General features: G+C 60.2%; 53 protein-coding genes and 1 other RNA gene (1 of these 54 running past the window's edge). 25 read left to right on the top strand and 29 right to left on the bottom strand.

Features of this window, described 5'->3' with window-relative positions; all coding sequences use genetic code 11:
• From T424_RS20865 to T424_RS0111840, 5 genes are all read left to right on the top strand, one after another.
• Positions 1-1248, top strand: the 3' portion of a protein-coding gene (locus T424_RS20865; protein WP_051558948.1) for a tetratricopeptide repeat protein. The gene continues 84 nt to the left of window position 1, outside the view; 1248 of the gene's 1332 nt are visible here — the last part of the coding sequence; its start codon lies off the left edge, out of view; it ends in the stop codon at positions 1246-1248.
• 120 nt (positions 1249-1368) lie between these two features.
• Complete coding sequence (locus T424_RS0111855) at positions 1369-2169, top strand: inositol monophosphatase family protein (protein WP_027487924.1); 801 nt, start codon at positions 1369-1371, stop codon at positions 2167-2169.
• Between the two features lie 186 nt (positions 2170-2355).
• Positions 2356-3372 carry a hypothetical protein gene (locus T424_RS0111850; RefSeq protein WP_027487923.1) on the top strand — a complete coding sequence of 339 codons (1017 nt, stop codon included), beginning with the start codon at positions 2356-2358 and terminating at the stop codon, positions 3370-3372.
• Positions 3372-4403, top strand: a complete 1032-nt coding sequence (locus tag T424_RS0111845) for a peptidoglycan -binding protein (RefSeq protein WP_027487922.1) — start codon at positions 3372-3374, stop codon at positions 4401-4403. The genes T424_RS0111850 and T424_RS0111845 overlap by 1 nt, the downstream gene beginning before the upstream one ends.
• A 125-nt stretch (positions 4404-4528) precedes the next feature.
• Complete coding sequence (locus T424_RS0111840; protein ID WP_027487921.1) at positions 4529-6175, top strand: FAD-binding dehydrogenase; 1647 nt, start codon at positions 4529-4531, stop codon at positions 6173-6175.
• Positions 6176-6236: 61 nt separating this feature from the next.
• Here T424_RS0111840 and T424_RS0111835 read toward each other — a convergent pair whose 3' ends face one another.
• Positions 6237-8036 carry an ABC transporter transmembrane domain-containing protein gene (locus T424_RS0111835; protein ID WP_037067517.1) on the bottom strand — a complete coding sequence of 600 codons (1800 nt, stop codon included), beginning with the start codon at positions 8034-8036 and terminating at the stop codon, positions 6237-6239.
• 330 nt (positions 8037-8366) lie between these two features.
• On the opposite strand from T424_RS0111835, the gene rpmE reads away from it, so the two are divergent.
• Positions 8367-8588, top strand: a complete 222-nt coding sequence (rpmE, locus tag T424_RS0111830) for a 50S ribosomal protein L31 (protein WP_027487919.1) — start codon at positions 8367-8369, stop codon at positions 8586-8588.
• A 234-nt stretch (positions 8589-8822) separates the two neighbouring features.
• Here the strand turns inward: rpmE and rcdA are convergent, their stop codons facing one another.
• Positions 8823-9338, bottom strand: a complete 516-nt coding sequence (gene rcdA / locus T424_RS0111825) for a protease adaptor protein RcdA (RefSeq protein WP_027487918.1) — start codon at positions 9336-9338, stop codon at positions 8823-8825.
• 106 nt (positions 9339-9444) lie between these two features.
• Between rcdA and T424_RS22550 the strand changes: the two genes are divergently transcribed.
• On the top strand, positions 9445-9711 hold the full coding sequence (locus T424_RS22550) for a hypothetical protein (RefSeq protein ID WP_154664892.1): 267 nt from the start codon (positions 9445-9447) through the stop codon (positions 9709-9711).
• Between the two features lie 133 nt (positions 9712-9844).
• On the opposite strand, the gene T424_RS0111820 is transcribed toward T424_RS22550, so the two are convergent.
• Both T424_RS0111820 and T424_RS20860 read right to left on the bottom strand, forming a co-directional pair.
• Entirely contained in the window at positions 9845-10033 is a 189-nt protein-coding gene (locus T424_RS0111820; RefSeq protein WP_027487917.1) for a DUF1192 domain-containing protein, read from the bottom strand.
• Between the two features lie 14 nt (positions 10034-10047).
• Complete coding sequence (locus tag T424_RS20860; protein ID WP_037067514.1) at positions 10048-11334, bottom strand: MFS transporter; 1287 nt, start codon at positions 11332-11334, stop codon at positions 10048-10050.
• Between the two features lie 267 nt (positions 11335-11601).
• Here T424_RS20860 and T424_RS22870 point away from each other — a divergent pair, with 267 nt between their 5' ends.
• Complete coding sequence (locus T424_RS22870) at positions 11602-11757, top strand: hypothetical protein (RefSeq protein ID WP_169737298.1); 156 nt, start codon at positions 11602-11604, stop codon at positions 11755-11757.
• Positions 11758-11831: 74 nt separating this feature from the next.
• On the opposite strand, the gene T424_RS0111805 is transcribed toward T424_RS22870, so the two are convergent.
• From T424_RS0111805 to tkt, 6 genes are all read right to left on the bottom strand, one after another.
• The gene (locus tag T424_RS0111805; RefSeq protein ID WP_027487916.1) at positions 11832-12986 is read right to left on the bottom strand and encodes an HPP family protein; all 1155 of its coding nucleotides are present in this window, start codon (positions 12984-12986) and stop codon (positions 11832-11834) included.
• Between the two features lie 493 nt (positions 12987-13479).
• Positions 13480-14505, bottom strand: a complete 1026-nt coding sequence (locus T424_RS0111795; protein ID WP_027487914.1) for a class I fructose-bisphosphate aldolase — start codon at positions 14503-14505, stop codon at positions 13480-13482.
• Between the two features lie 220 nt (positions 14506-14725).
• Positions 14726-15928, bottom strand: a complete 1203-nt coding sequence (locus T424_RS0111790) for a phosphoglycerate kinase (protein WP_027487913.1) — start codon at positions 15926-15928, stop codon at positions 14726-14728.
• Between the two features lie 187 nt (positions 15929-16115).
• A complete protein-coding gene (locus T424_RS20855; RefSeq protein ID WP_051558947.1) occupies positions 16116-17918 on the bottom strand; it encodes a potassium/proton antiporter in 1803 nt (600 codons plus the stop codon).
• Between the two features lie 272 nt (positions 17919-18190).
• Positions 18191-19204 carry a type I glyceraldehyde-3-phosphate dehydrogenase gene (gap, locus tag T424_RS0111780; RefSeq protein WP_027487912.1) on the bottom strand — a complete coding sequence of 338 codons (1014 nt, stop codon included), beginning with the start codon at positions 19202-19204 and terminating at the stop codon, positions 18191-18193.
• A gap of 177 nt (positions 19205-19381) precedes the next feature.
• Positions 19382-21358, bottom strand: a complete 1977-nt coding sequence (tkt, locus tag T424_RS0111775; protein WP_027487911.1) for a transketolase — start codon at positions 21356-21358, stop codon at positions 19382-19384.
• A gap of 111 nt (positions 21359-21469) precedes the next feature.
• On the opposite strand from tkt, the gene T424_RS22545 reads away from it, so the two are divergent.
• The 5 genes from T424_RS22545 (at position 21470) to T424_RS0111750 (ending at position 23431) form a co-directional block, all read left to right on the top strand.
• Positions 21470-21763 carry a hypothetical protein gene (locus tag T424_RS22545; protein ID WP_154664891.1) on the top strand — a complete coding sequence of 98 codons (294 nt, stop codon included), beginning with the start codon at positions 21470-21472 and terminating at the stop codon, positions 21761-21763.
• The gene (locus T424_RS0111760) at positions 21744-22013 is read left to right on the top strand and encodes a DUF4164 domain-containing protein (protein WP_027487910.1); all 270 of its coding nucleotides are present in this window, start codon (positions 21744-21746) and stop codon (positions 22011-22013) included. Before T424_RS22545 ends, T424_RS0111760 begins: the two co-directional genes overlap by 20 nt.
• A gap of 103 nt (positions 22014-22116) precedes the next feature.
• On the top strand, positions 22117-22461 hold the full coding sequence (locus tag T424_RS0111755; protein ID WP_027487909.1) for a cell division protein ZapA: 345 nt from the start codon (positions 22117-22119) through the stop codon (positions 22459-22461).
• Positions 22462-22555: 94 nt separating this feature from the next.
• Positions 22556-22714: non-coding RNA, 6S RNA (gene ssrS, locus T424_RS22090), on the top strand.
• An 87-nt stretch (positions 22715-22801) separates the two neighbouring features.
• Positions 22802-23431, top strand: a complete 630-nt coding sequence (locus T424_RS0111750) for an FMN-binding negative transcriptional regulator (RefSeq protein WP_027487908.1) — start codon at positions 22802-22804, stop codon at positions 23429-23431.
• 636 nt (positions 23432-24067) lie between these two features.
• On the opposite strand, the gene T424_RS0111745 is transcribed toward T424_RS0111750, so the two are convergent.
• Positions 24068-26140, bottom strand: a complete 2073-nt coding sequence (locus T424_RS0111745; RefSeq protein WP_027487907.1) for a methyl-accepting chemotaxis protein — start codon at positions 26138-26140, stop codon at positions 24068-24070.
• A gap of 231 nt (positions 26141-26371) precedes the next feature.
• Here T424_RS0111745 and T424_RS0111740 point away from each other — a divergent pair, with 231 nt between their 5' ends.
• Together T424_RS0111740 and T424_RS0111735 are read left to right on the top strand one after the other, a co-directional pair.
• Positions 26372-26953, top strand: coding sequence for a 5-formyltetrahydrofolate cyclo-ligase (locus T424_RS0111740; RefSeq protein WP_027487906.1), 582 nt, complete (start codon positions 26372-26374; stop codon positions 26951-26953).
• Between the two features lie 194 nt (positions 26954-27147).
• Positions 27148-27972, top strand: coding sequence for a TIGR00282 family metallophosphoesterase (locus T424_RS0111735; RefSeq protein WP_027487905.1), 825 nt, complete (start codon positions 27148-27150; stop codon positions 27970-27972).
• Positions 27973-28860: 888 nt separating this feature from the next.
• On the opposite strand, the gene T424_RS0111730 is transcribed toward T424_RS0111735, so the two are convergent.
• Entirely contained in the window at positions 28861-29364 is a 504-nt protein-coding gene (locus T424_RS0111730) for a pyridoxamine 5'-phosphate oxidase family protein (protein ID WP_027487904.1), read from the bottom strand.
• A 157-nt stretch (positions 29365-29521) separates the two neighbouring features.
• Between T424_RS0111730 and T424_RS0111725 the strand changes: the two genes are divergently transcribed.
• Positions 29522-30268 carry a YebC/PmpR family DNA-binding transcriptional regulator gene (locus T424_RS0111725; protein WP_027487903.1) on the top strand — a complete coding sequence of 249 codons (747 nt, stop codon included), beginning with the start codon at positions 29522-29524 and terminating at the stop codon, positions 30266-30268.
• 185 nt (positions 30269-30453) lie between these two features.
• Here T424_RS0111725 and glmM read toward each other — a convergent pair whose 3' ends face one another.
• The 10 genes from glmM to ybgC all read right to left on the bottom strand — a co-directional run bounded on the left by glmM (position 30454) and on the right by ybgC (position 42344).
• Entirely contained in the window at positions 30454-31809 is a 1356-nt protein-coding gene (gene glmM, locus T424_RS0111720) for a phosphoglucosamine mutase (protein ID WP_027487902.1), read from the bottom strand.
• A 660-nt stretch (positions 31810-32469) separates the two neighbouring features.
• On the bottom strand, positions 32470-34398 hold the full coding sequence (gene ftsH / locus T424_RS0111715) for an ATP-dependent zinc metalloprotease FtsH (RefSeq protein ID WP_027487901.1): 1929 nt from the start codon (positions 34396-34398) through the stop codon (positions 32470-32472).
• A 123-nt stretch (positions 34399-34521) separates the two neighbouring features.
• Positions 34522-35976, bottom strand: a complete 1455-nt coding sequence (gene tilS / locus T424_RS20850) for a tRNA lysidine(34) synthetase TilS (RefSeq protein WP_051558946.1) — start codon at positions 35974-35976, stop codon at positions 34522-34524.
• Positions 35973-36959, bottom strand: a complete 987-nt coding sequence (gene ybgF, locus T424_RS0111705; RefSeq protein ID WP_027487900.1) for a tol-pal system protein YbgF — start codon at positions 36957-36959, stop codon at positions 35973-35975. The genes tilS and ybgF overlap by 4 nt, the downstream gene beginning before the upstream one ends.
• Positions 36960-37167: 208 nt before the next feature.
• Positions 37168-37701, bottom strand: coding sequence for a peptidoglycan-associated lipoprotein Pal (gene pal / locus T424_RS0111700; protein ID WP_027487899.1), 534 nt, complete (start codon positions 37699-37701; stop codon positions 37168-37170).
• 201 nt (positions 37702-37902) lie between these two features.
• On the bottom strand, positions 37903-39210 hold the full coding sequence (gene tolB / locus T424_RS0111695; RefSeq protein ID WP_027487898.1) for a Tol-Pal system beta propeller repeat protein TolB: 1308 nt from the start codon (positions 39208-39210) through the stop codon (positions 37903-37905).
• Between the two features lie 20 nt (positions 39211-39230).
• Entirely contained in the window at positions 39231-40397 is a 1167-nt protein-coding gene (locus tag T424_RS0111690) for an SPOR domain-containing protein (RefSeq protein ID WP_027487897.1), read from the bottom strand.
• A 9-nt stretch (positions 40398-40406) separates the two neighbouring features.
• Positions 40407-40871, bottom strand: coding sequence for a protein TolR (gene tolR, locus T424_RS0111685; RefSeq protein WP_027487896.1), 465 nt, complete (start codon positions 40869-40871; stop codon positions 40407-40409).
• Positions 40872-40898: 27 nt separating this feature from the next.
• The gene (gene tolQ, locus T424_RS0111680) at positions 40899-41618 is read right to left on the bottom strand and encodes a protein TolQ (protein ID WP_027487895.1); all 720 of its coding nucleotides are present in this window, start codon (positions 41616-41618) and stop codon (positions 40899-40901) included.
• Between the two features lie 264 nt (positions 41619-41882).
• A complete protein-coding gene (gene ybgC / locus T424_RS0111675) occupies positions 41883-42344 on the bottom strand; it encodes a tol-pal system-associated acyl-CoA thioesterase (RefSeq protein WP_027487894.1) in 462 nt (153 codons plus the stop codon).
• A 64-nt stretch (positions 42345-42408) separates the two neighbouring features.
• On the opposite strand from ybgC, the gene T424_RS0111670 reads away from it, so the two are divergent.
• Entirely contained in the window at positions 42409-42804 is a 396-nt protein-coding gene (locus T424_RS0111670) for a VOC family protein (RefSeq protein WP_027487893.1), read from the top strand.
• 43 nt (positions 42805-42847) lie between these two features.
• Here the strand turns inward: T424_RS0111670 and T424_RS20845 are convergent, their stop codons facing one another.
• The 7 genes from T424_RS20845 to ruvC form a co-directional block, all read right to left on the bottom strand.
• Complete coding sequence (locus T424_RS20845; protein ID WP_084268485.1) at positions 42848-43852, bottom strand: sterol desaturase family protein; 1005 nt, start codon at positions 43850-43852, stop codon at positions 42848-42850.
• Between the two features lie 123 nt (positions 43853-43975).
• Entirely contained in the window at positions 43976-44383 is a 408-nt protein-coding gene (locus tag T424_RS20840) for an NUDIX hydrolase (protein WP_407921394.1), read from the bottom strand.
• Between the two features lie 208 nt (positions 44384-44591).
• Entirely contained in the window at positions 44592-45101 is a 510-nt protein-coding gene (locus T424_RS0111655; protein WP_027487892.1) for an NUDIX hydrolase, read from the bottom strand.
• 21 nt (positions 45102-45122) lie between these two features.
• Positions 45123-46013, bottom strand: coding sequence for a metallophosphoesterase (locus tag T424_RS0111650; protein ID WP_027487891.1), 891 nt, complete (start codon positions 46011-46013; stop codon positions 45123-45125).
• The gene (ruvB, locus tag T424_RS0111645) at positions 46014-47054 is read right to left on the bottom strand and encodes a Holliday junction branch migration DNA helicase RuvB (protein WP_027487890.1); all 1041 of its coding nucleotides are present in this window, start codon (positions 47052-47054) and stop codon (positions 46014-46016) included.
• 275 nt (positions 47055-47329) lie between these two features.
• Entirely contained in the window at positions 47330-47947 is a 618-nt protein-coding gene (ruvA, locus tag T424_RS0111640) for a Holliday junction branch migration protein RuvA (RefSeq protein WP_027487889.1), read from the bottom strand.
• 4 nt (positions 47948-47951) lie between these two features.
• The gene (ruvC, locus tag T424_RS0111635) at positions 47952-48461 is read right to left on the bottom strand and encodes a crossover junction endodeoxyribonuclease RuvC (RefSeq protein WP_027487888.1); all 510 of its coding nucleotides are present in this window, start codon (positions 48459-48461) and stop codon (positions 47952-47954) included.
• 148 nt (positions 48462-48609) lie between these two features.
• Between ruvC and T424_RS0111630 the strand changes: the two genes are divergently transcribed.
• The 8 genes from T424_RS0111630 (at position 48610) to T424_RS0111595 (ending at position 57554) form a co-directional block, all read left to right on the top strand.
• On the top strand, positions 48610-49617 hold the full coding sequence (locus tag T424_RS0111630; RefSeq protein WP_037067508.1) for an LLM class flavin-dependent oxidoreductase: 1008 nt from the start codon (positions 48610-48612) through the stop codon (positions 49615-49617).
• A gap of 120 nt (positions 49618-49737) precedes the next feature.
• The gene (locus T424_RS0111625; protein ID WP_027487886.1) at positions 49738-50565 is read left to right on the top strand and encodes an outer membrane protein; all 828 of its coding nucleotides are present in this window, start codon (positions 49738-49740) and stop codon (positions 50563-50565) included.
• 313 nt (positions 50566-50878) lie between these two features.
• Positions 50879-52057, top strand: a complete 1179-nt coding sequence (locus T424_RS0111620; protein WP_027487885.1) for a phosphoserine transaminase — start codon at positions 50879-50881, stop codon at positions 52055-52057.
• A gap of 81 nt (positions 52058-52138) precedes the next feature.
• Positions 52139-53734, top strand: coding sequence for a phosphoglycerate dehydrogenase (gene serA, locus T424_RS0111615; RefSeq protein ID WP_027487884.1), 1596 nt, complete (start codon positions 52139-52141; stop codon positions 53732-53734).
• 218 nt (positions 53735-53952) lie between these two features.
• On the top strand, positions 53953-55368 hold the full coding sequence (locus T424_RS0111610; RefSeq protein ID WP_027487883.1) for a cytochrome ubiquinol oxidase subunit I: 1416 nt from the start codon (positions 53953-53955) through the stop codon (positions 55366-55368).
• Positions 55358-56362, top strand: coding sequence for a cytochrome d ubiquinol oxidase subunit II (gene cydB / locus T424_RS0111605; protein ID WP_027487882.1), 1005 nt, complete (start codon positions 55358-55360; stop codon positions 56360-56362). Before T424_RS0111610 ends, cydB begins: the two co-directional genes overlap by 11 nt.
• Positions 56359-56502 (top strand): hypothetical protein, encoded by a 144-nt coding sequence (locus tag T424_RS22865; protein WP_154664890.1) that lies wholly within the window; start codon positions 56359-56361, stop codon positions 56500-56502. The genes cydB and T424_RS22865 overlap by 4 nt, the downstream gene beginning before the upstream one ends.
• Before the next feature lie 95 nt (positions 56503-56597).
• The gene (locus T424_RS0111595; protein WP_037067505.1) at positions 56598-57554 is read left to right on the top strand and encodes a Tim44 domain-containing protein; all 957 of its coding nucleotides are present in this window, start codon (positions 56598-56600) and stop codon (positions 57552-57554) included.
• Positions 57555-57671: the final 117 nt, after the last annotated feature.

Genomic DNA, 57671 nt, shown 5'->3' with positions numbered 1-57671 from the left:
CAGCAGGATGCCACGCCGCTCGAAGCGCCGGGGCAGGGTGAAAAGCCGGGGCCGGACTTGCCCGACGGGCTGATCGTGGTTCCGCCGCCTTCGGGGGAAATGGGCAAGGTGGAGCGGCCCAACAGTGGAGAACGTCAGGCGGCAGGCGGCATTACGCTGATGGAGCGCATGGGCGTGCCCCTGCCGGATCTGCCGCCGGAAAAAGCCTATACCGGCAAGATCGACGAGGCCTATGGCGCGTTTCAGCGCGGCCTGTTCGGCACGGCCTTCGACAAGGCCTTGCCGCGCGCGCAGGCTGGCGATGCATCGGCCCAGACCCTGCTTGCCGAACTGATCAGCCGGGGCCTTTCGGTGAAGCGCGACGACAAGACGGCGGCCTTCTGGTATGGCGAGGCGGCCAAGGGAGGTGATCCCGCCGCCATGTTCAAATATGGCTTGATGCTGATGGAGGGACGGGCCGTCGCCGCCGACCGCCCCCGCGCCGAAGACTTCATGCACAAGGCCGCCGACGCGGGCAATGCGTCGGCGGCCTTCAACTGGGGCCAGATTCTGGTTTCGAAAAATCCCGGCGACAAGGGGCTCAGACTGGCCTTGCCCTATTACGAAAAATCGGCAGCCCAGGGCATTGCCGATGCGCAATATGCCGTTGCGCAGATTTATCACCGTCTGCCGGGCCTGACCGATGACAAGCGTGCCATGGCGCGTTCCTATCTGGAGCGGGCAGCCCGCTCCGGTTTCGATACCGCGCAGCTGGATATGGGCATCTGGCTGATAAATGGCATTGAAGGCGCGCCGGATCTGGAAAACGGTTTCCGCTGGCTGCGCATTGCCGCTATTCGTGGCAATGTGGCGGCGCAAAACCGCCTTGCCCATGCTTATGTGCTGGCGCTGGGCACAAGGCCCGATCCCGTCGAGGCGGCAAAGTGGTTCATTTTGTCGCGGCGGGCGGGCCTGAACGATGCCGAGCTTGAGGATTTCTATCTCGGCCTGCCGGATGAGCAGCAGAAACAGGCCATGGACGCGGCCAACAAATTCCGCGCCAGCCAGCGGGCCTCGCGTCAGGCCAGCCGTGAACAGGCGGCCGAGCAGGACAGGGCCAAGGCGGCATCCGCGGCCCACAAGCCCGACGAGGTGAAGGATCTTCCCGGCGTCTCGCTCGACCCGTCGGCTGCCGACAATGCCGATCCGGAAGCGCCTTTGCCCGCCGATAAGCCGGCAACGGCAAAGGCCGGGGCGTCCACCCCTTGAAATCCGGCTGTTTTTGTGGTCTTGAACCCGCCTGTCGCTGATCGGCGACCTTCTCTGCCGCGCCCTGGCCCCGCCCTGGCGCAGGCCACGGCGAAATCGAGACATCAAGGATAAAGAAACATGGCCCGCTCAGCCCTTCTCAATGTTATGGTTCAGGCCGCGGTCAAGGCGGGCAAATCCCTGACGCGCGATTTCGGTGAAGTGCAGAACCTTCAGGTATCCGTGAAGGGGCCGGGTGATTTCGTGTCGCAGGCCGATATGAAGGCAGAGCGTCTGGTGCGCGAGGAGCTGTTGAAGGCCCGCCCGACATACGGCTTTCTGGGCGAGGAAGGCGAGGAGATCAAGGGCACGGATGGCGCGCATCGCTGGATCGTCGATCCGCTGGACGGCACGACCAATTTCCTGCACGGCATTCCGCAATTCGCCGTTTCCGTCGCGCTGGAGCGTAATGGCGAGATCGTGGCGGGCGTCGTGTTCAATCCGGCGACGGATGAACTTTACACGGCTGAAAAGGGCGGCGGCGCCTTCATGAACGATCGCCGTATCCGCGTTGCGGCCCGCCGCGTGCTGTCCGATTGCGTGATTGGCTGCGGCATTCCCCATCTTGGCCGTGGCAATCACGGCAAGTCGCTGATCGAACTGAGGCATGTCATGGGCGAGGTCGCTGGCATTCGCCGCATGGGCGCGGCCGCGCTGGATATGGCCTATGTGGCCAGCGGACGTTTCGATGGTTTCTGGGAAAATGGCCTGAACGCCTGGGACGTTGCAGCCGGTGTGCTGCTCATCCGCGAGGCGGGCGGCTTTGTGAGCGATTTCAAGGGCGGTCCAGACGCCGTTGGCACGGGCGAGGTGGTTGCCGGCAATGAATACATCCAGAAAGCGCTTCTGGAGGTTATCAACCGTCCGCTGCCGAAAGCCTGATCCCGAGGCACTTTTGCTGCGCAAGGGACGTTTGTTGCGCAAGTGTTTGAAAAGCCACCGCCCTGCCGGTGGCTTTTTGCGTTTGCGTGCAAAACCGGTTTCGATTTGAAACATTATACAGTAGGGTCGCCACGAATATCGACAGGTCCGCAGCCTTGTGCGGCCAGCCGAAAGGATAATGAAGCCATGGCAGATGTGACGGAGATGCGGGTGGACGCACCGGATGAAGCGCGCGCGCGGATGGGGGCGAGATTGTCCAGCCCCGCGCCGATAATTCTGACAATGCTGATCTTCCTCATTCTCGTGGGGTTCATCGCCGCCATTCTCTACCGGCAGGCCGAGCAGGCCTTTCTGACCAATCCGGGGCTGAACGGTTTCATTCTCGCTGTTCTGGCGGTGGGGGTCCTGCTGATCTTCGTCCACATTATCGGCCTGATCGGCGAGGTGCGCTGGTTCAACCATTTTCAGGCGGTCGGCGAAATCGAAAAGGTGGGCCGTGAGCCCAAGCTTCTGGCGCCGATGCGCGCGCTTCTGGGCAAGCGCCGCTCCATAGGCGTTTCTGCCACGCTGCTTCGCTCCATTCTGGATTCGATCGCCACCCGGCTGGATGAAGCGCGCGACACCAGCCGTTATCTCATCGGTCTTCTGGTGTTTCTTGGGCTGCTCGGCACCTTCTGGGGTCTGATTGGCACGATCGGCTCGATCAGCTCGGTGATCCAGTCGCTCGATCCCGGCAGCGGCGAGGGCGCGGATATTCTCCAGACACTGAAGAACGGGCTGGCCGCGCCGCTTTCCGGCATGGGAACGGCCTTTTCCTCCTCGCTGCTTGGCCTGTCCGGCTCGCTTATTCTGGGCTTTCTCGATTTGCAGGCGGGGCGCGCCCAGAACCGTTTCTACACGGAGCTGGAAAACTGGCTTTCCTCCGTCACGGAAGATGGTCCCGAGCATGGCGAGCGCGGCAAGGGCGCACTTTCCTCCGATCAGTTCAACCGGATGATGGAGCAGCTGAACCGGCTGTCGCAACAGGGCGGCGACCGTTCTCCGGCGGCCATTTCCGGTCTGGCGGAAAGCATTCAGGGCCTGGTGAAAAACATGCGCAGCGAGCAGCAGATGCTGCGCGACTGGATCGAGGCGCAGCAGGAAGATGCGCGCGCCATGCGCAAGACGCTGGAGCGGCTGAACGACAAGCTGGAGAGCAAGTAATGGCGCTGTCGCGCAATCGCAGGCGGGAAAAGGGCGGAGATTACTGGCCGGGTTTCGTGGACGCGCTCTCCACCCTGCTGATCGCCATCATGTTTCTGCTGACCGTATTTGTCGTGGCGCAATTCGTGCTGAGCCGGGAAATCACCGGCAAGGACGAGGTGCTGACGCGGCTCAACAGCCAGATTGCCGAGCTGACCCAGGCGCTGGCGCTGGAAAAAAGCGGCAAGCAGGATCTTGAGGATATGCTTGCCAATCTGCAATCCTCGCTTGCCCAATCGGAGACCGAGCGGTCCCGCCTGCAAAGCCTGCTGGAGAGCGGCAGCGGCACGCAGGCGCAATCGGAAGCGAAAATCAACGACCTTTCCGGCAAGCTGAACGAGGAACAGCAGGTCAGCGCCCGCGCCATGAGCCAGATCGAGCTGCTGAACCAGCAGATTGCCGCGCTGCGCGCCCAGATCGCCGCCGTGGAACAGGCGCTTCAAGCCTCGGAAGCCAAGGATCAGGCCTCGCAAACCAAGATCGCCGATCTTGGGCGGCGGTTGAACGTGGCGCTGGCGCAGCGCGTGCAGGAGTTGAACCGCTACCGCTCGGACTTCTTCGGGCGGCTTCGGGAAATCCTTTCCGACCGGCAGAATATCCGTATCGTCGGGGACCGTTTCGTTTTCCAGTCGGAGGTTCTGTTCCCCTCCGGCGGCGCGGACCTCAACCCGCAAGGGTTGGATGAAATGGCAAAGCTTGCCACGGCGCTGGTGGACCTTGCCCGCGAAATTCCACCCGACATCAACTGGGTTCTGCGGGTCGATGGCCATACGGACAATGTGCCGCTTTCCGGCACGGGCCGCTATCCGGACAATTGGGCGCTGTCTTCGGCGCGGGCGATTTCGGTGGTGAAGTTCCTGATTTCCAAAGGCGTTCCCGCCGACCGGCTGGCGGCGGCAGGGTTTGGCGAGTTCCAACCCATCGCCCCCGGCGACACGCCGGAAGCCCGCAGCCAGAACCGCCGCATCGAGCTGAAGCTGACGGAGAAATAAGGCATTTCCAGACGATGTGGGCGCGGGCTTTGGTCGCTGTTGCCATCCTTATCCAGCCATCAACTTTGCCTTGCAAAGTTTTGACGTTTTCGTAAGAGTAAACGAAACCGTTTCCGGGAGGAGAGATGGACGCGTTCGATGTGATTGTCGTCGGGGCAGGGCTTGCCGGTCTTGTCGCGGCCACCGAGGCTGCATCGCGGGGGCTGAAGGTGTGCCTCGTCGATCAGGAGGGAGAGCAGAACCTTGGGGGGCAGGCCTTCTGGTCCCTCGGCGGGCTGTTTTTTGTCGATAGCCCCGAGCAGCGGCGAATGCGGGTGAAAGACAGTCTGGAACTGGCCCGGCAGGACTGGTTCGGCGCGGCCGGTTTCGACCGGGCGGAGGATTTCTGGCCCCGGCAATGGGCAGAAGCCTATCTGGATTTTGCCGGGGGTGAAAAGCGCTCCTGGCTGCATGGCCTTGGAATGCGCTGGTTTCCCGTGGTCGGTTGGGCTGAGCGCGGCGGCGCTCTGGCCGATAGCCATGGCAATTCCGTGCCGCGCTTTCACGTCACCTGGGGAACGGGGCCGGGGGTGCTGGAACCCTTCGTCAAGCTCGCCCATAAACTTTCGGCAGAAGGGCGACTTGTTTTGCGCTTCCGCCATCGGGTGGACCGGCTGACGGTGACGAATGGACACGTCACCGGCATCTCCGGTGTGCTGCTGCCGATCGATGGCGTGGGACGAGGCGAGGCCAGCAGCCGCGAGGTGGTGGGAGATTTCGCCTATTCGGCGCAGGCGGTGATCGTCGCTTCCGGCGGCATCGGCGGCAATCACGCGCTGGTGCGCCGCAATTGGCCGGTGGACCGGCTGGGCGAGCCGCCACCCTTCATGGTTTCAGGCGTTCCAGCGCATGTGGACGGGCGCATGATGGCGATTTCGCAGGAGGCGGGCGCCAGGATCATCAACCCCGACCGCATGTGGCATTATACCGAGGGCTTGAAGAATTTTGATCCTATCTGGCCCAATCACGGCATTCGCATTTTACCCGGACCCTCATCCTTCTGGTGCGACGCCGATGGACATCGGCTGCCGGCACCTGCCATGCCGGGCTTCGATACGCTGGAAACGCTGAAAATCCTGCGCCAGCGCAAGAGTGACTATAGCTGGTTCATTCTCACCAAGGACATTATCCGCAAGGAATTTGCCCTGTCCGGTTCGGAGCAAAATCCCGATCTCACCGGCCGCAATATCCCCCTGCTGTTGAAGCGGCTGGGCAAGGAGCCGCCGGGGCCGGTCAAGGCCTTCATGGAACAGGGCGAGGATTTTGCCGTTCGCGGCACGCTTGAGGAACTGGTGACGGCGATGAATGCCATAACCGGCGAAAACCGGCTGGATGCTGCTCATCTGCGCCAGCAGATCGAAGCACGGGATGGGCAATTGACCAATCCCTTTGCCAAGGATGCGCAGGTGACAGCCATTCGCGGCGCCCGTAACTATCTGGGCGACAAGCTGATGCGTACCGCCCGCCCGCACCGGCTGCTCGACCCCGACCATGGGCCGCTGATTGCCGTACGCCTGCATATTCTGACCCGCAAGACATTGGGCGGGATCGAAACGGATCTCGATGCGCGGGTGCTGGGCAGCGACGGCAATATCGTCCCCGGCCTTCATGCCGTGGGTGAAGCTGCCGGTTTTGGCGGCGGCGGAATGCATGGCTATAAGGCACTGGAAGGCACGTTTCTGGGCGGCTGCCTGTTCTCAGGCCGGGTCGCGGGCAAGAGCGTGCTGCGCTGACCCGTCCAGGCCAGCGCATTTCCTGACGGAAAACCGCTGAGCACTTTTCCTGGAAAAGCTTTTACTCCACCCCCGCCATCCTGTCCTCGTCGCTGGCATGGAATTGCAGCCGGGCAAGCTTGGCATAAAGGCCGCCATCGCGGATCAGGCTTTGATGGGTGCCCTGTTCCACCACCCGGCCGTCATCCACCACCAGAATGCGATCGGCCTTCAGGACAGTGGCAAGGCGGTGGGCGATGACCAGTGTGGTGCGGTTCTGCATCAGTTCATCGAGCGCCTTTTGCACCAGCGTTTCGCTTTCGGCATCCAGCGCCGAGGTCGCCTCGTCCAGCAGCAGCACCGGTGCATCCTTGAGGATTGCTCTGGCAATGGCGATGCGCTGACGCTGACCGCCGGAAAGGGTAACGCCGCGTTCGCCGACCCGGCTGTCATAGCCCTTGTCCAGCTTGTCGATGAATTCCGCGGCCTGCGCAGCGCGCGCTGCGGCAATCACCTGCTCGCGGCTGGCGTCCGGGCGGCTGAAGGCGATGTTTTCATGCACCGTACCTGAGAAGATCGTGACATCCTGCGGGACGATGGCAAGGCGTTGGCGCAGCGCGTCAAGATCGACGTTGCGAATATCCTTGCCATCAAGGCAGATACGGCCGCTTGCCGGATCGTAAAAGCGCAGGATCAGCGAGAAGATCGTGCTTTTGCCAGCCCCTGACGGGCCAACGATGGCCACGGTCTCGCCGCCGCGAACGGAAAAATCGAGCCCCTTCAGCGCCGAACGCCCCGGACGGCTGGGATAGGCAAAATGCAGGTTTTCGAAGCGGACCTCGCCCAGCGGCGGTTGCGGCAAAAGCTCCGGCGTTTCCGGTGAGCGGATGGGTGAAATTTCGGCGATCAGTTCCATGAGCCGTTCGGCAGCTCCGGCCGATTGCATAAGCTCTCCCCAGACTTCGGAAAGCTGCCCAAGCGAGCTTGCGGCAATAACAGAATAAAGAACGAACTGGCTGAGCGTTCCGGCCGAAAGCGTGCCGTTCAGCACTGATTGCGCGCCATACCAGAGAACGCCCGCAATGCTGCCGAAGACTAGCGTGATGGCAACGCCGGTCAGCACCGCACGCGCCTTTACCGCTTTGCGGGCCGCCTGGAACGCATCTTCGACGGCGCGACCATAACGCGCCTCTGCGGCAGCTTCGGCGTTGAAAGCCTGAACCGTGCGGCTGGCGCCAATGCTTTCACCGGCAAAGGCGCTGGCCTCTGCCAGACAATCCTGCGCGGCGCGCGAGCGGCGGCGCACGGAGCGGCCAAAGGCAATCAACGGAAACACGATGACCGGAATGGCGGCCAGCACCATGACCGAAAGTTTCGGGCTGGTATAGATCATCATGACCACAGCCCCCAGACACATGATGGTGTTGCGCAGCGCAACGGACGCGCTGGCGCCGACCGCCGATCTGATTTGCGTGGCATCCGCCGTCAGCCGCGAGACGATTTCCCCCGACTGGTTGATGTCGTAAAATGCGGGGGAGAGGCGCGTCACATGCGAAAATACTTCGCGACGCAGATCCGAAACGATCCTGTCGCCGATGGTGATGACATAATAATAGCGCATGGCGCTGGAGACGGCCATGACCAGCGCCAGCACGATGACCATGGCGAAATAATCGTTGATAAAGCTGGCGTCCTGCGAGGCAAAACCATGATCGATCATGCGGCGAACGGCAAGCGGCAGCGCAAGGGTCGTGACAGCCGCGAGCGCCAGAAAGAACAATGCCGCCAGCGCCATGCCGCGATAACGAAGAAGATAAGGGTTGAGCCTTGAAAGCGGCTTGAGACTTCTGGATTTTCTAGGCTCGGCTGCGGCTTGTTCCAACTCTCTTCCCTCCACATTCACATACAGCGCCGTGCGTTTTATCAAACGCACAAAAGACGCTGTAACACTTTAAAACTGCTGCATGATTTCCACCTTAAATCGATTCCGGTTTAAGGAATTATGCAGTAGCGCTTTCCGCCCTTGCCCGGCAGAACCCGCAGGGGCCCGCTTGATGCGGCGGGGGCCTTGTTATCTTTGTCACCTTCATGTATAGGCAGCCCATCGAATTGGGAAGCCGTGGCCTGATCGGACTACGGCTTCATTTATTAAAAAGGGTCGGCTGACGCAATTGCGGCATATTGGACCCCAACGGCACAGCAGGAATACGTCATGAAGGCTAGCATTCATCCCGACTACCACAAGATCAAGGTCGTCATGACCGACGGTACCGAATACGAAACCTACTCCACCTGGGGTTCGGAAGGTGCCGTGATGAACCTGGAAATCGATTCCAAGTCACATCCGGCCTGGACCGGCGGCAACCAGCAGCTCATGGACCGCGGTGGCCGCGTTTCCAAGTTCAACAAGCGCTTCGGCGGCCTCGGCCTCTGATCCGCGCTTCAGGCCTGCAATGGAAAGATCGATGGCGGTCTTTCCAGCCTTGCGGCTGATTGGCGGGAATTTTAAAGCCGGAGCGTTTGCTCCGGCTTTTTTCATGCCTGCTGTGTTTACGCCTTGCGGCCGGGCGACTGACCGAAACACTTCACCCACAATGCGGCAACGAAAAGCCCGGCGCTGAAAGACAGGCCGGGCTGGATAATCAAATAGGAGGCGTGAAAACGGCTATCAGCTCGCGTTGAAGGCGGTGCGCAGCAGGTTGAGCTGCGCCTGAACGCTGTTTTCGTTGTCGGGAACGATTTCCTGATCCGCCGGGCGATAGATCTCACGATCCAGCAGGGCAATGCGATTTTGCAGGCGCAACGAGCGCTCGATCAGATCCCGGAAACCTTCGGGAAGATCACCCCAGCCGGGCGCATTTTTATCGACGTTGAAGCCGTCGAGGCGCACCTTGCTTTTTTCCGACAGCACCTGCTCGCGCGACATTTCGCCGTTGTTCACGGCGCGTTGCAGCAGAAGCCAGGATGCCATCTGCATCAGGCGGGTGGTGAGCCGCATGGATTCGGCAGCATAGAGCACCGAGGCCATGCGCGGCAAAACCTTTGCAGCCGCGCGGCCAGGGCCATCGAGATAGGCGGCAGTCTCTTCGACGAGGCCCATGCCTTCAGCATAAGTGGCCTTGAATTGCGACGATGAGGCAACGCGCCCGGCAAAACTTACCGTATTCAATCCGAGTTCAGACATCGGCATTATCCCTGTCTTATACCATCGCTCTCAGTGATGAATGCGCCATGGCAGCGTTTGGTTTCCTGAGCGGGAAACGGATCGCCTTGCCAGGCCGTTCCATCACATGTCTGGTATTACGCATCACAAATCAGGTCGGCGGCGATCAACGGGTCTGTTCCGCCTTTCCATTGAGGCCACGATGCTACCATTAGCGCAAAACCGCAAGCTGTTTATTAAGAAAGGGTTAATTCCCACAGTTTTACATAAAACAGCGTCAAAGCAAAAAAAGAGCCGCAGAAGCGGCTCTCAAGGTAAAACAGGGAGAAAAATCAGACCAATTCGCCAAGCGGTGAAACTGCCTGAATCCAGAAGAACTGGATGTATTTTATAATTACTGATAAGGCTTAACAAAAGGTTAATACTGGTACAATAATAGACGTTGATGCCCCCGGCGAAATGCGTTGCTGCAAGCGCGTTCGATACAATACAGTAACGCGCCGCTGTAATATTCTGGATCATATTTCTCAGGGTTTGCGCGAAAACAGCGCCTCGGCGGCCATCCGGCCCTCTGCCTTCGTTGAAAGGGCGGTTTTCAGGCGCTCGATCTCCTGTTCCACCAGGGTGATTCGCAGTTTCAACTCATCGGCGGAGAGCAGCGACAGGTCGGAGCCGATGACATGGTCGCTCTTGCGGGGTGGGCGTTCTTCTTCCATGGCGGCTTTCTTTCTTATGACCTTGCGCCCGTTGCCCGGTCTGTTTCGCCAGATCCGTTCTTGGGCGCGCGCGGATCGAGTTTGGCCGATTGCGGCGTGGTGGCAATCTGCGAGACACCGGCGCTGGCAAGGCCGAAATTGGGCTTTGCCTCTGCCGGGCGAGAGGCGCGCATACGGCTGCGGATCAGGGCGTAGGCAAACAGCAAGAGATGCGCCACGGCGGTGACGGCAAACAGGGCGTGAGGCCCGAACCAGGTCATGACCGGGCCGCCAAGCGTCGGGCCGATAATGGTGCCGATGCCGTACAGCAACAACAACCCGCCGGAGACTTTGACGAAATCGCCGCTGTCGGCGAAGTCATTGGCGTGGGCCACTGCAATGGGATAGAGCGAGTTTGCCGCAGCGCCATAAAGCGCGACGATGGGAATGAGCAGTATTGCCGCCTGCGGGCGGAAGATGATGAGCAGCAGGGCTGCGAGAAAGCCAACGAGGGCAATCGCGGCCAGCACGTAACGGCGGTCGGTCATGTCCGAAAGACGGCCTGCGGGAAATTGTGCGGCGGCCCCAGCAAAAATGGTGATCGACAGCATTGTGGCGATGGTCGCATCGGGCAGGCCGACACGCGAGGCGAACACAGCCCCCAAGGTGCCATAAGCGCCATTGGCAATGCCGATCAGCAGAATGCCGACACAGGACACCGGCGAGTTGCGGTAGAGTTTCCGAAGATCGAGTTTCACGGATTTGAGCGGCTGCGGCGAGGCCGCCGTGGAAAGCGTGGTGGGCAGCATGGCGAGGCAGTAGAGAATGCCGCAGATCATGAAGAGGATGGTGGAATGGACATTGCCAAAGGCCACCATCATCTGGCCGCCAACCGCGCCGAACAGCGTGACGGAAATGTAGAAGGAAAAAATCGCCCCACGGCTTTCATTGCTGGCGCGCTCGTTCAGCCAGCTTTCGATAATCATCGACGTGCCGGCGGTGCAGAAGCCGGTCAGCGCCCTGAGCGCCACCCAGCTATGCTGTTCCACGACCATGCCCGTCAACAGCGCAATGATGGCAATCAGCGCAATGAAACTTGAAAAGGCGCGCACATGGCCAATGCGCATCACCAGCTTTGGCGCAAAAAAGCACCCCAGAACAAAGCCGCTTGCCCAGGCTGTTCCAAGAAAGCCAAGGACTTCGTTGGAATAGCCTTCCGCCGAGCCGCGCACCGGCAAAAGCAGACTGTGCAGCCCGTTGCCAAGGAAGAGAAACAGCGTGCCGAACAGCAGGGAAAGGACTGGCAGGATTTTTCTGGTCATGCTTACCACTTCATTTTGTGCGGATGCCCACACACCCGGTAGCGTTTCAGCATTTCATGAAAATATTGAAAGGCTCTAAATCTTTTATGTCCTGAATTCGCAGGCGAAGGCGCTTCAACGTTTCTCAGGATCGTGTTTCGGTTCATATTGCAACGGAATTTCAACAAGGTGAACGACAGGTTTACCTGCCTGAGGCGATCTTGCGGCTGTCAGGGTTTCGCGTAATCGTGGCGGTCCTATGAAACTTTCGCAAAAAATTGGGGTCGCATGACCAAGGCTGTTGCTGCCTTTCTTATTCTGGCCATGGCGGCGCATCACATCCGCCCCTTTGGCCTGCCGGGTTTGCAGGCGCGGCGGGATTTCTGGAGGCTTGCGCTTGTGGCCTTTGTCATCTGGACGCTGGATTTGCTGCTGCGGCCATGAATTCGATTTTGGGCTTATACCAAGGGCCATTGAAAATGACCCTTGGTATTTGATCATTTCCAGGGAAAAGGTCGTTACGGTTTTCCGTGAGCCTGGGCGGCGTCGAGCAGGCCAGCCAGAACATCGCTCTGCGCCAGCATTCCCACCAGCTTGTTGTTGTCGTTGACCACGGGCAGGTGGTGCAGACCGGTTTGTGCGAAAAGGGCTATTGCCTCGCTGAGGGCCGTTTGCGCGCTGACGCATCTGACCGTCGTTGTCATGATGTCCCTGGCTGTGCCATTGGGCGCTGGTGCGCCATCCAGCGCCAAGGCCATGCGACGGCCAAGACCGATAACCGGACGGCCTTTTGCCCAACTCACCTTGCCCAGAAAATCGCCCTGCGTGACCACGCCAAGAATGCGTGCCGTGTCATCGGTCACGGGAAGAACATGCAATTGGCTGGCCCGCAAGGCCCGCAGAACCTCGGTCAACGAAGCGTCGGGCGAGAGTGCAGGTGGCGCAGGCGTCATCAGGCCGGCGCATTGCAGATGACGGGTGCGGCGGGTGAGGGCGCGCAGTTCCGTGCGGCGCAGAATGTATTCCAGATCATCCGCATCGATGTCGAGAATGGCATCGTAATCCCTGAGAACAGCATCGAGGTCGCTGCGTTCGAAGCCAATGCCGTTGATCTCCGCCGCAGCCATGGTGGTGTGTCGATGGGGATAACGGCGCCCGACAAGACGATTATAGACAAGGGCTGTGGCAAGCAGGGCCAGCGAGTTGGCGGCAACGGGCCAGAGGACGAAAAAATAGCCGAGATCATGGACGGCCTTGCCGCCAAGCACGGCGGTGAGCGCGACGGCGCCGCTTGGAGGGTGCAGACAGCCGAACGAGATCATCAGGGCAATGGACAGCCCGGCAGCAAGAGCAGCGCCGATAACCGGATCGCCGACAAAGCGCGCCACGGTAACGCCCACAAGGGCAGCGCAGAGATTGCCCGCCAGCAAGGACCAGGGTTGGGCAAGCGGACTTGCTGGGACGGCAAAAAGCAGCACCGACGAGGCGCCCATCGGCGCGATCAGAAAGGGCAGGCTGGCGCTTTCACCGCCAAGGGGCCAGATGCCGATCATGCCCGTCACGAAAATCCCGATCAAGGCGCCTATGGCTGAACGCGCCTGCTCCCGATAGCTGATCGGGGCGGTGTCTGGCTTGAGCCTGCGGACAAAGGACAGGTAGGTTGAGGCGGGCATGAAGGCTCCTGCGTGAGGGGGGCAAAGCATCGGACCGAAAAGTGGGAACCGGTTTTCGGGTCATCCGATGCGTGAAAAAAAGCCATCGGACCGAAAAGTGGGAACCGGTTTTCGGATCATCCGATGCGTGGAAGAAACCATCGGACCGAAAAGTGGGAACCGGTTTTCGGATATGACCCGTTTGGTAAGAGGGGATCGGCCCTGCCAAAAGGGTGTCCAATCTCTCCCGAGCTGGCCATGTGCCATCAATGGCTGGAGCAGCTTGCCTCCGAAACATGTCTCGGGAAGGCAGGAAAAAGGGGAGATGAAAAGCGCCGTTGCTTTCCGGTCTATGTGCGAAATCCTGCGCCGCGCGTCAAGGGGCGGGTGTGCCGGGCATATGCCTGGGCGATCATGGAGGCGTTTCGGAAAGCATTGTAAAGGCACGAAAAAAGGGAGGTGCTTGCCCCTCCCTTTATCAAGACCTGCATTGCTGCGGGGAGTTGGGCCTTGTTCAGGCAGCCTTTTCCAGATCCTGCTTCCAGGCGCCGGTTGCGGCAAGGCTGTTCATGCGCGAACGATGCGTGAAGGCGCGCTGACCGGCGGCGACATTTTCCGACCGTCCTGCCCAGGCTTTGAGCGCGGTATCCTGAAGGGCGCGTCCGTAGGAATAGGTAAGCTTCCAGGGCAGGTCATAGCCGGAATTCATGGCCGAGAGATGCGCCGTGGCCTCTTCCGTGGACTGGCCGCCGGAGAGGAAGGCGATGCCCGGTACGGCGGAGGGAACGGTTGCCTTGAGAACGCGAACGGTCTCGGCGGCAACCTGCTCGATGGAGGCCTTGCGGGCGTTTTTGCCATCGATGACCATGTTCGGCTTCAGGATCATGCCTTCCAGCTTGACGCGGGCGTCATAGAGATCGGTAAAGACGGTGCGCAGAACCCACTCGGTCACTTCGGCGCATCGTGCGATGTCGTGCGTGCCCGGTGCGCCATCCATCAGCACTTCCGGCTCGACGATCGGCACGATACCGGCTTCCTGACACAGGGCGGCATAACGGGCCAAAGCCTGCGAGTTGGCCTTGATGGAGCCCCAGGTGGGCAGGCCATCGGCAATGGCAATGACGCCGCGCCACTTGGCAAAACGCGCACCGGCCTTGTAATAATTGGCAAGGCGCTCTCTCATGCCATCGAGGCCCTCGGTGATGGTTTCACCCGGAAAAGCGGCCATTGGCTTGGCGCCGACATCCACCTTGATGCCGGGAATGGAGCCGGCAGCCTTGATGAGATCGACGAAAGGCGTGCCGTCGGCAGCCTTCTGAAACAGCGTCTCCTCGAACAGGATGACGCCGGAGATGTATTTCTTCATGGCTTCGTCGGCGCGGAACAGCATTTCGCGATAATCGCGGCGGCTCGTTTCCGTGGATTCCAGACCAATCGTGTCGAAGCGCTTTTTGATCGTGGACGTCGATTCGTCCGCTGCCAGAAGTCCCTTGCCATCAGCCACCATGGCAATGGCGATGTCTTCCAATCGTTCACTCATGTCCATTCTCCCAAAAACCTTACGACAGGTTTCGCCTAACAGAAGTTTCCAATCGGGGGAATGGGGGCTTAAATACTTGAAACGATTGAAATTGTTTCAATCGGTTTAAAATTCAAAATTTTTTAAGATTTGCACAAGCCTGCCATATTGGCGCGGCGGGCGGGGCGGGAGAGGGTGGACAGGAGGCGGGCAGACTGCCTACCTCCCGCCAATTGCTGCATCAGGCCATTTTGGTCAGCACGGCAACGCCGGGCAGTTCCTTGCCTTCCATCCATTCCAGAAAGGCGCCGCCTGCGGTGGAAACATAGGAGAAATCATCTGCCACGCCCGCGTGATTGAGGGCGGAGACCGTATCGCCGCCACCGGCAACGGAGGTCAGCTTCCCAGCTTCGGTGCGCTCTGCGGCGTGCTTTGCAGCGGCAACCGTTGCCGTGTCGAAGGGCGGAATTTCAAAGGCTCCGAGCGGGCCGTTCCAGACCAGCGTGGAAGCCCTGGAGATCCATTCATTGACGGCGGCCACCGATTTCGGGCCAACATCCAGCATCATCGCATCGGCGGGAATGGCCGTGACGGAGACGGTTTCATTGTCGGCATTAGCCTTGAATTCGCGGGCCACCACGCCGTCTTCCGGCAGAACGATGGCGCAGCCCGCACTTTCGGCTTCGATCATGATCTGCTTTGCCGTCTCGGCGAGGTCGTGTTCGCAAAGCGACTTGCCGACATTCACGCCGCGCGCGGCGATGAAGGTATTGGCCATGCCGCCGCCGATAACCAGCGCATCGACCTTCTTCACGAGGTTCATCAGCAGATCGATCTTGGTGGAAACCTTGGCGCCGCCTACGATGGCCACGACCGGGCGGGCGGGATTGCCAAGACCCTTTTCCAGCGCTTCCAGCTCTTCCTGCATGGTGCGGCCGGCATAGGCGGGCAGGTGGTGGGCAAGGCCCTCGGTGGATGCATGGGCGCGGTGGGCGGCGGAGAAGGCGTCGTTGACGTAGATGTCGCCATTTTCTGCGAGTTCTGCGGTGAATTCCGGGGTATTCTTTTCTTCACCCTTGTGGAAGCGGGTGTTTTCCAGAAGCAGGATGTCGCCATTGTTCATTCTGGCAATGGCCGAGGCTGCGGCATCGCCCACGCAGTCTGCGGCAAAGGCTACTGCCTGATCCAGCACTTCCTGCACGGCAGGCACGATTTGCGAAAGCGACATGTCGGCCACCGGCTCGCCCTTCGGGCGGCCGAAATGCGCCAGCAGAATGACCTTGGCGCCCTTGCCGGACAGTTCCCGGATCGTCGGGGCAACGCGCTCGATGCGGGTGGCGTCTGTCACCTTGCCGCCGGATACGGGCACGTTGAGATCCACGCGCACAAGCACACGCTTGCCCGCGATGTCGGTAAGGTCGTCCAGAGTTTTGAAAGCCGGCATAATCACGTTTCCCGTCAAGGCAGGGCCGGGGCCGCGGATTGCCGCGCCAACCCTGCAAGATGAACAAAGTCGAAGACTGCCCTCTGGGCCGATGACGGCTGCGGACGCTTCTCCCCTGGCAGGGCCGAATGCCCCGCCGCGTGCGGACCTTACACCGCCCGACGCCAGAAGCAAGCCGGGTTGACGCTCACCGCCGCCGCAACGCCTGCACCTGCTGGCTGATCCAGCAGCCAAATCGCCTAAGGCTGAGAAAGACCGGAATGGGCCGTGGCGGGGCCAGTTGTTCCATGGAAACGCCGACGGAGGCGATATGGCCGTTTTCATCGATGTCGCGCACGATCAGGATGATGTGTCCAAGGCGCACCCGGTCTGCATAATCGGCCCGCCCGCCAAGGCGGGCTTCCATGACCTCGCCCAACGGCCTTGGCCGCTCCGCATCGGTGAAAAGACCGGGTCCATAGGCCGCATCCACCTCGCCTGCGGGGCGGGTGGGGGAGACGATGAAGGTGCCGAAAAATTCGCTATCGTCCTTTTCCACCGGCGCCTTGGAGGCAAAAAGCCGGTCCAGCAGGCGGGAATAGCCCGGCGCGATGAACAGATAGAGTTGATCATTCTCGCGAAGCCGCCCGGCATATTGGTAGCGCATGGATTTGCCATCGCGAATGACCAGCGAGGGCATGGCCCAGCGCGGGATACGCTCGCCTTGCAGCACGGGGCTGCCCGCCACAACGCGGTAGGAAAGCAGTTCGTGATGGGCCGCGCCCGGCAGGTCCAGTTCCACCTTGTCGATGGCGCCGATGCGCGGCGGCACGATCAGGCCGAGGCTTTTGGCCACCGGCTTGATGGTCCAGCCCTGAAGAATGAGCGAGATCATCACCACGATAAAGGCCGTGTTGAAATAGATGCGCCCGTCCGGCAACTCGTTGAGCATCGGTACGATGGCCAGCAGGATCGAAACCGCACCGCGCAAGCCCACCCATGAAACGAAGCTTTTTTCCTCCCGCGTGAAGGGGAAGGGGATGAGACAGAGCCACACCGCGGCAGGGCGCGCCACGAACACCAGAAACAGGCCCAGCACCATGGCTGGCAGCAGGATGGCGGGAAATTCGGAGGGGGTGGCCAAAAGCCCCAGCACCAGGAACATGATGATCTGTGCCAGCCATGTCATGCCTTCCTGGAAGCGGGTGATGGCGGCAGTGCCGGGGATCTTCTTGGCGCCCGCGTAGATGCCGGCCACATAAACCGCCAGAAAGCCGCTGCCGCCGACCGCGCCCGTATAGGAAAACACCACCATGGACAGCGCCAGCACGATAATTGGCAGAAGTCCGCGCTCGATAGGGATTTTCTTGACGATGAACACGATGACCGCACCGCCCAGCAGGCCGAGCGCCAGCCCCATGCCCATTTGCTCGATGAACAATTGCAGCATGTGCAAATCGAGCTGGGTGTGATCCTTGCCCTGCTTCAGCGCCTCCACCAGCGCCATGGTGAGAAAGATGGCCATGGGATCGTTGGTGCCCGATTCCACCTCAAGCGAGGAGCGCACCTGATCGCGAATATTGATGCCGCCAATGCGTAGCAGGAAGAAAACCGCCGCCGCATCGGTAGAGGCGACGATGGAGCCGAGCAACATTCCCTCCAGCACGGAAAAGCCAAGCAGCCAGCAGGCCATGATCCCGAACAGGCCGGCCGTGATCAGAACGCCGCCGGTGGCAAGGGTGATGGCCGGGGCAGCCGCTTGTTTGAAGGCCTGCAAGGGTGTGTGATAGCCGGAATCGAACAGAATGACGGCCAGGGCCAGCGAACCGATCGTGTAGGCGACCTGTCCGTTGGAGAAATTGATGCCCAGCCCGTCCACGCCTGCCAGAAGGCCGATGCCGAGGAAAAGCAGAAGCAAAGGTGCGCCGAAACGGAAGGCAATGAGGCTGGAAAAGGCAGCAAACAGGATAAGCGCCGTCAGAACGAGTGTGACGATGTAAAACTGTTCCAAGCTGCAACCCCCTATGCCTGCCGTCCCCCGCGGCAATCTATGGCTGTCGTTCCGCACGCGGACCATGGGCGCGGCACGAAATCGCGCTCTATCGACGGAGCCCCTTCCCGCAGTTCCGGGAAAGGGCTGTTGTCACAGCCGGGAGAAAATGGCGCAAGGCCGCCACGAACGAATCTTCTGTCCGAACTATGATGGCAGTAGGGCCAAATGCCAAATAAAAAGACGGACCGGCAGGGCCGATCCGTCGATTTTCCGATCTCGAAAAACAGAAATCAGATGAACTTGGCGAAGGCAACCGCCGTGTCGCTCATGCGGTTCGAGAAGCCCCATTCGTTGTCGTACCAGGTGAGGATACGCACGAAGGTGCCTTCGAGAACCTTGGTCTGATCGATCGCGAAGATCGAGGAATGGGCATCGTGGTTGAAGTCGCGGGAGACGAGCGGCTCTTCCGTAAAGCCCAGCACGCCCTTCAGCGGGCCGTTCGTGGCCGCAGCCTTGATGGCGTCGTTGATTTCCTGAACGGTGGTGGCGCGCTTGGCCACGAACTTCAGATCGACCACGGAAACATTGGGGGTGGGAACGCGCACGGAGGTACCGTCCAGCTTGCCCTTCAGTTCCGGCAGAACCAGGCCGACGGCCTTGGCAGCACCGGTGGAGGTGGGGATCATCGACAGGGCCGCGGCGCGGGCGCGGTAGAGATCCTTGTGCATCTGGTCCAGCGAAGGCTGGTCATTGGTGTAGGAATGGATCGTGGTCATGAAACCATGATCGATGCCGACGGCATCGTTAAGCACCTTGGCCACCGGTGCGAGGCAGTTGGTGGTGCAGGATGCGTTGGAGATGACCAGATGATCCTTGGTGAGCTGGTCATGGTTGACGCCGTAAACGACGGTAAGATCGGCGCCGTCGGCCGGAGCCGAAACGATGACGCGCTTGGCGCCTGCGGTCAGGTGAGCTGCGGCCTTGTCGCGCGCGGTGAAAATACCGGTGCATTCCATGGCGATGTCAACGCCGAGTTCCTTGTGCGGCAGGGTTGCCGGATCCTTGACGGCCGTCACCTTGATCGGCTTGCCGCCATTGATGACGATGCTGTCGCCTTCCACCTTGACGTCGGCCGGGAAGCGGCCGTGAATGCTGTCATAGCGCAGCAGGTGGGCATTGGTTTCAACCGGGCCGAGATCGTTGATGGCCACGACCTCGATGTCGGTCCGGCCGGATTCAACGATGGCGCGCAGCACGTTACGGCCAATACGACCAAAGCCGTTGATGGCTACTTTCACAGTCATTCGCGTTCACTCCCGCTCTAGGGCAATTCCTCTAGGCCCGATTGGCCTGTGGAAGGCATTGCAAAAAAAATCGATGGCAGCATTTGCCGTGATGGCCAGTCGGCCGTGGCCGGCTGGCGGCTTATCCGCCGTTCTGGGGCCGGGTGTGCAGTTCTCCCGACCCGACGGATGGTTCCCTCAGGCCAGGCGAGCTTCGGCCTTTTCCACGATGGCTTCCACCGTGATGCCGAAGTGCTTGTAGAGTTCCTTGTAAGGGCCGGAAGCGCCGAAAGACGCCATGCCGACGAACGCGCCATCCGAGCCGATAATGGCATCCCAGCCCTGGCGGATGGCGGCTTCGACGCCGATCTTCACCGGCGCATCGCCGATCACGGCCTTGCGATAGTCCTCCGGCTGTTCGAAGAACAGATCCATGCAGGGGACGGAAACGACGCGGGCGGCAATTCCCTTTGCTGCCAGCGCTTCCTGCGCCTTCACGGCCAGTTCCACTTCCGAGCCGGAGGCGAAGATCGAGACCTTGGCATTGTCGGCGCCGATCAGCTCATAGGCGCCCTTGGCGCAAAGATTTTCCGCCACGTAGGTTGTGCGCACCGGCATCAGGTTCTGGCGCGTCAGCGCAAGACCGGAGGGGCGGTCGGTATGCTCGATGGCGACCTGCCAGCATTCCGCCGTTTCCGTGGCATCCGCCGGACGGAACATCATCAGGTTGGGGATGGCGCGCAGCGCGGCCATCTGCTCCACCGGCTGATGGGTGGGACCATCTTCGCCAAGGCCGATGGAATCATGCGTCAGCACGTGGATGACGCGAATGCCCATCAGGGCGGCCAGACGGATGGAGGGGCGGCAATAATCGGAGAAGATCAGGAAGCCGCCGGAATAGGGAATGAGACCGCCATGCAGCGCAATGCCGTTCATGGCCGCTGCCATGCCGTGTTCGCGAATACCGTAATGAATGTAGCGGCCTGCGAAATTGGTGGGCGTGATGGAGGCCGTCTGGCTGGTCTTGGTGTTGTTGGAGCCCGTCAGGTCGGCAGAGCCGCCGATCGTTTCCGGCACGGCGCCGTTGATGACCTCGAGCGCATCTTCGGATGCCTTGCGGGTGGCAAGGGTGGGCTTGGTATCGGCCAGCTTCTTTTTGTAATCGGCAATGACCGCATCGAAACCTTCCGGCAGCTTGCCATCGAAGCGGCGCGAAAATTCCGCCTTGCGGTCTGAAGCGGCAAGGGCTTTTTCCCATTCCGCCCTGAGGCCTGCGCCACGGCCGCCAGCCTCACGCCATGCGGACAGCACGTCTTCCGGCACGGAGAAAGCTTCGGCTTCCCAGCCGAGCGCCTTGCGCGTGGCAGCAATTTCTTCCGCACCCAGCGGCGAGCCATGGACCTTGTGGGTGCCGGCCTTGTTGGGCGCGCCGAAACCGATCACCGTCTTGCAGGCGATCATGGTCGGCTTTTCGGATGTCTTGGCTTCGCGAAGGGCCGCGGCAATGGCTTCCGGATCATGACCGTCCACGGCCAGCGTGTTCCAGCCGGAGGCGCGGAAGCGGGCGTGCTGGTCGGTGCTGTCGGCCAGCGAGATCGCGCCGTCGATGGAAATGCCGTTATCGTCCCAAAGCACGATCAGCTTGTTGAGCTTGAGATGCCCGGCCAGCGAAATCGCTTCCTGACTGATGCCTTCCATGAGGCAGCCGTCACCGGCGATGACATAGGTATAATGGTTCTGGAGATCCTTGCCGAATTCATCGGCGAGTTTCTTTTCCGCCAGCGCCATGCCGACCGAGGTGGCAATGCCCTGACCGAGGGGGCCGGTGGTGGTTTCGATGCCTTCGATATGGCCATATTCCGGGTGGCCGGCGGTCTTGGCGCCGATCTGGCGGAAGTTGCGGATGTCGTCGAGGGTGATGTCCTCATAACCCGTGAGATAGAGCAGCGAATAGAGGAGCATCGAGCCATGACCTGCCGACAGCACGAAACGGTCGCGGTTGGGCCATTTCGGCGCCTTCGGGTCGAAGTTCAGGAACTCCGTGAACAGCACCGTGGCGACGTCCGCCATGCCCATCGGCATACCGGGATGGCCGGAATTGGCCTTTTCAACCGCATCCATGGACAGGAAACGGATCGCATTTGCCATGCGGTTGTGCTTTTCGGGAGAGGTCATGACTATTCCGCTTTTTCCGGGTCTCAAAAAGACGGCCGCCGTCGCGGCGAACGTCGGGAAGCGACCGATCCTTAGCAGGTGGAACGGCCAAGTCAATAAAGTGCTCCATGGATGAGCGTCTTTATCGGAAGAAATCCTTTTTCTGCCTTATTTCTGATCAGTGTGCATCCGCTGGTCAGTAAAAGATCAGGCGGCATCGCCTTGCAAGAGGCGCAAACCGCCTTCGTCCACAAGCGCAAACTGCTGAAAAGCACGGCTTTTGTTGACGAGGCTTGTCATGGACGACTAGTGTCGAAATTGGACAGGGGACAGGTTTTCGTGATTCCACCCGTAAGGATGGGGGGATCTGCTGTCTCTGCCACAAGGCTGCAAGCCGGGGGACTGGATGGCGACGGACAGGACTGAAGCCGCGCTCGGCGCATTGAAACAGGCGCTTGCCGGTCTGGAAAATGCCGTGGACATGCGCATGGACCAGCAGCGGGCAAGCGTGGAGGTGGAGCATGAGGTTCGCCGGGTTCATGCAGATCGCGCCCGTCTGGCGCAGGAGCTGGACCAGTCGCAGTTTCGCGCCAACCGTCTGGAAGAGGTCAACAGGGAAGTATCCCGGCGGCTGGTGACGGCCATGGAAACCATTCGCGCGGTGTTGGATCGCTGATTTTCCACCAAACGCAAATTTCGGTCATGTCGCCGGAAATTCGAAAAGACATGTATTCCAGATCAGGATCCGACGGATCGGCAAAGGGCAAAATCGGACAGACATGGCACAAGTCACGGTCAGCATAGACGGAAAAGCCTATCGGATGGCCTGCGAAGAGGGCCAGGAAGCCCATCTGATCGAGCTTGCCACGCAATTCGACCGCTATGTCGGCCATTTGAAGGGGCAATTCGGCGAAATCGGTGATCTGCGCCTGACCGTCATGGCAGGTATTATGGTCATGGATGAGATGATGGAGCTTCGCCGCCGCCTTGCCGGGCTGGAGGCCTCCCATTCGGGTGCAGCAGGGCGGGAGGAAATGCTGGTGACAGCCATTCTCGAGCTGACCGAGCGTATCAACGGCGTGACCCGCAAGCTCACCGCAAGGCCTGAACCGCAGCAATCGTGAAAGCGCGGGCGCCATCCCTGTGCCTTGCATCAATTTCAAAAGGATTTGCACAGGCGCCTCTGGTTTTTCAAACCGGTCGGCGTTATATCTTGTTTGCGGTCTGCGCTTCCCGACAGGATCTCACAATCCCTGGGGCCATACCCGATCTTGAGGGAGCTGTCCCTGTCCAGGCCCGTGGGCTTGGTCATATGGCGCCCACCTACTTTGTAGGCTCCCAGGATCGTACCTTTCCATCGGTCGCCGTGGATCGCACCTCTTTACATCTTCTGGCTGCATCTGTACTTCTTTCCCTCCCGTCTTGCATTCACCGAATGCCGGTGTCTGGCGCAGTGAGGATCAAATGTATCAGCCTCCCCATTTTCGCATGTCGGATGATGCCGCTTTGTTGTCCTTCATTGAAGGCCATCCGCTCGGTCTGCTTATTTCGTCGGGCGCAAGCGGTCTCATCGCCAATCCCGTGCCATTCTTCCTGCGCCGTTCCGAGGAAGGAGAGGGGGCTTGTCTGGTCGCCCATCTGGCAAAAGCCAATCCGCAATGGCAGATATTGGCGCATGGTGCGGAGGTGTTGGTGGTCTTTTCCGGGGCAAATCATTACGTCTCTCCCGGCTGGTATGCCACGAAACGGGAAACCGGCAAGGTTGTGCCCACATGGAATTATCAACTGGTGCAGGTGCGCGGCCATGCCCGCGTCCATCATGATCCCGAGTGGTTGCTGGCACAGGTAGAGCAACTTACGGGTCAGAACGAGGCGCATCGGCAAGAGGCGTGGGCTGTCAATGATGCACCTGAAGCCTTTTTGGCTGGGCAGTTCAAGGGCATTGTCGGCATAGAGATTGAAATCACCTCGCTTGAGGGCAAGCTGAAGGCCAGTCAGAACCGCAGTCCGGCCGACCGGGAAGGCGTTGTTTCAGGCCTTGAACGCGAGGAAACTCCAGAGGCTGCTGCCATGCTCAATCTCATGCAGGGCTGATTGAGGACGGGAAAAGAGTGTACCGGCACACCATCATCTGCGCGGCCAGGGCAAACGGACCGCGCTGTAATACCAAGGCTCGAAGATGCTACTGCATAATTCCTTAAATCGGAATCGATTTAAGGTGAAAATTATGCAGCAGCTTTAAAATGTTACAGCGTCCTTTGTGCGTTTGATCACTGTACACGACGCTACGGTTTTGCGTGTGGTTTACCCCCCCTCTGTCCTGCCGGACATCTCCCCCTCAAGTGGGGAGATCGGCAAGATCAAGGCCCTGCCTGAATTCCTGAAAAAGGCCGTAACCACACCTATTCATTGAAGAATGGCGCTTTGTCCGTATTGCAATCTCCACCCTTGAGGGGGAGATGCCTGGCAAGGCAGAGGGGGGTAGGCCACGCCACATGCCTAAGCGTCGTGTACTGTGGCGTTTGTTAAAACGCACGGCGCTGTAACGCATCCTCGCCTTGAAGGAATTTCGAATATCGCAACTGCGTCAGTTGCTTGCGATATTCGAAAAAGGAATACCAAGAATCATTTTCAATGACCCCTGGTATAAGCTTGGGCTTCCGTCAGGAAGCGTACGGCGCTGTGGCCACAACTGAAAAGGCCCGGTTGTCCGGGCCTTTTTCGTTTCGATCAAAATTCTTCCCAATTGGCCTCGCTGGAGGCGGCGGTCGAGCCGCCGCCGAAGGCGCCGGCGAGCTTGCCCATGATATTGCGGGCGGGAGAGGAGACAGGGCGCGAGGTGGGCGCAGCCGCCTTGAGCCTGGAGGTGCCGGTCTTCGGCGCGGCGGGCGCAGCTTCTGCGGCAGGCGCGGGGTTTGTCGGGCGGGTGAAGGATTTTCCGGTGGCTTGCGGGGCCGCCGGACGGCTTGCTGCCGCCATGCCCGCCGATTGCGGCACCTTGAACTGGCCGATCTGCCCGACGAGGTTTCCAGCGCTTTCGGCAAGCCTGTGGGTGACGGCGGTGGTTTCTTCCACCATCGCGGCGTTTTTCTGGGTGAACTGGTCCATCTGGTTCACCGAGGCATTGATTTCCTGAAGGCCGGTGCTTTGCTCACGCGAGGAGGTGGCAATGGCCGAAATGAAGCCGTTGATCCGCGAGACCTGCTCGGAGATCGCGCCAAGCGCATCGCCTGTTTCGCGCACCAGCTTCACGCCGCCCGCGACTTCCTCGCCGGATTTGGTGATCAGCGCCTTGATGTCCTTGGCGGCGTTGGCCGAGCGCTGGGCGAGTTCGCGCACTTCCTGGGCGACGACGGCAAACCCCTTGCCAGCTTCGCCGGCACGGGCCGCTTCCACGCCTGCGTTGAGGGCCAGCAGGTTGGTCTGGAACGCAATCTCGTCGATCACATTGATGATCTTGGAAATCTCGCTGGAGGCCTGTTCGATGCGGCCCATGGCAGTCACGGCTTCCGAAACGACGCGGCTTGAGCTTTCGGTGTTGACCTGCGCTTCGGCGGCAAGGGTGGAGGCTTCCTGCGCACGTGCCGCAGAGCTGCGGACGGTGCCGGTGATTTCTTCAAGCGCCGCCGAGGTCTGTTCGAGCGATGCGGCCTGCTGTTCGGTACGGCCTGCCAGTTCGCCAGCCGCAGAGCGCATTTCGTTGCCGCTTGCCTCGATGGTCATCGCTTCCTGGCGCAGTCTCTCCATGGCGTTGCTCAGCGTTGCGACGGAATGGTTGAAATCCTGTCGCAACGGCTCCAGTTCCGGCACGAATTGCTGTTCGATGCGCGTTGTCAGGTCGCCAGCTGCCAGTTTATGCATGGCATCGGCCAATGCGTCGGCACAGATGCGACGACTGCGGGCCTCGTCGTCCTTCTCCGCTTCGCGTGCAAGACGCTCTTCCTCGCCAAGGCGGCGGGCTTCGGCGGAGCTGCGCTCAAGCGCCAGCTTTTCCGTGGCATTGCGGCGGAAGATTTCGAGCGCACGGGCCATGGCGCCGATTTCGTTACCGAGATCCTGAAAGGGAATGACGAGGTCCTTGCCATCGGCCAGTGAAACCGCCGTCTGCGTAAGCACCGGTACGGGGCTCATGATGCGGCGCGTGATGAAGATCATCAGCAACATGGCGACAATGAAGGCGACGAATGCGGTGATGGCGATGGTTACGGCGAATTCATGCGCTATGCTGGCAATGTCTGCAACGCGCACGCCCGCATATAGAATGCCGATGACCTTGCCGCCCGCATTCACGATGGGCTGGTAGATGGTGTAGTAGGGCGTGTTGAGAATGACGGCTTCGCCGCGATAGAGCTTGCCACCTGAAACGACGGGATAGACCGCTCCCTTGGGATCGAGCGGGGTTCCGACTGCGCGCTTGCCATCGGCGGCAACGATGTTGGTCGTCCGGCGAATGAAGCCCTGCTTTTCATCGTCCCAGGAAAACAGGGTCGCGGTCTGGCCGGTCATGCGTCCGATGGAATCGATCATCTGGGTAGTGTCGAAAGATGCAGGCAGACTGTCTGCGGTGATCTTTGCAACATTGCCATCGGCGGCCCATGTAACCTGAACGCCGGGAACCTGGTTTTCCAGAATGGTGGCCGCAACCCGCAGATTGCTATCCTGGCTCTCGATGGCCTGCCGCTGGATCTTCTTGTCGATGAAAGACGAGATGGTCCAGGCAACGGAGGCGAGCGAAAGAATGAGAAGGAGCGATGTGGCGGCCATGATGGCGCCCACAAGCCCGAAGCGGGAGAAAGTCTTCATGCGGTCCGGCCCTTAAAACGAATGGTCTTTTTGTTTTATTTGATGAACGTTAAATTTAAGTTGTAAGCTGCTTGACGCGGATTTTTCCATGCGGTCCCTTCACTCCGCAGGGCGCAAGGCCGACAAGCGGATTCCAGATGCGTTCTCTTTTCACTTAGTTCCGGATGTAAAGCCGAATACACTTCTGCTTACACCAGCACATTGGACGGCCGCAGGCCGGGGGAGGTGGAAATGACACAGGCTGCCAGCATCAAGCAGGATTTGCGGCGTGCATGTCTGGCGCGTCGCGACCTGTTGTCGCTTGAGCAGCGTGCGGTGTTTTCCACAGCAATTGCCAGTGCCGCCGTCGCCGTACTGGATCCTGTGTCCGGAAAGCGGATTGCGGGCTTTTATCCCATCCGTTCCGAAGTCGATGTGTTGCCGCTGCTTGCGCTCCTGCGTCGCCGTGGCGCGTTGATCGGACTTCCCGTCGTGCTGGATCGGGAAACCATCGTTTTCCGTCTATGGGAGGAGGAGGTGGAACTGGTGAAGACCGGCTTTGGCACGCGCGGGCCGGGACCGGATGCTGCCATCATGCGGCCTGATCTGCTTTTGATGCCGCTGGCGGGCTTCGACGCGGCGGGAAACCGCATCGGTTACGGCGCTGGACATTACGATCGCGCCATTGCGGCAATGATTGCGGCGGGACACAGGCCTCGTCTGATCGGTCTGGCTTTCGCCTGCCAGGAGGTGGAGCGGGCACCGGCCGAACCGCACGACATGGCCCTGGACGGCGTGATTACCGAAACTGGCTTCCGCGATTTCAGGACATGACGGTGCATGGCGCAAACCGGGAGGGGCGTTTCGCGCAAGCGTGAGCGCAATCCTGGGACGCGCCGTTATACCGGGGTGAAAGGGCGGCTGCCTTTTGACCTTCGTGCCCTGAGCGTTTAAGGAATGTCCAACGTAAAACGGGGCAGGCGCCGGTTCACATGGAAAGCGCCAGCCAATAGCAACGGGATCACCGAATGCGGCTGCTTTTTCTGGGGGACATGGTAGGCAAGACCGGACGCACGGCCGTCTGGGAAAAGCTGCCGGGTCTCATCGCCGATCTGAAACTCGATTTCGTCATCGTCAACGGTGAGAATGCCGCTGGCGGCTTTGGCATTACCGAGGAGATTTTCCTCGAAACCGTCAATGCCGGCGCCGATGTTGTTACCACCGGCAATCATGTGTGGGATCAGAAGGAGGCTGTCAGTTTCTGCACCCGCCACGACCAGTTTCTGCGACCGGCAAATTATCCGGCAGGCACGCCGGGCAAGGGCTCGGGTCTGTTTTATGCGCGCAACGGCGCAAGAGTGCTGGTGGCCAATATCATGGGCCGCGTTTTCATGCATCCCGAACTGGACGACCCGTTCAAATCCGCCGAGAGCATTCTGGCGGCCTGTCCGCTGAAGGAGCAGGCCGACGCGATCATCTTCGATTTCCATGCCGAGGCCACCAGTGAAAAGCAGTGCTTTGGCCACTTCGTCGATGGCCGGGCCAGTCTCGTCGTCGGCACGCATACGCATGTGCCCACCGCCGACCACCAGATTCTCAATGGCGGCACCGCCTACATGTCGGATGCAGGCATGTGTGGCGATTACGACTCCTCCCTTGGCATGGAAAAGGAGGAGCCGCTGAACCGCTTCATTTCCAAAATGCCGAAGGGGCGCTTCGAGGCGGCAAGCGGACCTGCAACGCTGTGCGGACTGGGTGTGGAGATTTCCGACACGACCGGTCTTGCAGAAAAAATCGCGCCTTTACGGATTGGCCCGCGTCTTGCCGAAACGATCCCGCCCTTCTGGCTGTGAGCCTGGGTGGCCGAAAAAAAGCACAATCTTCGCAAATACTTAAATAACGCCTCGTGTCACACTTAACGGAAATGTGACTGCCGCTGGTGGGGAGGGGGACTTTACCTCTCCCGGTGGAAAGCGCATTCTGGGGGCGACTGATAAAGAGGTGCTGCACAGGACGATAGCGGTATCATTACCGGTTTTGTCTTCCTTCGGTGGCGACGGCCTCCGCCCCGAAAGACACCTCCCTCAGTCGATGCCAACTGGCGGCGGAGAAGGCCCGCGATCAGATTTGCAAGTTTCAGGTTGCTGGAGCGCTCCAGCCCCAGTTGGCGAAAATCTGATGAATTATGACTGGTGAGGACAGGGCCGCGTGCGGCCCTGTTTTTTCTATTGCCGCGGTCCGTTCCCGCTTCAACGCTTCAATTCTACCGAATAGTTTCTGTTTCGAGCCGGGCCCTGTCCAAGAAATTATCCAATGTGGTCATCTCCACCCGACACCAGCCCTTCGCCTTGCAAACGGCTGCGGCGCGGCTCTACTGCATAATTCCTTAAATCGGAATCGATTTAAGGTGAAAGTTATGCAGCAGATTTAAAGTGTTACAGCGTCCTTCGTGCGTTTGATCACAGTACACGACGCTTAGGCATGTGGCGTGGCCTACCCCCCTCTGCCTTGCCAGGCATCTCCCCCTCAAGGGGGGAGATTGCAATACGGACAAAGCGCCATTCTTCAATGAATAGTTGTGATGACGGTCTTTTTCAGGAATTTAGTCAGGGCCTTGATCTTGCCGATCTCCCCCTTTGAGGGGGAGATGTCCGGCAGGACAGAGGGGGGTAAACCACACGCAAAACCGTAGCGTCCTGTACTGTGGCGTTTGATAAAACGCACGGCGCTGTAAATATGCCTCAGGCGAAGTTCAGGTGGTGATGCACACCCACCTGCGGCAGTTTTTCAGGGTCGAGATTGGCCTTGGCGATTTCCCAGCCAAATTTCATCGGATTTCCGGTCGAGGCCCAGATTTCGGCGCTGTCCACATGCAAGGCAAGCATGGTGAGGGCCGGATCCTTTTTGCCATCGTGGAACCAGGCTTCCACCACCGAGCTCCAGTATTCATCGATCTTGGCTGGATCGCGCCGTACCTCGATGACGCCCGACATGCAGGCGTGATAATCATGGTCCTTGCCGACCACGCAGAACATGGCCCGTGTGCCGGGCCGGATGGAGGAGGTCAGCTCCGTATCCATGCGGGTGAAGAACCAGATGGTGTTGGTGCGCGGATCGCCATAGGGCGCCATGGGCTGCATATGCATGGTGGACCCTTCCAGACCCAGCATTCCGGCGTGTATATCACCGATTTCCTTCCACAATTGCGTGACCGGCGCTTCGCGGGCTTCAGACATGCTGGCCATGGATTTTCCTTCCTGTGTTGCTGTTGAAATCGTCAAGGCTGCAACGCCGGCAAGGCCGCATGGTTCCTGCCGGCTTTTGCGCAAAACCGGCTTCCACTTTGGCCCGACAAACTCTATAAGGGCCGCACTTCACGAAATAGATGATGTCAGGGGTGCCATGGCTGGCCATTCACAGTTTAAAAACATCATGCATCGCAAGGGTCGTCAGGATGCCGTGCGGTCTAAAATGTTCTCCAAGCTGGCGCGCGAAATCACCGTCGCGGCCAAGACGGGAATGCCCGATCCCAACATGAACCCGCGCCTGCGTCTGGCCATCCAGAATGCCAAGGCGCAGTCCATGCCGAAGGATAATATCGAGCGCGCCATCAAGAAGGCAGCGGGCGGTGATGGCGAAAACTATGACGAGGTTCGTTACGAAGGCTACGGTCCCGGCGGCGTGGCCGTTATCGTCGAGGCGCTGACCGACAACCGCAACCGGACCGCCTCCAATGTCCGCTCGAGTTTCACCAAGGCCGGTGGTGCGTTGGGTGAAACCGGCTCGGTCTCCTTCTCCTTCGACCGCGTCGGCGAAATCGTCTACAAGCCAGAGGTTGGCGACGCCGACAAGGTGATGGAAGCGGCTATCGAAGCCGGTGCCGAGGATGTTGTCAGCGACGAGGACGGTCACACCATCATTTGCGGTTTTGAAGACATGGGTGAGGTTTCCAAGGCTCTGGAAGCGACGCTCGGCGAAGCCTCGTCCGTCAAATCTGTCTGGAAGCCGCAAAACACCGTGCCGGTGGATGAGGAAAAGGCCCAATCGCTGATGAAACTCATCGAAAGCCTTGAAGACGATGACGACGTCCAGAACGTCTATTCGAATTTCGAAGTATCCGAAGAAGTCATGGCCAAGCTTTCGGCCTAAAGCATTTCCAGCAAAAGTGTATTCGGTTTTGCGTCCGGAAATGCGTCGAAGCAGACAGTTAGAGACTTTCACCGTTTCCGTGAAACAGTGAAAGTCTCTAACATACCGGAACAATCAAAAAGCCCGGCGCGCCTTTTGGCTGCCGGGCTTTTTCATGCAATGCTCGAAGGCCTGCCGATTTTCCCTTACGCTGCTTCGTCGCGGCAATTGGCGATAGTGTTGACCAGCTCGTTGACGATCCGCTCGATCTGGCTGCGATCATCGCCTTCGGCCATCACACGAATGAGAGGCTCTGTGCCGGAGGGGCGAATGACGAGACGGCCCTTTTGGGCAAGCTCATGTTCTGCCTGACGAATGGCCTCGCGCACATGGGTGTTTTCCAGCGGTTTTCCCCCGGAAATACGCACATTGCGCAGCAATTGCGGGACCGGATCGAAGCGGTGGCATACCTCGCTGACCGTTTTGCCCGTGCGCTTGACGGCAGCCAGAATTTGCAGCGCCGCCACGAGACCGTCGCCGGTGGTGCCGAAATCCGAAAGAACGATGTGGCCGGATTGCTCGCCGCCGACATTGAAATCGTGGTTGCGCATATGCTCCACCACGTAGCGGTCGCCAACCTTGGTGCGGGCAAGGTCAAGACCCTTGTCGTTGAGAAAGCGTTCCAGCCCAAGGTTGGACATGACGGTGGCGACAATGCCGCCGCCCTTGAGAATCTGATCCTGCGCCCAGCTTTCGCCAATCACTGCCATCAGCTGGTCGCCATCGACGATGGCGCCGGCCTCATCGACGATGATGACGCGGTCGGCGTCGCCGTCGAGGGCAATGCCGATGTCGGCGCGCACTTCATGCACTTTTTTCTGCAAGGCAGCGGTGTGGGTGGAGCCGCATTCAAGGTTGATATTGGTGCCATTCGGCTCGTTGCCAATGGTGACGACCTCGGCGCCAAGTTCCCAGAGGGCGGCAGGTGCGACCTTGTAGGCGGCGCCATTGGCGCAGTCTATGGCGATCCGCAGACCATTCAGCGTTACATCCCGCGGAAGCGTGCGTTTAACGAATTCGATATAGCGGTAAATGTCGCCATCCACACGCTTTGCGCGGCCGATCTGATCGGCCTTTGCCAGTGGCAGAGGGGCTTCCTGGTCCAGCAGGCCTTCGATTTCCGCCTCAAGCTCATCGGAAAGCTTGTAACCATCAGGGCCGAACAGCTTGATGCCATTATCGGCGAAAGGATTGTGAGAGGCCGAAATCATCACGCCAATATCGGCGCGCAGCGAGCGTGTCAGCATGGCGACTGCGGGGGTAGGGATGGGGCCCAGCAGAAAAACATCCAGCCCGGCGGCGGTGAACCCGGCGACCAGAGCGTTTTCCAGCATATAACCCGAAAGGCGGGTATCCTTGCCAATGACGACCCGGTGGCGATGATGGCCGCGACGGAAAATCGTACCGACCGCAATGCCGACCTTCATGGCCAGATCCGGGGTCATGGGGAACACGTTGGATTGTCCGCGAATTCCATCCGTACCGAAATAACGTCGTGTCATGCCGTCTCCTGCAATGCCGCCAGATTTTGGCGGTTTCGTCTGTCCAGACCAAGCGTAGTCAGCCCGGATGATATGAATGTTCATAAAGCCTGGCGGGCAAGCAAGACTGCCTTGATCCCGCCCGCCGTCTTGCTCTCGCAACGAGTGCCAATAGAGCGGTTCATTGTTTTACGAAACCACAATACACGACGCTACGGTTTTGCGTGTGGTTTACCCCCCTCTGTCCTGCCGGACATCTCCCCCTCAAGGGGGGAGATCGGCAAGATCAAGGCCCTGACTAAATTCCTGAAAAGGCTGTCATCACAAATACTCATTGAGAATGACGCCTTTACGGCATTGCAATCTCCCCCCTTGAGGGGGGGATGCCTGGCAAGGCAGAGGGGGGTAGGCCACGTGACATACCTCAGCGTCGTGAACTGTGTACGGAAACAATGAACCGCTCCATGTTTCTGTTTCTACGCATTTTAGGACGGAAAACCGGGTTCTACGTTTCCTGAAAATGCTTTGGCAGTTCCTGATGGCACGAAACGCACCGCTTTTCACTTAAATTACCAAGAAAGCTGCTTATATGCCGTTACCATAACGGGCAGCCCTGCCGTGGCGACAGCAAAACGCCCACCGGTGGGTGGGCGTTTGTCGCATCGCAAGCGATAATAGCGATCAATGCGGCTGCGGTTCCAGCCCACCCTCGGCCTCGCCCTTCGGCGTGTCCTTCTTGCCTGCGGAGGGCACTGCGGAGCCACGATTGGAGGGGCCATCCTCACCGGTGTCACGGGAAGGCTTTTCGCCCTTGATCAGCGCCTTGATCTCTTCGCCAGACAGGGTTTCATATTCCAGAAGCCCTTCGGCAAGAGCAACGAAGTCGTCATGCTTTTCCGTCAGGATCCGCCGCGCTTCGGTATAGGCGGAGTCGATCAGGCGGCGCACTTCATTGTCGATCTTCTGGGCGGTGGCTTCAGACACGTTCTTGCTCTGCGAAACCGAATGGCCAAGGAACACTTCCTGCTGGTTTTCGCCATAGGCAACCTGACCGAGTTCATCGGAAAAGCCCCATTGCGTGACCATGGCGCGGGCAAGCTTGGTGGCCTGCTCAATATCGGAGGATGCGCCGGAGGTGATGTTTTCCTTGCCAAAGGTGATTTCCTCGGCAACGCGGCCGCCCATCATGATGACGAGGCGCGATACCATCCACTTGTAGCTCATGGAATAGCGATCACCTTCGGGCAGCTGCATCACCATGCCAAGGGCGCGACCACGCGGAATGATGGTCGCCTTGTGCAGCGGATCGGCCACCGGCACGTTGAGCGCGGTGATGGCGTGACCTGCCTCATGATAGGCGGTCAGCTTCTTTTCCGCCTCCGTCATGGCGGAGGAGCGGCGCTCCGCGCCCATCATGATCTTGTCCTTGGCGTCTTCGAATTCCTGCATGGTGACGACGCGCTTGTTGCGGCGGGCGGCCATGAGGGCGGCTTCGTTGACGAGGTTCATCAGGTCTGCGCCGGAAAAGCCCGGCGTGCCGCGTGCCAGCGTCTTGAGATCGACATTGGGCGCCAGCGGCACGTTGCGGGCATGAACCTTGAGGATGCGTTCACGGCCGACGATGTCGGGGTTTGGCACCACGACCTGACGGTCGAAACGGCCCGGACGCAGCAGCGCCGGATCGAGAACGTCGGGGCGGTTGGTGGCGGCAATGAGGATGATGCCTTCATTGGCCTCGAAACCGTCCATTTCCACCAGAAGCTGGTTCAGCGTCTGCTCGCGCTCGTCATTGCCGCCGCCGAGACCGGCGCCACGATGACGGCCAACGGCGTCGATTTCGTCGATGAAGATGATGCAAGGCGCGTTTTTCTTGGCCTGCTCGAACATGTCGCGCACGCGGCTGGCGCCGACCCCCACGAACATTTCCACGAAGTCGGAACCGGAAATGGTGAAGAAGGGCACATTGGCTTCACCGGCCACGGAGCGAGCCAGAAGCGTCTTGCCGGTGCCGGGCGGGCCAACCAGCAGCACGCCGCGCGGGATTTTGCCGCCAAGGCGCTGGAATTTCTGCGGATCGCGCAGGAATTCCACGATTTCCTCCAGATCCTGCTTGGCCTCGTCCACGCCTGCCACGTCATCGAAGGTCACGCGGCCATGCGCTTCGGTGAGAAGCTTGGCCTTGGACTTGCCAAAACCCATTGCCCCGCGCGAGCCGCCCTGCATCTGCCGCATGAAGAACAGCCAGACGCCGAGAATGATGAACATTGGCAACAGTGTGCCAAGCCAGTTGAGGAAGCCCGAGGAGCCATCCGATTCCGGACGGGCGACGATCATGACGTTTTTCGTCTGCAATTTCTGGAGCAGGCTGTCGTCAACCAACGGCGCGTAGGTCTGGAAGGCGGCGCCGTTTTCCACATAGGTGCCAAGCACGCGATTGCCCGTGACGGTCACGTCCCGCACGCGGCCGGAATCGATCTCCCGCAGGAACTGCGAATAGGGAATCTCGCGGGAACTGCTCTGCGACGGTGATGTCTGGAACATGCTGAACAGCGCGACCAGCAACAAGGCTATGATCGCCCACAGCGCGAGATTTCGGAAATTTGGGTTCATTGAACTCCCCAGGAATGATGCGGGGCGGGAAGTGCCGCCTTATGGTCGGACTATAACATAGGTTTCTTCGGGCGGCTTGCCAAGGCAAAGGCCTCCTGCCACGTGTATTTCGGTCAACAAGACTTAAAAAGGTGCAGCCGGGAAGGGGGCGAGCCCGAATTTGCGGGCAAGTGCGCTGGCAAGCGGCAGATCGAAACCCGGCAGAAAACGGCGATAAGGCGCGAGAACCGGCCAGAAAACCTGGTTTTTGCCGCAGGCGGGCAAGGTATCGGCCGCAAGTTTCACAAGGGAGCGGGGCAGGCGGGGCGTAATTTCCCCGGAAATTTCCGGGAGGACCGATGTCGATGGGGCGCGTAGCCCCGGCATAGTTGAAAACCCTTCCGGCTCCTTTTGGCGGATGGTCGCGGATGGAAAACCGGCTTTCCCATTGCCGTCAAATAGGCCAGCACCAATGGTTACGGCAAACCTGTCTTCATTCTGTACGACGAAACGCCCGTCCCAGAGGCCCCTTTCGCCGGGCAGAAGGCTGAGCTGCGGCAGGTTGCGCCTTTCCCTGACGATAAAAATGCCGCCTGAATGCCGGTGCAGGAGGCAGCCGCCAACAGTCAGGCGCTGGCCGGGCGGCTTGCCCGCAAGGGTTAGAATAGCATTCAGCCCTGCCGCGCCGGGGCCGTAGGCCTGCCCGCCGAAACAGGCCAGGAGTGGCGATAGCAGGGCGCGCAGGGCAGAAGGCTGGTCGTGAAAAGCGGCAATCGCCACGTTGCCCAGAAATGGCCAGGGCATATCGAAAAAGGCGGTGCAAAGCCGGGCGGCCTCTTGCATCACATTGCTTCGCCCCGCGCCAAGGCCCGGTTCCGGAAGGGGGAGAGGGAGATGATCGGCCCCGGCCAGCCGCAGGCGGGCGCGTTCATAGGCCGGATTGCTGTTGCTTGGATCCTCCACCCAATTCTGGCCCCGGTGTTCAAGAAGGCTGCGGATCGCGCCGCGCGTCACGGCGAGAAGCGGACGATAGATCCACACGCGGCTATCAAAAAGCAGGCTGGCGGCCATGCCGGAGAGGCCGGTCGCATCCACGTCCAAGCTGTCCTTCAGCCGCTTGGCGCGCATGGCGATGGTTTCCGCCTGGTCGTTCGCGGTGTGGCCGGTGAGAATGGCATCGGCGCCGCATTCTGCGGCAAGGTCAGCCAGAAGATCGTACCGCGCCTCGCGCGCTGCGGCGGAAAGGCCGCTTTGCGGCTTGTCGCCCTCCCAGCGCCGGATGAAATGGGCAATGCCATGGCTGGCCGCAATCCTGCCCACGAAGGCCGCTTCTTCGGCAGCCTCCGGCCGCAAACCGTGATCGATGGTGGCGGTGGCAAGGCTGATGGATTTGTCGCCAAAACGTGGCTGACGCAGCAGATGGACAAGCCCTAGCAGCAGCCCGAGGGAATCGCTGCCCCCCGAAACGGCAAGAAGCAGGCGCGAGCCTGCGGGGACCCGCTCAAGAAACCCGCCAAGGGCTGCGAGCGCATCGCTTCGGTCTGGCTGGGGGATGGGCGGGAAAGCTGGCTCAGGCCCGGTGGCGCGCGGAGCGCTCATCCGCAGGCAAGCCGCTTCTGCTCGCTGGCCACCTTGGTCTGCACGGCCTTGGAGGCGGTGGGGTAGCGCTTGTTGACCTCGCGCAGCGTGGCGCAGGCGGTATCCTTGTTATCGAGCGCTGCAAGCGACATGCCGAGCTTCAGCAGCATTTCAGGTGCCTTGGGGGTCTTGCCATAGGCCTGATAGGATTTCAGGAAGGTTTCGGCGGCTTCCTTATAGCGGGACTGCGAATATTGCGCTTCGCCCAGCCAGAAGCTTGCATCCGCGGCGCGGCTGCTTTGCGGATAACGGGAAAGGAAGTCTTTGAACTCGCCCTCGGCCGCCTTGTAATCGCCGGAGAGAACATGCGTATAGGCAAGCTGATAAAGATCGTTTTCACCACCGGAAGCGGTCGTTCTGGCGGGTGTTCCGGTTGCAGTTGCGGGTGATGCCGGGCTCTTGCCGCTGGCATTGGCGCCTGCTGCGCCGTTGACGGTGGCGCCCACGGGATTTCCGCTATTGTCCATCTCGATGGAGCCGAGCGTGGTTGCGCCGGGCGCGCCGCTCTGGCCTTGGGTGCTGGACGCGGAATTTGCGCTTCCGGAGTTGGCAATGATCTGGCCAACCCCGTCGCCGCCCTGCGGGGCAGGGGCGGCGGGCTGGCGGCTCGCTACAGCCGGCTCCGTGGAGCCGCCTGCGTCACTTCTTTTTTTTTCCAGCTCCTGGAATCGGAATTCATTGTCTTCCTGCGTCTTGCGCATCTGTTCCTGCATTTGCAGAAGCTGATAGCGCATGTCCTCGACAAGGCCGTTCAGCTGGCGGTTCTGCTCTTCCAACTGCTGGATACGGTAGGTGTCATTGGACTGGACCTGCTGAACCGGCAGGTTGCTTGCCTGCGGCTGCGGGCGGGAAGAGTGACCGAAAAAGGAGAAGGCATAGCTGCTTGACATAGGCTGGAGGATGGTGGCGGCGCCTACGATCCCGGCCAAGACAAGTCTCTTCATCTGTTCTCGTTCCTGTTTTGCTGTTTCCATATGCCGGACATCGACCGGGATGCACTTTTCATGGAATAACTCCAATAAACAACCCGACTTCGGCCAAACTATGAACAAAAAAGGGATGGTCAGGCGTTCTTCCTGATCCCATCCCTTCCGATCGCAAGGGGGCGGCCTGCGGGCGGTGGCTCACACCGCCCGCAGGCCGTGACCCTTATCACATGCCCGGACCGCCAAGAACCGTAACGGCGCGGCGGTTCTGCGACCAGCAGGAAATATCGTCGCAAGTGGCGACGGGGCGTTCCTTGCCATAGGAAATGGTCTTGATGCGGCTTGCCGGAATACCGCGCGACACCAGATAGTCCTTGGTGGCGGCAGCACGGCGGGCGCCGAGCGCAAGGTTGTATTCGCGCGTGCCGCGCTCGTCGGCGTGACCTTCGACGGTGATCGGATATTGCGAATAACGCTGCAACCACTGGGCCTGACGGTCCAGCGTCTGCTGGGCGTCGGCGCGGATGGAGGTGGAGTCGGTGTCGAAGAAGATGCGGTCGCCGACATTGACCGTGAAGTCCTGCTTGGAGCCGGGCGTTGCAGCACCTGCGCCGCCCAGGCCGAGTTCACCGGCGCTGTTGGGCATGTTCTTCTTGGAGGCGCAGCCAGCCAGCGCCAGCGCCATGGTCAGCGCGATCATCGCAGGGTTGGAAGCAAGCTTCTTCATGGGGCTCATTGCCAGGGTCACGTTGCGGCTCATGGCCGATCTCCTTGGATTGTCAATTAGGGTTGCCGGACAGTAACCAATTCTGGTTAACCAGAAACCAACGGCTATGGTTAATTTTCAGTGAATTCTGGCATATCCCGCCAGTGGACGCCATGCAAACCGGCGTTTTTGCGCCGAGAGAAAAGAAGGGGGCGAAAGCGCATGGCCCTTTCGCCCCCTCCAATGCCTTGTGGATTACTCCAGAAGCGGCGACCAGGCGGGGTCGGATGCGAAGGTCGGCGTCTTGATCGGCTGCTCGTTATAGCCGGTCAGGTCGATGGAGTAGAGCTGCGGCCCGCCCGAACCTGCGGCCTGACGGAAGAACATCAGCACGCGGCCATTCGGCGCCCAGGTCGGACCTTCATTGTGGAAGCCGCTGGTGAGGATGCGCTCGCCCGAACCGTCCGGCTTCATCACGCCGATGGAGAATTTGCCGCCCGACTGCTTGGTGAAGGCGATGAGATCGCCGCGCGGCGACCAGACCGGCGTGGAGTAGGAGCCGTCGCCGAAGGAGATGCGGGTCTGGCCCGAACCGTCGCTGTTCATCACGTAGAGCTGCTGCTTGCCGCCACGGTCACTTTCGAAAACGATCCGGCGACCATCCGGCGCGTAGGAGGGCGAGGTGTCGATTGCCGCCGTGCTGGTCAGCCGCGTCGTGGTGCGCGAGCGCAGGTCCATCGTGTAGATATTGGCATTGCCTTCCTGCTGAAGGCTCATGATGACGCGCTGGCCATCGGGCGAAAAGCGCGGGGCAAAGGTCATGCCGGGGAAATTGCCCACCACTTCGCGCTGTCCGCTGTCCAGATGCAGCAGATAGACGCGCGGCTGGTCGCCTTCGAAGGACATGTAGGTCACTTCCTGCCGGTTCGGTGAGAAGCGCGGCGTCAAAACCAGATCACGACCCGTCGTCAACATGCTCACATTGGCGCCGTCCTGGTCCATGATGGCAAGCTGGCGCTTGCGGTCGGTCTTGGTGCCGCTTTCGGAAACGAAGACCACGCGGGTATCGAAATAGCCCTTTTCGCCGGTGATGCGCTGGTAGATGGCATCGGCGATGATATGGGCCACGCGGCGCCAGTTTTCCGGCTGGGTATAGAATTGCTGGCCCATCATCTGCTGGCCCGCATAGGTATCCCACAGGCGGAACTCGGCACGCAACCGCCCGTCGCCCTGCTGGGTAATGCGGCCCACCACCAAAGCCTGGGCATTCAGCACCGTCCAGTTCTGCATGTTGGGTGCAGCATCCGGATTGACCTGCTTTTCGATAAAGGCCGCATGATTGACCGGGGCAAACAGGCCAGACCGCTTGAGATCGGCCTCGACCACGGCGGAGATCTGCGCACCAATGCCATTGGCCGACTGGAAATCGGGAATGGCGATGGGCATCGGCTCGACATTGCCCTTGTTGATGTTGATCTCGACAACCGCCATGGCCGGTGTCGCAAAGGCGCCGGCACAGCCGGCGATGACGAGCAGGGAACGGAGGAGTGAGAATATTTTCATTAAGGCAAGCCTTTCAGCTTTTACATGAATTCGCTTGGGTCGAAGTTGACGACAACCTCGGACCAGGCGTCGTATTTATCGGCGGGAAGGTTCTTGAACGGGGCAGATTTCATGATGGCGCGCCGTGCGCCTGCAATCAGCACCTGCTGGGCGGAGGGACTGCCGCCAACGGCCGTCACCTCAGGTTCACCCACCAGATTGCCCGATTGGTCCAGCTTGAAATGCGCGGTCACACGCACATCCTTGCCGTCGGCGATCCCGGCAAGCACCGACCAGTTGTTCTGGATCTGGCCGCGCAGCGCATCCACCTCGCTCTGGCTGAGCGTGGAGCCGCCGGTGGTCTTCTTGCCGCCAAGGGCGGCCTGTTCGGTCGAACGTTTCGCCCCGCCGCCTGCTGCATCCGTCTTGTTGAGAAGGGCTGCGATTTCATCGGCGTTGAAGTCGCTGTTCTGCGATGTTTTGGACTTGGCGGCCTGCTGGTTCTTGTCTGCCTTCTTCACGTCGGGGGCCTTCGCGGCCTCGGTCTGCGGCTTGGGCTCGGCAGGCTTTGGTGTCGGGGTCTTGGTTTCGGCCGGTGTCGGCGGCTCCGGCTTCGGCTTGGAGGCGGGCAGCGGCACGGCGGAGGGCAGGGGAATATCCTCGGCCTTTGCCACTTCCTGCGGCTTGTCGGCAGGCTTGGGCTCGGGCTTTGCTTCCGGCTTCGGCGGCTCGGGCTTGGGTTCGGGCTTTGGCTCGGGCGTGGGGGTCGGAACATTTTTCGGCACGGGTACCGCATCCCTGGAAGGCGCAAGCGCGGTCTCTTCCTTGGCAATGTCCTTGACGTTATTGGTTTCAGTGTCCTTGTTCGGCTGAACCTGGTCCACCTTTTCCGGCGCGGCGGCCACGTCCTGCGTCGGCGGCTTTTTCGAAGGCGTTGGCGGCGTCTTCAGATCGACGTCGTTTTCGCCCATGTTTTCCGCGTTCGGTGTCGTTGCTGGCTTCTTGGTCGGGGTGGGTGCGGATTTCTCGCGCTTGGGGGCCTTCTTGTCGCCCTGCTGGATCTGGGTGATTTCGGAAATCGGAACGAGGTCTACCGGCAGCGCCTCCACATCGGAGACCTGCATGGGCTCAGGCGCACTGATTGTCACCAGCGCCATGGCAAGCGCGGTCACGTGCAGGATTGCGGATGTGACAAGACTGCCTTTCATCGCGAACGATCACTTGTCCTGTTCTTGCAGCGTGACGAGGCCGATATTCTTGTATCCGGCCGCCGAAATCTGCGCCATGACCTTCATGACGGTGCCATAGGCTGCGGCGGTATCGCCGCGCACATAGATGCGTTCATTATAGCCGGTCGTGGCGATTGCCTGGAGCTTGGGAACCACCTCCTCAAGCGCGATGGGCTGCTCCTGAAGATAGACGGCGCCCTGCGGATTGACCGAAATGGTAATGGGCTGCGTTTCGGAATTCATGGCGCTGGCGCGTGTTTCCGGCAGGTCGATCGGCACGCCCACGGTCATCATCGGTGCGGCGACCATGAAGATGATCAACAGCACGAGCATGACGTCCACCAGCGGCGTCACGTTGATTTCGCTGACGGGTGCCCGCTTTGCGCCACCGCCACGGCGTCCGCCGCGACGTCCGCCGCCACCACCGCCTGTTCCTCCTGCCGACATACCCATTGAACGATCCTTCCTGTCTACGCGGCCTTATTCAGCGGCCTGGCGGGGCTGGAGTTTCTCGTCGATCTGGCGCGAGAGAATGGCGGAAAATTCGTCGGCAAAGCCTTCCATGCGCGAGGAAAGCTTGCCCGCCTCGCCGGAGAAGCGGTTATAGGCGATAACGGCGGGAATAGCCGCGACAAGGCCGATGGCCGTTGCAAGAAGCGCCTCGGCAATACCGGGGGCGACGACGGCAAGATTGGTGGATTTGGAGCCGGCAATCGCCTGAAACGAGGTCATGATACCGACAACCGTACCGAAAAGGCCGATGAAGGGGCCAGCCGAGCCGATGGTGGCAAGCGAACCGAGACGGGAGCCGAAGGCTTCCGATTCACGCGCAAGCGTCACGTCCATGGCGCGGTCGATGCGCATTTGCAGGCCGATGGGGGAACGTGCGCCGCGCTCGAAGCTCTTTTTCCATTCGCGCATGGCGGCGACGAAAATGGCCGAGAGCCCGGAATTGTTGCGCTCGGCAAGCGTGCGGTACAGTTCTTCCAGCGACTGGCCGGACCAGAAGACCTGCTCGAACTGATCGAACTGGCGTCGGGCCTTGTTGAAGCTGATGGCCTTGTCGATGACGATCGCCCAGGTCCATACGGATGCGCCCAACAGGCCGATCATGACCAGCTTGACGATGAGGCCGGCCTGCATGAACAAAGCCCAAAGGCTCACATCATGGGTGGCAGCTACTGCTCCTAGTTGTTCCATCGCTCTATCGATCCCAATACCAAACGCCCGGCGCTGAACGCCCGGGCGATCTCAACCGCCGCCTGCCATCTTCATCCACGCGATGAGAAGGTGAGCGGAAAACTGTCTTTGCAGAATGTGCCAGGCGGACTTGAACGAACCGCAAGCGCTACCCCATGCACCCAGCCTGCCTTTTTGCCGCAAATTTTGGTCAAAGGAAGGCGTGCAGCGCACAATCTGCAATGCTCGGATTAAGACTACATTATCGTTAATGATTGGTTAGCATCACGATGAATGTGCCGCCGCGTCAGGGCCCAGGAATTTCATGGCGAGACCCTCGGGCAGGCGGCGCGGCCGTCCAAGGCGATTGACGACGGCAATCGTCACACGCGCCTCAATGAGGCGGCGCTCGCTATTTTCAATGGTCTGACGCAGCACCATCTTGGCGCCGCCGGCCTTTTCGGTCATGGTTTCGATGGTGAGAATATCGTCCATGCGGGCCGGGCTCTTGAAGTCGATTTCCATGCGATGGACCACGAAGACGAGACCTTCATCGTCGATGCCGATCAGTTCGCTTTGCTGGCAGCCCAGGCAACGCAGGTAATCGGTACGGCCGCGCTCGAGAAAATGCAGGTAGCGGGCGTGGTAGACAAGGCCGGAAAAATCCGTGTCCTCGTAATAGACGCGCTGCTTGAGCTGGTGGCAATTGTCAATCAAATGGCCGCTGATGGAGAAATGTTCAGTCATGATGGCGGATCGAATCTGTTATCGGAGTTGAAAATCACGGTTGCTGTACTGAAAGGGCGAGATTTTGGCAAAAGCAATTCACAGCATGATCCGGGTGATCGACGAGGCCCGCGCGGTAGACTTCTATGGCAAGGCCTTTGATCTCGCTGTTGCCGAGAGGCTTGATTTCGAGACCTTCACGCTGGTCTATCTCAGCAATGGCGAGAGCGATTTCGAGCTTGAGCTGACGATCAACAAGGGCCGGCAGGAGCCTTATGCGCCGGGCGATGGTTACGGCCATTTCGCGGTTTCGGTGGCCGATCTCGACAAAGAACACGCCCGGCTGAGCGCGCTTGGGCTTGAACCGGGCAAGATCGTGGATTTCCACCGCGAGGGCGCGCTGCTGGCGCGTTTTTTCTTCATTACCGATCCGGATGGCTACAAGATCGAGGTCTTGCAGCGTCATGGACGGTTCCGGTGAGCGTTACAGCGCCGTGCGTTTGATAAAACGCACGGCGCTGTAACTATTTTGTTCGTGGCATTTTCAGACGGAAAACCGGCCTCCGCTTTTCCTGAAAATGCTCCAGACGTTCCTTTTCCAGCTCGGCGGCAATCTGCGCCTCGTAATAGGCCTTGGGCTTGGCGCCGAGAATTTGCTTGCGGCCCTTCTGGCTGAAAGGCTGGGCCAGTTGCGCGAAAAAACCCTTCGCGATCCGGCCGGTAATGCCGATATGGGTGCCCGGCTGGCGGTCCGGGTTGAAATAGGTGCCGAAGAGCTGGTCGAACAGCACGAGATTTTCGCCGTAATTGCTGTTGCCTTCCCGCAGATTCAGGGAATGGTGCCAGCGATGCAGGCGCGGCGTGGAGAAAACATAATCCAGCGGTCCCGTCACCACATCCAGATTGCAATGGGTGAGGATGCCGATAAAGGCCGTGACGGCGCCCACCCAGAGAAAAACCTCCACTGGCGCACCGAGAAGATAGAGCGGCACCTGGCTGAGCGTGATCTTGAAAACCGAATCGACCACATGGAAGCGTCCGGTATTGACCACCCAGAGCCGCTCCACGGAATGGTGAAGGGCATGGAAGCGCCAGAGGTTCAGATGTTCATGCGCCAGCCTGTGCGCCCAATAGAGCCCGAATTCGGCGATGATGAGCGCCAGCACCACCTGTAGCGGCAGCGGCACATGCACAGGCCAGCCGCCGATCCTGAGAAACTGCGAGGCCGCGAATACCTTGGCCGCCAGCATCGGAAAAACCACGCCCAGCCCGGACAGAACTTCCACCACGCCTTTGGTCAGGAGCGTATGGCCAATGTCGTTCAGGGTCTCGCCATCGCTTTCCAGCCACGATTGCTCGAAGGGCAGCAACCGCTCGGCCAGCGCAATCAGCGCGAAAGTGCCGAGATAGACCAGAACGAAATTGATAATGGGTGAGGCGCTTTGAAAGGCCAGCGCGCTGCCGCTGAGGCCAAGCAGCAGAAAGCCGGGCCATGCGAGGCGGCGTGCCAGAAAGTGAATGTGAGCCATTTCCGTTGTCCGGTCATCGATCCATAGGAACGCTTTTGCAGAAAGCGATGAGCTTCGCAATCCCGCCCGTGCCTTACGGCTGAAAGAAACAGCAATGGTTTTTGTCGGGCACGGGCTGCACGTTCAGGATGTTTTTGGGGAAGCGCCCTCGCGATTAATGATATGGCGGCTCGCTTGCGGCGGGCTTTCCACGAATGCCGCCAGAGGGCGTGGGTGAATGTCATGGCGTTCGAAGCTTTCGGCAAGGGCTGGCACCCAGCGAAATTCAACCTCCGTCGGTCCATCCTGCACGCGATGCACGATCTCGCTTTCATGAAAGGGCAGCGGGGCGAGGCTGTGAAGGAGATAATAAAAACCCAGCTCATGCGCCTGATAGCCCTCATAGGAAAAGAAATTTTCCATGGTCAGCAACAGCCGGTCCACCTGCATGTCACAGCCCAGTTCCTCGTGCATTTCCCGCAGGATGGTTTCCTGCGAGGTTTCGCCGATTTCCGCCCGCCCGCCGGGTAGCGCCCAGAAATCGTCTTTCACGGCGCGCTGCACTACAGCGCCGTGCGTTTTATCAAACGCACAAAGGACGCTGTAACACTTTAAATCTGCTGCATAATTTTCACCTTAAATCGATCCCGATTTAAGGAATTATGCAGTAGAAAATGGCCGTTCTGAAAGATCAGCGCGGCAACGCGAAAGGAAAAGAGCTGCGGCTTGCGATCAAGCCGGATCATGTGGCGGTCCGTTATCATAAGGCGTCCAGATCGCCATCGTCCCAGACGAGATGGCGCGGGGTTTCGGGAAGGGTCTCGATGTCATCGGCAATGAAGAGCGGCGGGATAGGCAGTGCGGCAAGCGCCGCCCGTGTGGCACGCGCCCAGCGGAACTCCAGCGCATTCTTGCCATCTTGAATGCGATGGACGATGTCGCTTTCGTGAAAAGGCAGTGTTTCGGGCAGATGCATGAGATAATAGAGCCCGTATTCCTGCCAGTGCTTGCCCTCGTAATGAAAGAAATTCTCGACGCTCCACAGCAATCGGTCGATGCGCGCTTCAACGCCGAGTTCTTCCATCATTTCCCGCTTCAGCGTTTCGGCTGTGGTCTCGCCGATTTCGGCCCGTCCGCCGGGAAAGGTCCAGAAGCGTTCATGGGCGGCGCGGTGAACCAGAACGTGGCCGTTGCGAAAGGCAAGCCCCGCCACACGCATCTGCCAGATGCGGCCCGGTTGTTTGATGCGGATGCGCATATCCCTGGTCATCGAGTGGATTTTCCTTCCGCTTCAGGCAAGATCGATCACCACGATTTCCGGCGGGGAACCGAAGCGGATCGGCGCAATCGAGCAGCCGAGGCCACCGGAGACGACAAGATGACGGCCATCCTCTTCCTTCACGCCATAGACATAGCGCGAGCCGAAGCGGGACGGCACCACCGGCGTCCAGCCGAACAGGTTGACCTGCCCGCCATGGGTGTGGCCCGAAAGCGTGAGCGCCACGCGCTCCGGTACGCTTGGAAAGATGTCCGGTTCATGGGCAAGCAGAATAACGGGCGCATCGTCTGTGATCGCGGCAAGGGTCGCGGGCAGGTTGTCGAGGCCCCTCATGCGGCGATAGCCGGTGAGATAGGCCCATTGATCCTCAAGACCGGCGATCCAGAAGGGGGCATCCGCAGGGCCGATCCGGGCGGCGCGGTTGGAATAGACTTCGATTCCCGCATCGCGTAGCGCCCGGTGCGCCACGGTTTCCGGCAGGCGCTGCATCTGGGCCTCCGTATCCTGCCACCAGTCGTGATTGCCGCAGACGGCGTGAACGCCGAGCGGCGCCTTGAGCCGCGCAAGGCTTGCGGCCCAGTCCTTCGGTGCGACGCTTCCCGTCACCAGCTTCATGCCGGACATGTAATCGCCCAGCAGCAGAATGATGTCGCCGCCCAGCGTGTTGGCATGGTCGCAGATTTCGGCAATGCGCGCGGCGGGCATCCAGGGTTCGCAGGCGTGAAAATCGGCAAGCGCCACGATGCGCAGCTTTTGCCCGCGCCGCCAATTGCGCGGTGAAAGGCTATAATGGGTGGTGTTGAGGCGCAGCAGCGGCTCCACGCCCCCGGCATAGCCGGCAAGCGTGAGGAGCCCGACGGCCGATCCCGCCAGAATCTTGAAAAAGGCGCGGCGGCTGATCACTCATTCATCCTCGAGCGTCAGGCGAAATTGCGCCGCCTCAAGGTCCTTGGGCGGCACCATGCCCAGATGTTTCCAGGCATTGGCGGTCAGCACCCGTCCACGCGGCGTGCGCTGGATGAAGCCCTGCTGGATCATGTAAGGCTCGATAATATCCTCGATGGCGTCGCGGGGCTCCGAAAGGCCTGCGGCAATGGTTTCGATGCCAACCGGCCCGCCGCCGAAATTGACCGCAATCATCGAAAGATAGCGATTGTCGAGCTGGTCGAGGCCCATATTGTCCACATGCAGCCGTGTCAGCGCCTCATCGGCGATTTCCTTCGTCACGGCTTCGGCGCGGGCCACTTCGGCAAAATCGCGCACGCGGCGCAACAGCCGTCCGGCGATGCGCGGCGTACCACGGGCGCGCCGGGCCACTTCACGCGCGCCCTCATCGGTCATTGGCAGGCCGAGAAGGCGAGCGCCGCGCCGCACGATCAGCTCCAGCTCATCGACGGTGTAGAAATTGAGCCTGACCGGAATGCCGAAACGGTCGCGCAGCGGCGTGGTCAAAAGACCAAGGCGCGTGGTGGCGGCAACCAGCGTGAATTTGGACAGATCGATCTTCACCGAGCGTGCCGCCGGACCTTCGCCGATGATGAGGTCGAGCTGGAAATCCTCCATGGCCGGATAGAGAATTTCCTCCACCGCCGGATTGAGCCTATGGATTTCATCGATGAACAGCACGTCGCGCTCTTCGAGATTGGTGAGAAGGGCTGCAAGATCGCCCGCCTTGGCGATGACGGGGCCGGAGGTGGAGCGGAAATTGACGCCCAGTTCCTTGGCCATGATTTGCGCCAGCGTCGTCTTGCCCAGTCCCGGCGGGCCGACGAACAGCACGTGATCCAGCGCCTCGCCCCGGTTTTTCGCCGCTTCGATGAAGATCTTCAGATTGGCGCGGGCCTCTGCCTGGCCGGTAAAATCCTCAAGCGTTTGCGGGCGCAGCGCCGCATCGAGATCCTCGCCGCGCTTTTCGGGGGTGAGAACGGGGTTGTGGTTCATCATGCCAAACTTTCCTGTGCGGGTGCAGCAGCCAGAGCCTACTGCATAATTCCTTAAATCGGAATCGGTTTAAGGTGAAAATTATGCAGCAGATTTAAAGTGTTACAGCGTCCTTTGTGCGTTTGATAAAACGCACGGCGCTGTAAAGACACTGGCGCCCGGACGGCGCCTGCGGCCCGGCGCCGAAACCCTTATCGCAGTCTTTCATTTTCCGGCGCGGTGTTTCAAACGCTCTTTCGGGCCAAAATCCGGTCGCAAGCCGAGGATAGCGGGCCGGTTCAGCGCGACAATTCCTTCAGGCCCAGACGGATCAGCCTTGCGCTATCGGCATCCTCGCCTGCATTTTTCAGCGCAGCCGCCACCGCATTGGCGGCCTGCTCGCGAGAATAGCCGAGATTGGTGAGCGCCGAAACCGCATCGGCCACCGGGGCTGAGGCAAGACCTTCGCCGATGTCCTGCTTGAGGCCAATACCGGCGGCGGCTTCTCCGGCAAAGGCGGGAGCCTTGTTTTTGAGTTCGGTGACGATGCGCAGCGCCACTTTCGGGCCAACGCCCGGCGCGCGCGAAATCGCCGCCTTGTCCTGCAAGGCTATGGCATTGGCCAGATCCGATGGCGCAAGCGTGGATAAAAGCGCCAGCGCCACCTTGGCGCCCACGCCCTGCACACTTTGCAGCAGCAGGAACCATTCCCGTTCCAGCCTGCTCATGAAGCCGAACAGCTTGAGCTGGTCTTCCCGCACATAGGTTTCGATGAACAACACCACCGCTTCCCCCGCAGTGCCGATGCGCGAAAGCGTGCGCGAGGCGCAGAACACCTCGTAGCAGACGCCATGCACATCGACCAGAACGTGGTCTTCGCCGATCTCGTCTATGGTACCCTTGAGCTTGCCGATCATAGTCTCAACCCGCCATGATTTTTCTGAGCCGCTCGCCGCCGCGATTATGCGCGTGACAAATGGCGATTGCCAGCGCATCTGCGGCGTCGTTGCCCTTGAATTCGGCCTTTGGCATCAGGATTTTCAGCATCATGTGAATCTGCTGCTTTTCCCCGTGACCAACGCCGATCACCGATTTCTTCACCGCATTCGGCGCATATTCCGCCACCGGCAGCCCGGCGCGCGCCGGGGCCAGCATGGCAACGCCGCGGGCCTGTCCAAGCTTCAGCGTGGCCACGGCATCCTTGTTGACGAAGGTCTGCTCGACCGCTGCCTCGTCGGGCTGGTAATCATGGATCACCGCCGCCAGCCCGTCATGCAACTGGCAAAGCCTGGAGGCAAGATCCATCTCGCCATCCGAGGTGACAGTGCCGGAACCGATGAACCGCAGGCTGTTGCCCAGAGTTTCGATCACGCCCCAACCGGTACGGCGCAGGCCCGGATCGATGCCAATGATTCGAATCGTCTGTGTCATGCCCAATCCTTACCGTCTCATTCCCCTGAACTGCCAGCAAAATGTGAACAAAACAAAAACATTTCCCCTGTTTTCCTGAAAGACTTTTGGCAATCGCGGCCGGGCTTCTTAAATAGAGGCCATATTTGCTGCAAAGAAAGTTATACCCATGGCCTCCATTCCCTTTTCCGTTCTCGACCTTTCGCCGGTGGGCGAGGGACAATCCGTGGCCGATGCGCTGGAAAATTCCCGCCGCATGGCCATGGCGGCCGAGGCGCATGGCTATCGCCGTTTCTGGCTTGCGGAGCATCACGGAATGCCGGGCGTTGCCAGTGCCGCGACCTCCATCGTCATTGCGCATGTGGGCGCGGCGACCAGAACAATCCGCATCGGCTCCGGCGGCATCATGCTGCCCAATCACGCGCCGATGGTGATTGCCGAGCAGTTTGGAACGCTGGCGGCGCTGTTTCCAGGCCGTGTCGATCTGGGCCTTGGGCGCGCGCCGGGAACGGATATGCGCACGGCCCGCGCCCTGCGGCGCAATCTGGAGGCGGGCGCAGAAAGCTTTCCGCAGGATATTCAGGAATTGCAGTATTTTCTCGGCCCTGAGCAGCAGGAGGGCGCGATCATGGCCGTGCCCGGTGCGGGAAGCGACGTTGCCGTCTGGCTGCTTGGCTCCAGCCTCTACAGCGCGCATCTGGCAGCAGCCCTTGGTCTGCCTTATGCCTTCGCCTCGCATTTTGCGCCCGATCAACTTATCGAGGCGATCTCAATTTATCGCGATCGCTTCCAGCCTTCCGCGGCTTTGGACCGGCCCTATATGGCCGCGGGGATCATGGCGGCTGTGGCCGACAGCGACGACGAGGCGCGGATGCTGTTTACCTCCGCCCAGCAGCAATTCGTCAATCTCCGGCGCAATGTGCGGGCGCCTTTTCCACGGCCCGTGGCAAGCATGGAGGGATTGTGGAGCCAGATGGAACAATTCGGCGTGGAACACAGCCTGCGCTATGCCATCGTGGGCTCGCCTGCCACGGCGCGGGCACGGCTTGGCGCCTTTCTCGCCGAAACCGGAGTGGATGAGGTCATCGTCTCCATGCCGATCCATGACATCGGCGCCAGGATCAAGTCGCTTGCGCTGTTTTCCAGCCTTGGAGAAGGGTTGATGAATGTGGCGTGATGGCGGTGTTTGCGCCGGTAGCTTGGTTAATGCTCAAGCTTAATGGGGTCTTAACCTTTAGACTTCATTATCCCTGCCGAAGATGGGCATCGATGCACGCCCGAAGGTGGGAGCCATTCCATGATGAAGTTGATTGCGGGTGTGATGCTGGGGCTGACGATGGCGGGAGCTGCTGGCGCGGCCGATCTCTACCAGCCGGAACCCCAGCCGGTGGATGCGCCGGAAGTGCGTGTGGCCGATACGGTTTCAGGCTGGTATCTTCGCGGAGATGCGGCCTATTCCTTCAACAAGCTCCGGGGGGCGCATTTCTTCCAGGGGTCCAATTCCAATGACGTGGATTTCACCACGGCCAGCATCAAGGACAGCTATAGTCTGGGTGGCGGCGTGGGCTATCAGGTCAACAGCCATTTGCGCACGGATCTGACCTTCGATTATCTGGGCAAGGCGGATTTCCACGGCTCGACCAAGGGCTCCTGCGGCGTTTCCACGGCCTGTACCTCCTCGGATATTTCCTCGCTTCAGGCCTATACGCTGATGGCGAATGCCTATGTGGATCTTGGCACCTATGCCTCGTTCACGCCTTACGTGGGCGGCGGCGTGGGCGGTTCCTACGTCAAGTGGAACAAGCTCAAGAACACCTCCTGCGCCGATGACGGCAGCGGCTGCGACGGCACCGTGACGCATGACGGCAAGGGAAGCTGGCGCCTTGCCTATCAGCTCATGGTGGGCGCCTCCGTGGATGTCACCTGCAACCTCAAGGGCGATTTCGGCTATCGTTTCCGCCATACACTGTCCGGCGACATGTTCGGCTATAAGGACAATGGCGGCCCCGGCAGCGACAAGGGTTTCTACAGCCACCAGCTCTATGCCGGTGCGCGCTACCAGTTTGGCGGCTGCGAGCAGCCCGTGGCCTACGAACCGCCGCCGCAGCCTATCGTTTACAAGTAAGTCTGCGCATCCTCTTACTGCATAATTCCTTAAATCGGAATCGATTTAAGGTGAAAATTATGCAGCAGATTTATAGTGTTACAGCGCCGTGCGTTTGATAAAACGCACGGCGCTGTAATCGGCGTTTTTCGTCTCGGGCCCCGGAATTTTCCGGGGTCTTTTGCGTTCGCGCCCCGGCTTTTTCGGTCGGTCTTGCGCTTTTTGTCGCAGTCAGGCCGGGAAAAGGCGCTTGACGAAAAGCGGCAAGTTCTATAGCAACACCGGCGGGACACCTCTCCCCAACGAGAGGCTAATTACCTGGAAGGGTACTCATATGGCTGAGATTCTCGCCCCCGCCGTTCGTCCGGCAAACACTCATTTTTCGTCTGGCCCCTGCTCGAAGCGTCCCGGTTGGTCGCTCGAAGCGCTTTCCGATGCCCCGCTCGGTCGTTCGCACCGCGCCAAGGTTGGCAAGGAAAAGCTGAAACTGGCCATCGACCTGACCCGTGAAATCCTCAATGTTCCCGCCGATTACCGCGTTGGCATCGTTCCCGCCTCCGATACGGGCGCGGTGGAAATGGCCCTGTGGTCGCTGCTCGGTGAGCGTGGCGTGGACATGTTGTCCTGGGAAAGCTTCGGCGCTGGCTGGGTGACGGATGTTGTCAAGCAGCTCAAGCTCAAGGATGTGCGCAAGTTCGAAGCCGATTACGGCGACCTGCCCAACCTTGCCGAAGTGGACTTCGACCGCGATGTCGTCTTCACCTGGAATGGTACGACCTCCGGCGTGCGCGTTCCCAATGCCGATTTCATTCCCGCCGACCGCAAGGGTCTGACCATTTGCGATGCGACCTCCGCCGCCTTCGCGCAGGACATGGACTTCACCAAGCTCGATGTCGTCACCTTCTCCTGGCAGAAGGTTCTCGGCGGCGAGGGTGGTCATGGCGTGCTGATCCTCAGCCCGCGTGCCGTTGCCCGGCTGGAAAGCTATGCGCCCGCTTGGCCGCTGCCGAAGATTTTCCGCATGACCAAGGGCGGCAAGCTGATCGAGGGCATTTTCACCGGCGAAACCATCAATACGCCCTCCATGCTCTGCGTCGAGGATTATATCGATGCGTTGAAGTGGGCCAAGGATATTGGCGGTCTCAAGGCGCTGATTGGTCGCGCCAATGCCAATGCGCAGGTGATTTTCGATTTCGTGGCCGCCAATGACTGGATCGCCAATCTGGCCAAGGTTGAAGAAACCCGCTCCAACACCTCCGTCTGCCTGACCATCTCCGACAAGGACGTGCTGGCGCTGCCCGCCGATGCGCAGGCCGCTTTTGCCAAGGGCATGGTTTCGCTCTTGGAAAAGCAGGGCGTTGCCCATGACATCGGCGCTTATCGCGATGCGCCTGCCGGTCTTCGCATCTGGGCTGGCGCCACGATTGAAAAGGCCGATATGGAAGCGCTGATGCCCTGGCTGGCCTGGGCCTTCCAGACGCAGAAGGCAGCCCTTGCCAAGGCTGCGGCCTGATTGTTTTCCGGTCCCGCGCTGAAGCGGGACCTTTCTTCTCAGTGTTGATCGTTACAAACGAACTCTATCGGAGGCCTCGTCATGGCACCTCGCGTTCTCGTATCCGATGAATTGTCGGAAACCGCCGTCCAGATTTTCCGCGATCGCGGCGTTGAAGTGGATTTCCAGCCGAAACTCGGCAAGGACAAGGACAAGCTGGCTGAAATCATCGGCAATTACGATGGTCTGGCCATCCGTTCGGCCACCAAGGCCACGGAAAAGCTGATTGCCGCCGCCACCAATCTCAAGGTTATCGGCCGCGCCGGTATCGGCGTGGACAATGTCGATATTCCGGCCGCCTCCAAGCGCGGCATCATCGTGATGAACACGCCCTTCGGCAACTCCATCACCACTGCTGAACACGCTATCGCGCTGATGTTTGCCGTGGCCCGCCAGCTTCCCGCCGCCGACACCTCCACCCAGGCGGGCAAGTGGGAAAAGTCCAAGTTCATGGGCGTTGAAATCACCGGCAAGACGCTGGGCGTGATCGGTGCCGGCAATATCGGCTCCATCGTCTGCTCGCGCGCCATTGGCCTGAAAATGCATGTCATCGCCTATGACCCCTTCCTGTCGGCCGAACGCGCCCAGGAAATGGGCGTGACCAAGGTGGAACTGGACGAGCTGCTGGCCCAGGCCGATTTCATCACCCTGCATGTGCCGATGACCGACAAGACGCGCGGCATCATCAACGCGCAAGCCCTTGCCAAGACCAAGCCGGGCGTTCGCATCATCAACTGCGCCCGTGGCGGCCTTGTGGATGAGGCAGCTCTTGCCGATGCCATCAAGTCCGGCCATGTCGCAGGCGCCGGTTTCGACGTGTTCGAAGTCGAGCCCGCCACCGAAAGCCCGCTGTTTGGCCTGCCCAACGTGGTTTGCACGCCGCATCTTGGCGCCTCCACCACGGAAGCCCAGGAAAATGTCGCCCTTCAGGTGGCCGAGCAGATGTCGGACTATCTGATGAAGGGTGCCGTCTCCAACGCCATCAACATGCCGTCGATCACGGCGGAAGAAGCGCCGATCCTCAAGCCCTTCATCAAGCTTGCCGATGTGCTGGGCGCCTTTGTGGGTCAGGTGAACGACAGCCCGATCAAGGAAATCGAAATCCTTTACGACGGTGACACCGCCAGGATGAACACCCGCGCGCTGACCTCTGCGCTGCTGGCTGGCCTGATCCGTCCGCAGGTTGCCGATGTCAACATGGTGTCCGCGCCGATCATGGTGAAGGAAAAGGGCATCGTGCTTTCGGAAGTCAAGCGCGACAAGACCGGCGTTTACGACGGCTTCATCAAGCTGACGGTGAAGACCGACAAGCAGGTGCGCTCCGTTGCCGGAACGGTCTTCTCGGATGGCAAGCCGCGCTTCATCCAGATCAAGGGCATCAACATGGATGCCGATGTCGGCAGCCACATGATCTACATCACCAACACCGACGTTCCGGGCATGATCGGCTTCATGGGGACGACGCTGGGTGACGCCAAGGTCAACATCGCCAACTTCCAGCTCGGTCGCGAAAAGGAAGGCGGCGACGCCATCGCGCTTCTTTATGTCGATGGTCCGGTAGAGCAGGCCGTTCTCGACAAGCTCACCGCCAATGCCGCCATCAAGCAGGCCAAGCTCCTGACGTTTGCGGTGGAGTAAGCCTGCCTGCGCTCTGCTGATGCAGCCCGCCCGTCCTTTCGGACAGGCGGGCTTTTTGCATTTGGCAAACTGTCGCAGGGCGGGATGTCGCATTGAACCTTTTTATTTCCGTTCTAGTTTGCCTTTGATCAAGAGATGCGTCACTCTTTCGTCAGGGAAGAGGCGTTGCCCGTCAGGTCATCCTGTGGGCGCTGCACATATTTGGAAAGGGCAGGAGCATGTTCGACACGCTCGACGCGGTGTTGCTGGCGCGGATCCAGTTTGCCTTCACGGTTTCCTTCCACATCATCTTTCCGGCCTTTTCCATCGGGCTTGCGAGCTATCTTGCCGTTTTGAACGGGCTCTATCTCTGGAAGAAGGATGACGTCTATCTGGAGTTGTTCAATTTCTGGAAGACGATTTTCGCGGTTGCCTTCGGCATGGGCGTGGTGTCGGGCATCGTCATGTCCTACCAGTTCGGCACCAATTGGTCGGTGTTTTCCGATAAGGCAGGCCCGGTTATCGGCCCCCTGATGGGCTATGAGGTGCTGACGGCCTTCTTTCTCGAAGCAGGCTTTCTGGGGGTCATGCTGTTCGGGCTGAAGCGGGTCGGGCCGGGCCTGCATTTTTTCGCCACCTGCATGGTGGCCTTCGGAACGTTGATTTCGGCAACATGGATTCTGGCGGTGAATTCATGGATGCAGACACCGGCAGGCTTCGGTTTCAACGACAAGGGCCAGTTCATCCCGCTCGACTGGTGGCAGATCATCTTCAATCCGTCCTTCCCCTATCGGTTGGTGCATATGGTGCTGGCGGCCTATCTCACCACGGCGCTGGTGGTGGGCGCCTGCGGCGGCTGGCACCTGTTGCGGGGAACGGCGCCGCGCCGGGCGGGAAGAATGTTTTCCATGGCCATGGGCATGGTTGCGGTGGTGGCGCCCATCCAGATTTTTGCCGGTGACATGCACGGCCTCAATACGCTGGAACACCAGCCTGCAAAGGTCATGGGCATGGAAGGGCATTTCCAGAGCCATGCGGAAGGTGCACCGCTCATTCTGTTTGGCATTCCCAATCAGGCCGAACAGCGCATGGATTATGCAATCCAGATTCCCAAGCTTTCCAGCCTCATCCTCAAGCATGACCTCAATGCGCCGCTGGCAGGGCTCGATACCATTCCACGCGAATTGCAGCCGCCGGTTGGCGTGATCTTCTGGTCGTTCCGGGTCATGGTGGGGCTTGGCTTTGCCATGCTGGGCCTTGGATTGTGGAGCCTGTGGTGTCGCTATCGCGGGACGCTGAAGGCCGCCCCCTGGCTGCACCGCGCGGCGGTGGCCATGGGGCCGACGGGCTTTGTGGCGGTGCTGGCCGGATGGATCACCACGGAAGTGGGGCGCCAGCCCTTCACGGTTTATGGGCATTTGCTGACCGCGCAGTCGCATTCGCCGCTGGCCGCACCTGCCGTGGCGACGTCGCTGGTGCTGTTCATTCTGGTCTATTTCTTCGTGTTCGGCGCTGGCACCTTCTACATCCTGAGGCTCATGGCGCGGCTGCCGCGCGATCCCACGCCGGAACTGGGCGAGGCACCCCTTCGTACGGCAGGCATTGCACCCGGCCCGGTCACGCAGGCACATCATGGAGGTTCCCATGCCCATTGATTATCCCTTCATCTGGGCCGCAATCATCGCCTTTGCCGTACTGGCCTATGTGGTGCTCGACGGTTTCGATCTCGGCATCGGCATTCTCTTCCCCTTCTTCAAGGACGAGCATGAGCGTGACCTGATGGTGAATTCCGTCGCACCCGTCTGGGATGGCAATGAAACCTGGCTGGTTCTGGGCGGTGGCGGCTTGCTGGCGGTGTTTCCCCTGGCCTATGCCACGATCCTGCCAGCGCTTTACATGCCCATCATCCTCATGCTGCTCGGGCTGATTTTCCGGGGGGTCGCCTTCGAATACCGCTGGCGCACAAAACGCTGGAAGCGGGTGTGGGATGTCGGCTTTGCCGGTGGTTCCGCCCTGGCGGGTTTGTGCCAGGGCATTGCACTGGGGGCGTTGGTACAGGGCATTCCCGTCGAAAACCGCGCCTATTCCGGCGGATGGTGGGATTGGCTGACGCCGTTTTCACTGGCAACCGGCGTGGCTCTCGTGTGTGGCTACGGCCTGCTTGGGGCAACCTGGCTTGTTTTCCGCACTCTCGGTCCCATTCAGGAGCGCGCGCGGCGCTATGCGCTGCCGCTGGCGATTGCCACCGTCGCTTCCATGGCGGTTTTCAGCCTTTGGACGCCATGGCTCAAACCGCAATATCTGGATCGGTGGTTCGGCTATCCTACGGCGCTTTTCACCGTTCTGGTGCCGCTTATGGTGCTGGCCTGCCTCTACGGCGTGTTTCGCGGGCTGCAAGGTTCGCGTGACTGGCTGCCCTTCGTTGCGTCGCTGGCACTCTTCGTTCTGGGCTATGTCGGGATCGGCATCAGCTTCTATCCCTATATCGTGCCGACGGCCCTGACGATCTGGGAGGCGGCGGCGCCCGATGCCAGCCTGAAATTCCTGCTGGTAGGGGCCGTCGTGCTCGTGCCGATCATTCTTGTCTATACCGCTTATGCCTATTGGGTCTTTCGCGGGAAAATCGATCCGGAGGAGGGCTATCATTGAGCGAGCAACAGGCAGATCGGACTGGAACGGAACGAAAAGGCCTGGGCGTCAGGCTTGGCTGGTTCGTGCTGTTCTGGCTTGCGGGGGTTGGCGTGGTGGGCATGGTGGCGCTGTCGATCAAACTCTCGTTAGGAGCCTGAGAATTTCGGCCTGAAATGCCCTAGCGCCCTTCAAATGGCCGGTCGCTCTCCCCATATGCCGCCTATTCAGGGGCATTCGGAGGAAGAACGACATCATGTCACGTATGACGAAACTATTGAGTATTGCAGCGCTGGGCATGGCCGTGAGCCTTGCCGCCGTCGATTACGCCGAGGCGCGTCGCGCAGGCAGCTCCGGTAGTTTTGGCAGCCGCGGCACGCGCACCTATTCCGCGCCGCCTGTCACCTCCACCGCACCGACGACGGCTGCCCCCATCCAGCGCAGCATGACGCCCAACACGCCGCAATCGGGTTATAGCCAGCCCTATGGCCAGCCGCAACGCGGCGGCTTGTTCGGCGGTTTTGGCGGCTCGCTGATGGGCGGTCTGCTGATGGGCGGTCTGTTCGGCATGTTGCTCGGCAGCGGTTTTGGCGGCGGGGCAGGCATGTTGGGCTTTCTCTTCCAGATGTTGCTGATTGGCGGCGCGATCATGCTGGCCATGCGTTTCTTCGGCCGCAAGCACGAAGCCTCCGCCTATTCCGGGCCGTCGGCCCGCATGGGGGCTGCTCCCCCGCAGCCGGGCGCGGGCTTTGGCTTTCCGGGCATGGGGTCCATGGCGGGGGCAAGCCGCGCCAAGGCGGGCAGCGATGGCGTGGGCATCAAGCCCGCCGATCTCGACACCTTCGAGGAGCTGTTGAAGGAAATGCAGCGCGCCTATGGTGCCGAGGATTATTCGGCGCTTCGCCGCATCACCACACCGGAGGCCATGTCCTATCTGGCGGAGGAACTGGGCGATCACGCCACGCGCGGCCTTCGCAATGAGGTTAAGGACGTGCGCCTGCTGCAAGGCGACCTTGCCGAAGCCTGGCGCGAAGGCAATGTGGACTATGCCACCGTCGCCATGCGCTACGAGGCGGTGGATGTGATGCGCAATCGAACCACGGGCGCGCTGGTGGAGGGTGAAAGCGAGCATCCGCAGGAGAGTGTCGAAGTCTGGACTTTCGTCCGCCGTCCGGGTGCTGGCTGGGTCATCTCGGCAATCCAGTCGGCCTGATCGCGGCAATGTCGGTTTTACAGCGCCGTGCGTTTTATCAAACGCCACAGTACGCGACGCTGAGGCATGTGGCGTGGCCTACCCCCCTCTGCCTTGCCAGGCATCTCCCCCTCAAGG

The sequence above is a fragment of the Allorhizobium undicola ORS 992 = ATCC 700741 genome, assembly GCF_000621665.1.
Lineage (GTDB): Bacteria > Pseudomonadota > Alphaproteobacteria > Rhizobiales > Rhizobiaceae > Allorhizobium > Allorhizobium undicola.
This window is presented reverse-complemented; position numbering and strand designations above follow the sequence as displayed.

Bases quoted from the DNA above. Each gene is read 5' to 3' on its own strand.
- T424_RS0111855 (WP_027487924.1), top strand. From the start codon at position 1,369: ATGGCCCGCTCAGCCCTTCTCAATGTTATGGTTCAGGCCGCGGTCAAG.
- T424_RS0111850 (WP_027487923.1), top strand. From the start codon at position 2,356: ATGGCAGATGTGACGGAGATGCGGGTGGACGCACCGGATGAAGCGCGC.
- T424_RS0111845 (WP_027487922.1), top strand. From the start codon at position 3,372: ATGGCGCTGTCGCGCAATCGCAGGCGGGAAAAGGGCGGAGATTACTGG.
- T424_RS0111840 (WP_027487921.1), top strand. From the start codon at position 4,529: ATGGACGCGTTCGATGTGATTGTCGTCGGGGCAGGGCTTGCCGGTCTT.
- rpmE (WP_027487919.1), top strand. From the start codon at position 8,367: ATGAAGGCTAGCATTCATCCCGACTACCACAAGATCAAGGTCGTCATG.
- rcdA (WP_027487918.1), bottom strand. From the start codon at position 9,338: ATGTCTGAACTCGGATTGAATACGGTAAGTTTTGCCGGGCGCGTTGCC.
- T424_RS22550 (WP_154664892.1), top strand. From the start codon at position 9,445: ATGTCTGGTATTACGCATCACAAATCAGGTCGGCGGCGATCAACGGGT.
- T424_RS0111820 (WP_027487917.1), bottom strand. From the start codon at position 10,033: ATGGAAGAAGAACGCCCACCCCGCAAGAGCGACCATGTCATCGGCTCC.
- T424_RS20860 (WP_037067514.1), bottom strand. From the start codon at position 11,334: ATGACCAGAAAAATCCTGCCAGTCCTTTCCCTGCTGTTCGGCACGCTG.
- T424_RS22870 (WP_169737298.1), top strand. From the start codon at position 11,602: ATGACCAAGGCTGTTGCTGCCTTTCTTATTCTGGCCATGGCGGCGCAT.
- T424_RS0111805 (WP_027487916.1), bottom strand. From the start codon at position 12,986: ATGCCCGCCTCAACCTACCTGTCCTTTGTCCGCAGGCTCAAGCCAGAC.
- T424_RS0111795 (WP_027487914.1), bottom strand. From the start codon at position 14,505: ATGAGTGAACGATTGGAAGACATCGCCATTGCCATGGTGGCTGATGGC.
- T424_RS0111790 (WP_027487913.1), bottom strand. From the start codon at position 15,928: ATGCCGGCTTTCAAAACTCTGGACGACCTTACCGACATCGCGGGCAAG.
- gap (WP_027487912.1), bottom strand. From the start codon at position 19,204: ATGACTGTGAAAGTAGCCATCAACGGCTTTGGTCGTATTGGCCGTAAC.
- tkt (WP_027487911.1), bottom strand. From the start codon at position 21,358: ATGACCTCTCCCGAAAAGCACAACCGCATGGCAAATGCGATCCGTTTC.
- T424_RS22545 (WP_154664891.1), top strand. From the start codon at position 21,470: ATGAGCGTCTTTATCGGAAGAAATCCTTTTTCTGCCTTATTTCTGATC.
- T424_RS0111760 (WP_027487910.1), top strand. From the start codon at position 21,744: ATGGCGACGGACAGGACTGAAGCCGCGCTCGGCGCATTGAAACAGGCG.
- T424_RS0111755 (WP_027487909.1), top strand. From the start codon at position 22,117: ATGGCACAAGTCACGGTCAGCATAGACGGAAAAGCCTATCGGATGGCC.
- T424_RS0111750 (WP_027487908.1), top strand. From the start codon at position 22,802: ATGTATCAGCCTCCCCATTTTCGCATGTCGGATGATGCCGCTTTGTTG.
- T424_RS0111745 (WP_027487907.1), bottom strand. From the start codon at position 26,140: ATGAAGACTTTCTCCCGCTTCGGGCTTGTGGGCGCCATCATGGCCGCC.
- T424_RS0111740 (WP_027487906.1), top strand. From the start codon at position 26,372: ATGACACAGGCTGCCAGCATCAAGCAGGATTTGCGGCGTGCATGTCTG.
- T424_RS0111735 (WP_027487905.1), top strand. From the start codon at position 27,148: ATGCGGCTGCTTTTTCTGGGGGACATGGTAGGCAAGACCGGACGCACG.
- T424_RS0111730 (WP_027487904.1), bottom strand. From the start codon at position 29,364: ATGGCCAGCATGTCTGAAGCCCGCGAAGCGCCGGTCACGCAATTGTGG.
- T424_RS0111725 (WP_027487903.1), top strand. From the start codon at position 29,522: ATGGCTGGCCATTCACAGTTTAAAAACATCATGCATCGCAAGGGTCGT.
- glmM (WP_027487902.1), bottom strand. From the start codon at position 31,809: ATGACACGACGTTATTTCGGTACGGATGGAATTCGCGGACAATCCAAC.
- ftsH (WP_027487901.1), bottom strand. From the start codon at position 34,398: ATGAACCCAAATTTCCGAAATCTCGCGCTGTGGGCGATCATAGCCTTG.
- tilS (WP_051558946.1), bottom strand. From the start codon at position 35,976: ATGAGCGCTCCGCGCGCCACCGGGCCTGAGCCAGCTTTCCCGCCCATC.
- ybgF (WP_027487900.1), bottom strand. From the start codon at position 36,959: ATGAAGAGACTTGTCTTGGCCGGGATCGTAGGCGCCGCCACCATCCTC.
- pal (WP_027487899.1), bottom strand. From the start codon at position 37,701: ATGAGCCGCAACGTGACCCTGGCAATGAGCCCCATGAAGAAGCTTGCT.
- tolB (WP_027487898.1), bottom strand. From the start codon at position 39,210: ATGAAAATATTCTCACTCCTCCGTTCCCTGCTCGTCATCGCCGGCTGT.
- T424_RS0111690 (WP_027487897.1), bottom strand. From the start codon at position 40,397: ATGAAAGGCAGTCTTGTCACATCCGCAATCCTGCACGTGACCGCGCTT.
- tolR (WP_027487896.1), bottom strand. From the start codon at position 40,871: ATGGGTATGTCGGCAGGAGGAACAGGCGGTGGTGGCGGCGGACGTCGC.
- tolQ (WP_027487895.1), bottom strand. From the start codon at position 41,618: ATGGAACAACTAGGAGCAGTAGCTGCCACCCATGATGTGAGCCTTTGG.
- ybgC (WP_027487894.1), bottom strand. From the start codon at position 42,344: ATGACTGAACATTTCTCCATCAGCGGCCATTTGATTGACAATTGCCAC.
- T424_RS20845 (WP_084268485.1), bottom strand. From the start codon at position 43,852: ATGGCTCACATTCACTTTCTGGCACGCCGCCTCGCATGGCCCGGCTTT.
- T424_RS0111655 (WP_027487892.1), bottom strand. From the start codon at position 45,101: ATGACCAGGGATATGCGCATCCGCATCAAACAACCGGGCCGCATCTGG.
- ruvB (WP_027487890.1), bottom strand. From the start codon at position 47,054: ATGATGAACCACAACCCCGTTCTCACCCCCGAAAAGCGCGGCGAGGAT.
- ruvA (WP_027487889.1), bottom strand. From the start codon at position 47,947: ATGATCGGCAAGCTCAAGGGTACCATAGACGAGATCGGCGAAGACCAC.
- ruvC (WP_027487888.1), bottom strand. From the start codon at position 48,461: ATGACACAGACGATTCGAATCATTGGCATCGATCCGGGCCTGCGCCGT.
- T424_RS0111630 (WP_037067508.1), top strand. From the start codon at position 48,610: ATGGCCTCCATTCCCTTTTCCGTTCTCGACCTTTCGCCGGTGGGCGAG.
- T424_RS0111625 (WP_027487886.1), top strand. From the start codon at position 49,738: ATGATGAAGTTGATTGCGGGTGTGATGCTGGGGCTGACGATGGCGGGA.
- T424_RS0111620 (WP_027487885.1), top strand. From the start codon at position 50,879: ATGGCTGAGATTCTCGCCCCCGCCGTTCGTCCGGCAAACACTCATTTT.
- serA (WP_027487884.1), top strand. From the start codon at position 52,139: ATGGCACCTCGCGTTCTCGTATCCGATGAATTGTCGGAAACCGCCGTC.
- T424_RS0111610 (WP_027487883.1), top strand. From the start codon at position 53,953: ATGTTCGACACGCTCGACGCGGTGTTGCTGGCGCGGATCCAGTTTGCC.
- cydB (WP_027487882.1), top strand. From the start codon at position 55,358: ATGCCCATTGATTATCCCTTCATCTGGGCCGCAATCATCGCCTTTGCC.
- T424_RS0111595 (WP_037067505.1), top strand. From the start codon at position 56,598: ATGTCACGTATGACGAAACTATTGAGTATTGCAGCGCTGGGCATGGCC.